Annotated in this window: 47 protein-coding genes and 1 pseudogene (1 of these 48 cut by a window edge); 28 read left to right on the top strand and 20 right to left on the bottom strand. The window is 60.2% G+C overall.

Annotation, left to right across the window (positions count from 1 at the left end; genetic code table 11):
* Positions 1 to 10: 10 nt before the first annotated feature.
* The 3 genes from choV to BK667_RS29010 all read right to left on the bottom strand — a co-directional run bounded on the left by choV (position 11) and on the right by BK667_RS29010 (position 3,059).
* Positions 11 to 1,189 (bottom strand): choline ABC transporter ATP-binding protein, encoded by a 1,179-nt coding sequence (choV, locus tag BK667_RS29020; protein ID WP_123513220.1) that lies wholly within the window; start codon positions 1,187 to 1,189, stop codon positions 11 to 13.
* The gene (gene choW / locus BK667_RS29015) at positions 1,186 to 2,031 is read right to left on the bottom strand and encodes a choline ABC transporter permease subunit (protein ID WP_123513218.1); all 846 of its coding nucleotides are present in this window, start codon (positions 2,029 to 2,031) and stop codon (positions 1,186 to 1,188) included. Before choW ends, choV begins: the two co-directional genes overlap by 4 nt.
* A 77-nt stretch (positions 2,032 to 2,108) precedes the next feature.
* Complete coding sequence (locus BK667_RS29010) at positions 2,109 to 3,059, bottom strand: choline ABC transporter substrate-binding protein (protein WP_123513216.1); 951 nt, start codon at positions 3,057 to 3,059, stop codon at positions 2,109 to 2,111.
* A gap of 435 nt (positions 3,060 to 3,494) precedes the next feature.
* Here BK667_RS29010 and BK667_RS29005 point away from each other — a divergent pair, with 435 nt between their 5' ends.
* Together BK667_RS29005 and gbdR are read left to right on the top strand one after the other, a co-directional pair.
* Positions 3,495 to 4,871, top strand: a complete 1,377-nt coding sequence (locus BK667_RS29005) for an L-serine ammonia-lyase (protein ID WP_123513214.1) — start codon at positions 3,495 to 3,497, stop codon at positions 4,869 to 4,871.
* A 526-nt stretch (positions 4,872 to 5,397) separates the two neighbouring features.
* The gene (gene gbdR, locus BK667_RS29000; protein ID WP_123513212.1) at positions 5,398 to 6,501 is read left to right on the top strand and encodes a choline metabolism transcriptional regulator GbdR; all 1,104 of its coding nucleotides are present in this window, start codon (positions 5,398 to 5,400) and stop codon (positions 6,499 to 6,501) included.
* A gap of 124 nt (positions 6,502 to 6,625) precedes the next feature.
* Here the strand turns inward: gbdR and BK667_RS28995 are convergent, their stop codons facing one another.
* From BK667_RS28995 to choX, 6 genes are all read right to left on the bottom strand, one after another.
* Positions 6,626 to 6,883: a hypothetical protein gene (locus BK667_RS28995; protein ID WP_123513210.1), complete on the bottom strand. Its 258-nt coding sequence runs from the start codon at positions 6,881 to 6,883 to the stop codon at positions 6,626 to 6,628.
* Between the two features lie 395 nt (positions 6,884 to 7,278).
* Positions 7,279 to 8,442 carry a gamma-butyrobetaine dioxygenase gene (locus tag BK667_RS28990; RefSeq protein WP_123599624.1) on the bottom strand — a complete coding sequence of 388 codons (1,164 nt, stop codon included), beginning with the start codon at positions 8,440 to 8,442 and terminating at the stop codon, positions 7,279 to 7,281.
* Between the two features lie 13 nt (positions 8,443 to 8,455).
* Positions 8,456 to 8,932 (bottom strand): thioesterase family protein, encoded by a 477-nt coding sequence (locus tag BK667_RS28985; protein WP_123599623.1) that lies wholly within the window; start codon positions 8,930 to 8,932, stop codon positions 8,456 to 8,458.
* A 223-nt stretch (positions 8,933 to 9,155) separates the two neighbouring features.
* A complete protein-coding gene (locus BK667_RS28980) occupies positions 9,156 to 10,121 on the bottom strand; it encodes an L-carnitine dehydrogenase (RefSeq protein ID WP_123599622.1) in 966 nt (321 codons plus the stop codon).
* A 142-nt stretch (positions 10,122 to 10,263) separates the two neighbouring features.
* On the bottom strand, positions 10,264 to 11,151 hold the full coding sequence (gene cdhC / locus BK667_RS28975; RefSeq protein ID WP_123599621.1) for a 3-dehydrocarnitine:acetyl-CoA trimethylamine transferase CdhC: 888 nt from the start codon (positions 11,149 to 11,151) through the stop codon (positions 10,264 to 10,266).
* A gap of 97 nt (positions 11,152 to 11,248) precedes the next feature.
* Positions 11,249 to 12,193, bottom strand: a complete 945-nt coding sequence (choX, locus tag BK667_RS28970) for a choline ABC transporter substrate-binding protein (RefSeq protein WP_123513200.1) — start codon at positions 12,191 to 12,193, stop codon at positions 11,249 to 11,251.
* A gap of 210 nt (positions 12,194 to 12,403) precedes the next feature.
* Between choX and BK667_RS28965 the strand changes: the two genes are divergently transcribed.
* Positions 12,404 to 13,348, top strand: a complete 945-nt coding sequence (locus tag BK667_RS28965) for a GlxA family transcriptional regulator (RefSeq protein ID WP_123599620.1) — start codon at positions 12,404 to 12,406, stop codon at positions 13,346 to 13,348.
* Positions 13,349 to 13,469: 121 nt separating this feature from the next.
* Here BK667_RS28965 and BK667_RS28960 read toward each other — a convergent pair whose 3' ends face one another.
* From BK667_RS28960 to BK667_RS28950, 3 genes and pseudogenes are all read right to left on the bottom strand, one after another.
* Entirely contained in the window at positions 13,470 to 13,886 is a 417-nt protein-coding gene (locus BK667_RS28960; protein WP_123599619.1) for a DUF3010 family protein, read from the bottom strand.
* Positions 13,887 to 13,919: 33 nt separating this feature from the next.
* Positions 13,920 to 14,150: pseudogene (locus tag BK667_RS28955) on the bottom strand (helix-turn-helix domain-containing protein); the annotation flags it as partial.
* Between the two features lie 7 nt (positions 14,151 to 14,157).
* Entirely contained in the window at positions 14,158 to 14,559 is a 402-nt protein-coding gene (locus tag BK667_RS28950; RefSeq protein WP_123599618.1) for a lysozyme inhibitor LprI family protein, read from the bottom strand.
* 221 nt (positions 14,560 to 14,780) lie between these two features.
* Between BK667_RS28950 and BK667_RS28940 the strand changes: the two genes are divergently transcribed.
* The 11 genes from BK667_RS28940 (at position 14,781) to BK667_RS28890 (ending at position 32,964) form a co-directional block, all read left to right on the top strand.
* The gene (locus BK667_RS28940) at positions 14,781 to 15,758 is read left to right on the top strand and encodes a dipeptidase (RefSeq protein WP_008033250.1); all 978 of its coding nucleotides are present in this window, start codon (positions 14,781 to 14,783) and stop codon (positions 15,756 to 15,758) included.
* Positions 15,759 to 15,836: 78 nt separating this feature from the next.
* Positions 15,837 to 16,367 (top strand): DUF5943 domain-containing protein, encoded by a 531-nt coding sequence (locus BK667_RS28935; protein WP_008083165.1) that lies wholly within the window; start codon positions 15,837 to 15,839, stop codon positions 16,365 to 16,367.
* A 15-nt stretch (positions 16,368 to 16,382) separates the two neighbouring features.
* Positions 16,383 to 18,443 (top strand): dimethylglycine demethylation protein DgcA, encoded by a 2,061-nt coding sequence (gene dgcA, locus BK667_RS28930; protein WP_123513190.1) that lies wholly within the window; start codon positions 16,383 to 16,385, stop codon positions 18,441 to 18,443.
* A 145-nt stretch (positions 18,444 to 18,588) separates the two neighbouring features.
* Complete coding sequence (gene dgcB / locus BK667_RS28925; RefSeq protein ID WP_123599616.1) at positions 18,589 to 20,538, top strand: dimethylglycine demethylation protein DgcB; 1,950 nt, start codon at positions 18,589 to 18,591, stop codon at positions 20,536 to 20,538.
* Positions 20,538 to 21,758 carry an electron transfer flavoprotein subunit alpha gene (etfA, locus tag BK667_RS28920; protein ID WP_123599615.1) on the top strand — a complete coding sequence of 407 codons (1,221 nt, stop codon included), beginning with the start codon at positions 20,538 to 20,540 and terminating at the stop codon, positions 21,756 to 21,758. Before dgcB ends, etfA begins: the two co-directional genes overlap by 1 nt.
* Positions 21,759 to 21,773: 15 nt before the next feature.
* Positions 21,774 to 22,544, top strand: coding sequence for an electron transfer flavoprotein subunit beta (gene etfB, locus BK667_RS28915; RefSeq protein WP_123599614.1), 771 nt, complete (start codon positions 21,774 to 21,776; stop codon positions 22,542 to 22,544).
* 117 nt (positions 22,545 to 22,661) lie between these two features.
* Positions 22,662 to 23,228, top strand: coding sequence for a GNAT family N-acetyltransferase (locus tag BK667_RS28910; RefSeq protein WP_123599613.1), 567 nt, complete (start codon positions 22,662 to 22,664; stop codon positions 23,226 to 23,228).
* A 1,199-nt stretch (positions 23,229 to 24,427) separates the two neighbouring features.
* Complete coding sequence (locus BK667_RS28905; protein ID WP_123599612.1) at positions 24,428 to 27,883, top strand: alpha/beta fold hydrolase; 3,456 nt, start codon at positions 24,428 to 24,430, stop codon at positions 27,881 to 27,883.
* Positions 27,884 to 28,003: 120 nt separating this feature from the next.
* Positions 28,004 to 29,872 (top strand): c-type cytochrome, encoded by a 1,869-nt coding sequence (locus tag BK667_RS28900; protein ID WP_123599611.1) that lies wholly within the window; start codon positions 28,004 to 28,006, stop codon positions 29,870 to 29,872.
* A gap of 27 nt (positions 29,873 to 29,899) precedes the next feature.
* Positions 29,900 to 31,144: a metallophosphoesterase family protein gene (locus BK667_RS28895; protein ID WP_123599610.1), complete on the top strand. Its 1,245-nt coding sequence runs from the start codon at positions 29,900 to 29,902 to the stop codon at positions 31,142 to 31,144.
* A gap of 191 nt (positions 31,145 to 31,335) precedes the next feature.
* The gene (locus tag BK667_RS28890; protein ID WP_148060169.1) at positions 31,336 to 32,964 is read left to right on the top strand and encodes a phosphoinositide-specific phospholipase C-related protein; all 1,629 of its coding nucleotides are present in this window, start codon (positions 31,336 to 31,338) and stop codon (positions 32,962 to 32,964) included.
* 60 nt (positions 32,965 to 33,024) lie between these two features.
* Here the strand turns inward: BK667_RS28890 and gbca are convergent, their stop codons facing one another.
* Entirely contained in the window at positions 33,025 to 34,320 is a 1,296-nt protein-coding gene (gbca, locus tag BK667_RS28885; RefSeq protein ID WP_123599608.1) for a glycine betaine monooxygenase oxygenase subunit, read from the bottom strand.
* Positions 34,321 to 34,605: 285 nt separating this feature from the next.
* On the opposite strand from gbca, the gene gbcB reads away from it, so the two are divergent.
* Positions 34,606 to 35,706: a glycine betaine monooxygenase reductase subunit gene (gene gbcB, locus BK667_RS28875; protein ID WP_123513170.1), complete on the top strand. Its 1,101-nt coding sequence runs from the start codon at positions 34,606 to 34,608 to the stop codon at positions 35,704 to 35,706.
* A gap of 255 nt (positions 35,707 to 35,961) precedes the next feature.
* Here gbcB and BK667_RS28870 read toward each other — a convergent pair whose 3' ends face one another.
* The 3 genes from BK667_RS28870 to BK667_RS28860 all read right to left on the bottom strand — a co-directional run bounded on the left by BK667_RS28870 (position 35,962) and on the right by BK667_RS28860 (position 38,811).
* A complete protein-coding gene (locus BK667_RS28870; RefSeq protein WP_123599607.1) occupies positions 35,962 to 36,786 on the bottom strand; it encodes an SDR family oxidoreductase in 825 nt (274 codons plus the stop codon).
* Between the two features lie 200 nt (positions 36,787 to 36,986).
* On the bottom strand, positions 36,987 to 37,520 hold the full coding sequence (locus tag BK667_RS28865) for an REP-associated tyrosine transposase (protein WP_123599606.1): 534 nt from the start codon (positions 37,518 to 37,520) through the stop codon (positions 36,987 to 36,989).
* 250 nt (positions 37,521 to 37,770) lie between these two features.
* Complete coding sequence (locus BK667_RS28860) at positions 37,771 to 38,811, bottom strand: threonine aldolase family protein (RefSeq protein WP_123513166.1); 1,041 nt, start codon at positions 38,809 to 38,811, stop codon at positions 37,771 to 37,773.
* A 131-nt stretch (positions 38,812 to 38,942) separates the two neighbouring features.
* On the opposite strand from BK667_RS28860, the gene BK667_RS28855 reads away from it, so the two are divergent.
* From BK667_RS28855 to fdhA, 8 genes are all read left to right on the top strand, one after another.
* The gene (locus tag BK667_RS28855) at positions 38,943 to 39,659 is read left to right on the top strand and encodes a TraX family protein (protein WP_123599605.1); all 717 of its coding nucleotides are present in this window, start codon (positions 38,943 to 38,945) and stop codon (positions 39,657 to 39,659) included.
* Positions 39,660 to 39,943: 284 nt separating this feature from the next.
* Positions 39,944 to 41,197 carry a serine hydroxymethyltransferase gene (gene glyA, locus BK667_RS28850; protein WP_123513162.1) on the top strand — a complete coding sequence of 418 codons (1,254 nt, stop codon included), beginning with the start codon at positions 39,944 to 39,946 and terminating at the stop codon, positions 41,195 to 41,197.
* Positions 41,198 to 41,220: 23 nt separating this feature from the next.
* A complete protein-coding gene (locus BK667_RS28845) occupies positions 41,221 to 42,471 on the top strand; it encodes a sarcosine oxidase subunit beta (RefSeq protein WP_123410388.1) in 1,251 nt (416 codons plus the stop codon).
* A 14-nt stretch (positions 42,472 to 42,485) separates the two neighbouring features.
* Positions 42,486 to 42,815, top strand: coding sequence for a sarcosine oxidase subunit delta (locus BK667_RS28840; RefSeq protein ID WP_123513161.1), 330 nt, complete (start codon positions 42,486 to 42,488; stop codon positions 42,813 to 42,815).
* The gene (locus BK667_RS28835; protein ID WP_123513159.1) at positions 42,812 to 45,829 is read left to right on the top strand and encodes a sarcosine oxidase subunit alpha; all 3,018 of its coding nucleotides are present in this window, start codon (positions 42,812 to 42,814) and stop codon (positions 45,827 to 45,829) included. The genes BK667_RS28840 and BK667_RS28835 overlap by 4 nt, the downstream gene beginning before the upstream one ends.
* 145 nt (positions 45,830 to 45,974) lie before the next feature.
* On the top strand, positions 45,975 to 46,607 hold the full coding sequence (locus BK667_RS28830; RefSeq protein WP_123513157.1) for a sarcosine oxidase subunit gamma: 633 nt from the start codon (positions 45,975 to 45,977) through the stop codon (positions 46,605 to 46,607).
* 244 nt (positions 46,608 to 46,851) lie between these two features.
* Positions 46,852 to 47,709 (top strand): formyltetrahydrofolate deformylase, encoded by an 858-nt coding sequence (gene purU / locus BK667_RS28825; protein WP_123513155.1) that lies wholly within the window; start codon positions 46,852 to 46,854, stop codon positions 47,707 to 47,709.
* 207 nt (positions 47,710 to 47,916) lie between these two features.
* Positions 47,917 to 49,116, top strand: coding sequence for a formaldehyde dehydrogenase, glutathione-independent (gene fdhA, locus BK667_RS28820; protein WP_007947729.1), 1,200 nt, complete (start codon positions 47,917 to 47,919; stop codon positions 49,114 to 49,116).
* 162 nt (positions 49,117 to 49,278) lie between these two features.
* Here fdhA and BK667_RS28815 read toward each other — a convergent pair whose 3' ends face one another.
* Complete coding sequence (locus tag BK667_RS28815; protein ID WP_123599604.1) at positions 49,279 to 49,953, bottom strand: anti-sigma factor; 675 nt, start codon at positions 49,951 to 49,953, stop codon at positions 49,279 to 49,281.
* Positions 49,950 to 50,576, bottom strand: coding sequence for a sigma-70 family RNA polymerase sigma factor (locus tag BK667_RS28810; protein ID WP_123599603.1), 627 nt, complete (start codon positions 50,574 to 50,576; stop codon positions 49,950 to 49,952). Before BK667_RS28810 ends, BK667_RS28815 begins: the two co-directional genes overlap by 4 nt.
* A 372-nt stretch (positions 50,577 to 50,948) precedes the next feature.
* Here BK667_RS28810 and BK667_RS28805 point away from each other — a divergent pair, with 372 nt between their 5' ends.
* Positions 50,949 to 51,509, top strand: coding sequence for a DUF2780 domain-containing protein (locus BK667_RS28805; protein ID WP_123599602.1), 561 nt, complete (start codon positions 50,949 to 50,951; stop codon positions 51,507 to 51,509).
* 1 nt (position 51,510) lies between these two features.
* On the opposite strand, the gene yihG is transcribed toward BK667_RS28805, so the two are convergent.
* The gene (yihG, locus tag BK667_RS28800) at positions 51,511 to 52,398 is read right to left on the bottom strand and encodes a 1-acylglycerol-3-phosphate O-acyltransferase, YihG family (RefSeq protein ID WP_123599601.1); all 888 of its coding nucleotides are present in this window, start codon (positions 52,396 to 52,398) and stop codon (positions 51,511 to 51,513) included.
* Between the two features lie 286 nt (positions 52,399 to 52,684).
* On the opposite strand from yihG, the gene rloA2 reads away from it, so the two are divergent.
* The 4 genes from rloA2 (at position 52,685) to creD (ending at position 56,994) form a co-directional block, all read left to right on the top strand.
* Entirely contained in the window at positions 52,685 to 53,191 is a 507-nt protein-coding gene (gene rloA2, locus BK667_RS28795; protein WP_185058290.1) for a retropepsin-like aspartic peptidase RloA2, read from the top strand.
* A 59-nt stretch (positions 53,192 to 53,250) separates the two neighbouring features.
* Complete coding sequence (gene creB, locus BK667_RS28790; RefSeq protein ID WP_123599599.1) at positions 53,251 to 53,931, top strand: two-component system response regulator CreB; 681 nt, start codon at positions 53,251 to 53,253, stop codon at positions 53,929 to 53,931.
* Positions 53,931 to 55,352: a two-component system sensor histidine kinase CreC gene (gene creC / locus BK667_RS28785; protein WP_123599598.1), complete on the top strand. Its 1,422-nt coding sequence runs from the start codon at positions 53,931 to 53,933 to the stop codon at positions 55,350 to 55,352. The genes creB and creC overlap by 1 nt, the downstream gene beginning before the upstream one ends.
* Positions 55,353 to 55,623: 271 nt before the next feature.
* Positions 55,624 to 56,994 (top strand): cell envelope integrity protein CreD, encoded by a 1,371-nt coding sequence (gene creD / locus BK667_RS28780; protein ID WP_123599597.1) that lies wholly within the window; start codon positions 55,624 to 55,626, stop codon positions 56,992 to 56,994.
* A gap of 181 nt (positions 56,995 to 57,175) precedes the next feature.
* Here creD and BK667_RS28770 read toward each other — a convergent pair whose 3' ends face one another.
* On the bottom strand, positions 57,176 to 57,671 hold the 3' portion of the coding sequence (locus BK667_RS28770) for a glutathione S-transferase (protein ID WP_123599652.1). It continues 134 nt past the right edge of the window; the window shows 496 of its 630 coding nt (coding positions 135-630); its start codon lies off the right edge, out of view; it ends in the stop codon at positions 57,176 to 57,178.

Below are 57,671 nucleotides of genomic sequence, written 5' to 3'. Positions count from 1 at the left end.
GTCTGTGGCCTTACCCCAGGTTTTTGCCGAGCAGCGCGTGGTACAGCTCGCTGTCGCCCAGAATCCCGACCACCTTGTTGTTGTCGTGCAGCACCAGTTTGTTGCCGGTCTGGTAGCGAATCTGCAGCGCTTCGCGCATGCCGATGTTGGAGTCCACCAGCGTTGGCCGACGACCCAACCCTTCAACCGATTGCCCCGGCACCCAGTTTTGCAGGTCCAGGCTTTCGCCGTTCTGGCGGGCGCCCTTGATGGTGTTGCCTTCGGCCAGGTCCAGCCACGAATCGCCGCCCGGGTCCAGGCACACCGAACCGTTGATGCGTTTGCAGTTGTCCAGCGTGCGCATCAGGCTGCGACCGCACAGCACGTTCAGCGGGTTGGTGTGGGCCACGAAGGTCCGCACGTAATCGTCCGCCGGGTTCAACACGATTTCTTCCGGCACGCTGTACTGCACGATGCGCCCGTCTTTCATGATCGCGATACGGCTGCCAAGTTTCAGCGCCTCATCAAGGTCATGGCTCACGAACACGATGGTCTTGTTGAGCTTGCTTTGCAGTTCCAGCAGTTCGTCTTGCAGGCCTTGGCGGATCAACGGGTCGAGGGCCGAGAACGGTTCGTCCATCAGCAGGATGTCGGCGTCCATCGCCAGCGCGCGGGCCAGGCCCACACGTTGCTGCATACCGCCGGAGAGCTCATCCGGTTTCTTGTTGCGCCACTGGGTCAGGCCCACCAGCTCAAGCTTGTCGTCCACCAGTTTGCGTCGTTCTTTCTCGGGGCGACCCTGCATTTCCAGACCGAAGCTGATGTTCTCGCGAACGGTCAGCCAAGGCATCAGGGCGAACTTCTGGAACACCATGGCGATGCGCTTGGTGCGCATCATTTTCAGTTCTGCCGGGGTACACGACGCGATGTCGATCTGTCGGCCTTCGTGCTCGACGAACAACTTGCCACGGCTGACGGTGTTGAGGCCGTTGATGCAGCGCAGCAGGCTGGACTTGCCGGAACCGGACAGGCCCATCAGCACGCAGATTTCACCTTTTTCGACGTCCAGGCTGGCTTTTTCAACGCCGACGATCTGCCCGGTTTTCTTCAGGATCTGGTCGCGGGACATGCCTTGGTCAAGGAGTTTGAGCGCCTCACGCGGGTCTTTGGAGAAGATTACGTCGACGTCTTCGAAGCGAATAATGCTCATGCGTCACCCCCTACTTTAGCGTCGGGTTGTTTGCAGATACGGTCGAGCATGATCGCCAGCAGTACGATTGCCAACCCGGCTTCGAAGCCCAGGGCGATATCGGCGGTGTTCAGTGCGTTGACCACGGGTTTGCCCAGGCCATCGGCGCCCACCAGTGCCGCGATCACCACCATCGACAGCGACAGCATGATGCACTGGGTGATGCCGGCCGCAATGCTTGGCATCGCGTGGGGCAGTTCGATACGAGAGAGCAGTTGGCGGCGCGAGCAGCCGAAGGCTTTGCCGGCGTCCATCAATTCTGCGGGAACATCACGGATCCCCAGGTAAGTCAGGCGGATCGGCGCGGCAATCGCGAACACCACCGTCGAGATCAGACCCGGGACCACACCCAGCCCGAAGAGGGTCAGGGTAGGAATGAGGTACACGAAGGTCGGCACGGTCTGCATCAGATCGAGCACCGGACGCATCAATGTGTAGAACATCGGTTTGTGCGCGGCGACGATGCCCAACGGCACGCCGATGATCACGCAGACGAAGGTGGCAAACAGCACCTGGGCAAGGGTTTCCATGGTTTCCTGCCAGTACCCCAGATTGAGGATCAGCAGGAAGGAGGCGATGACGAAAACGGTCAGCCCCCACTTTCGTTGAATGAAGTGTGCCAGTAGCGCGATGAGGCCGATCAATGCCAGCGGGTTGAACCAGGTCAGCGCGAACGTCACGCCGTGGATCATCGTTTCCAGTGTCACGGCGATTGCGTCGAAGGTGCTGGCGCCGTGTTGCGTCAACCATTCAACGAAGCTCGCGATGTACTGGCCTAGGGGGATTTTCTGATCAATCAGCATGGTAGTGAACGTCCGCATGCAAGGAAATAAACAGCCCGGGCGAGCGAACTCGCCCGGCGTAAGCGATGCTCCTTAATTTAAGGCTGCGCGAGCTTGGCTTTCACGGCCTCCAGGCCTGGTTTACCGTCAATGGTGGTCACGCCAGCGAGCCAGGTATCGAGCACCTGTGGATTCTTTTTCAGCCAGGCCTTGGCCGCGGCGTCAGGCTTCATCTTGTCGTCCAGGATGTTGCCCATCAGCGAGCTTTCCATGTCCACGGTGAATTCCAGGTTTTTCAGCAGAGTCCCGACGTTGCTGCATTCCTGGACGTAGCCCTTGCGGGTGTTGGTGGCGACCGTGGCCGCACCGAAGTCCGGGCCAAAGAAGTCATCGCCACCGGTCAGGTATTGAATCTTGAAGCGTTTGTTCATCGGGTGCGGTGCCCAACCGAGGAAGACCACGGCGGTATCGCGTTTCTGGGCGCGGTCGACCTGGGACAGCATCCCCGCTTCGCTGGACTCGACGACTTTGAAGCCGGCGGTTTTGAGACCGAAGGCATCCTTGTCGATCATGGTCTGGATCAGGCGGTTGCCGTCGTTGCCCGGCTCGATGCCGTAGATCTTGCCGTCGAGTTCTTTCTTGAATTTGGCGATGTCGGCGAAGTCATGCAGCCCTTTGTCGTACAGCGCTTGCGGTACGGCGAGGGTGTACTTGGCGCCGGTGAGGTTGGTGCGCACGACATCCACGGTGCCCGCATCGCGGTAGGCCTTGATGTCGTTTTCCATGGTCGGCATCCAGTTACCGAGGAACACGTCCATGTTCTTGCCATCGGCCAGGGACTTGTAGGTCACAGGCACGGAAATCATGGTGGTCTTGGTTTTGTAGCCCAGGGCGTCGAGGACAACGCTGGTGGTCGCGGTAGTCGCGGTGATGTCGGTCCAGCCGACATCAGAGAAATTTACGGTGCTGCACTGAGCGGGTTCTGCGGCTTGAGCCAGTAACGGCAGACTCAGCATGGCGGCCAACAACAACGACGGGGAACCTTTCATGGGTGGACTCCTTGGTGTTTTTTTTGGCAGTGTTCCGACTGGACCACCGCACTTATAGGTTGCGGTTGGATGGCGTTTTGGAGACAGCTCTACCACGGCGCCTTGCAATCGAGTCGATACGATCATGTACCAGTGAAAATCTGACGCCTACAGGGTGCGTCGTAACCAGTACAGGGATGGTCGCATCCAGTGTCGGTGACGTCGTTTACAGATTTTTTCGGCTCCTTTTGGCCCTCTGATCCGCTAAAAAACGGCGAAAACGCAGCGTCAAAGACCCGCGGCGTTGTTGGACATGAGTGCGTCGGTGTGAGACGTCGAACGACACCACAAAAGCCTGATGATGCAGCCAATCTGGCGGATTGCAGCTTGAGCGTAGCAGCTCCGTCACTGGGCGCTTTTGCGTCTGGAGTTGGCACATCCAGGAGTTCGGCAGTAATGGCTATCAGCGTTTTCGACCTGTTCAAAATCGGCATTGGCCCTTCCAGTTCGCACACGGTCGGCCCTATGCGGGCCGCGGCGCTGTTCGTGCAAGGTTTGCGTGAGCAGGGTCTTTTGGAACAAGTAAGACGGGTCGAAGTTCAGCTTTTCGGTTCGTTATCGGCCACCGGCATCGGTCACGGCAGCGATAACGCCGTGATCATGGGGCTGATGGGCGAGTGGCCGGACGCGATTGATCCGTCGAAAATCGGCCTGCATATCGAAACCCTGCGTGAAACCCACACCTTGTTGCTCGACGGTCGTTTGTCGGTGCCGTTCATCTGGGCTCGCGACATGCGCCTGATCGACGAGAACCTGCCATTTCACCCGAATGCCATGACATTAATTGTAGAAGGCGATCACGGTGAGCTGCACCGCGACACCTACTATTCGATTGGCGGCGGTTTTGTGGTCGATGAGGCGCAAGCGTCCAGCGGCGTGGTGGATCTGGATCGCACCGTGTTGCCGTACGACTTCTCCAGTGCCGTGGAACTGCTGGAGCTGTGCCAGAAGCACAATCTGCGGGTGGCCGAGCTGATGCTGGCCAACGAAAAAGTCTGGCGCAGCGAGGATGAAATCCGTTCCGGCCTGATGAAACTCTGGCGCGCCATGCAGGATTGCGTCGACCAGGGCCTCAAGCACGAAGGCATCTTGCCCGGCGGCCTGAACGTGCGCCGGCGTGCGGCCAAGTTGCACCGCAGCCTGCAAGAGCTGGGCAAACCCAACGTGATCGGCTCGACCCTGAGTGCGATGGAATGGGTCAACCTGTTCGCCCTGGCGGTCAACGAAGAAAACGCGGCCGGCGGGCGCATGGTCACGGCGCCGACCAACGGCGCGGCGGGGATCATCCCGGCGGTGTTGCACTACTTTATGAAGTTCAGCGAGGTGGTGACCGAGGCTAACGTGGTCGACTATTTCCTCAGCGCCGCCGCGGTGGGGATTCTGTGCAAGAAGAACGCGTCGATCTCCGGTGCTGAAGTCGGGTGCCAGGGTGAAGTCGGCTCGGCCTGTGCGATGGCGGCGGCCGGGTTGGCGGAGATTCTCGGCGCGACGCCGGAGCAGTTGTGCAACGCCGCGGAGATTGGCCTGGAACACAACCTCGGCCTGACCTGCGACCCGGTGGGCGGCCTGGTGCAGGTGCCGTGCATCGAGCGCAATGCGATTGCCGCGGTGAAAGCGATCAACGCAGCGCAGATGGCGTTGCGTGGCGACGGTCAGCACTTTATCTCGCTGGATCGGGTGATCCGCACCATGCGTGATACCGGCGCCGATATGCATGACAAATACAAAGAAACATCGCGGGGTGGGTTGGCGGTGAGTGCGGTGGAGTGTTGAGACCGCGTCGTCTGCATCGCGAGCAAGCTTTGCTCCTACGGCTCCTACGGATTGTCGGCGATCCTCTGTAGGAGCAAAGCTTGCTCGCGATAGCGCCAGACCAGTCAAAACTGCGCGCTAAGTGAACACCGCACCAAAAACGCGCCACCTTTTAGCGCGTCGCTTACAGACAAGCGCACTTCCCGAGATCCGGGATCCAGGTTGGCCATTACCGCCTGTCGCCTGTGCTTGTGGTGACACTCTTCTCCAGCACCTCGCAGCCCCCGTTCCCACAAGTGCTACCGATTTGCTCACACCTTGCAACACAGAGCATTTGCCTGTCTTGATGGCACTTATAACCCCCATTCTGCGCACGGCTTATATAGACACGCCGCGACGTCGTTTTCAGGAGTTATTGAATGACCATTCAACTTTAGGCATGGCAATTGCTCTGTCATTACAAAGCCCGTCTCCCACGCGAGAACGATGGCAATAACAAGAGCCTCCGCCTGAGGCCATCACCCGCTTTGTGTGAGGAGATACCGCGATGACGACGTTCAACTCCGGGGCTCAACCCCAGAACCGTGCGCCTCAATCCATCGGCTTTCTGCTGCTGGACAATTTCACGCTTATTTCTCTGGCCTCCGCAGTAGAACCCCTGCGCATGGCCAACCAATTGTCCGGCCGCGAGCTGTATCGCTGGACCACCCTCACCGTTGACGGCGGCCAGGTCTGGGCCAGTGACGGTCTGCAGATCACCCCCGATTGCTCCATGCACAAAGCGCCGTCCATGGACACCATCATTGTCTGCGGCGGTATCGGCATCCAGCGCACTGTGACCCGCGAACACGTGTCGTGGCTGCAAAGCCAGGCGCGTCAGTCCAAGCGTCTGGGCGCGGTGTGCACCGGCAGCTGGGCCCTGGCCTGCGCCGGCCTGCTGGATGGTTTCGATTGCAGCGTGCACTGGGAGTGCCTGGCCGCCATGCAGGAAGCGTTTCCGCGTGTGGCCATGAGCACCCGGTTGTTCACCCTCGACCGTAACCGTTTCACCAGCTCCGGCGGCACCGCGCCGCTGGACATGATGCTGCACCTGATCAGTCGCGATCACGGCCGTGAACTGTCGGCGGCGATTTCGGAGATGTTCGTCTACGAGCGCATCCGCAACGAACAGGACCACCAGCGCGTGCCGCTCAAGCACATGCTTGGCACCAACCAGCCGAAGTTGCAGGAAATCGTCGCGCTGATGGAGGCCAACCTGGAAGAGCCGATCGACCTCGACGAACTGGCGGTGTACGTCGCCGTGTCGCGCCGTCAGCTCGAGCGCCTGTTCCAGAAATACTTGCACTGCTCGCCGTCACGCTACTACCTGAAGCTGCGCCTGATCCGCGCCCGGCAGTTGCTCAAGCAAACGCCGATGTCGATCATCGAAGTGGCGTCGGTCTGCGGGTTTGTGTCCACGCCGCACTTCTCCAAGTGCTACCGCGAATACTTCGGCATTCCGCCGCGTGACGAGCGCGTAGGGTCGAACACCACGCAACAGGTGGCGATGATGCCGTTGCCGCAAGCGTTGGTGCTGTCGCCGTTGTCCGGGCCGTTGTCGGCGTTGAGCCAGGCGCGCAATGAGTCGACGTTTGCGAGCGTAAGGCTCTGACACAGATCGTTCCCACGCTCTGCGTGGGAATGCCTCAACGGACGCTCCGCGTTCGGCCTTTGGGGACGCGGAGCGTCCCTGGCTGCATTCCCACGCAGAGCGTGGGAACGATCACTGGTGGGCTCTACGCCTTCTGCTGATACTCCGCCAATGCAGGCAACAATTGCTTGTCGATCGCCTGGCGCACGGCCGGCAGGATGGTCGCGCTGCTGGTGTACATCTGCTTGACCATGGTTCGCAGGATCATCGCCCGCTCATTGTTCAAACCTCGCACAGCGCACTCGCAAGCCTGCTCGGCTGTGGAGCCGTTCGGCACTTGGAAACCCAGCGACAGCAGCAGGCCCAACAGGTCTTCCTGGTCAATCAAATCGGCGTGCATCATGACGCAATCCTTCTTCAGGGAACGGTGTCGTGGCTCGATTCTGGTAGGGGCCGGGAGTGGCGGCAAGGACGATTTGTCGCAATGGCCGCGATACCTATGAACAGGTCGTTTTCGGCTAACTTGCCGCGAAGGGGAGTAGGCACACTGGATTCAGCTGGCTCACGAAGGTTTGGTCACCCTCGCGCAACGGCTCCTCAACAGTACCTTGTGCCCCGATCCTGTCACGGCTTGATCGGGGCTTTTTTTTGCCTGGGAATCAGGAGGAGATGTGTCGTCTGGGATGGCGCCTTCGCGGGCAAGCCTCGCTCCTACAGGGATAGCGTCGTATCGAAAAATCGCGACCGACATCAATCCTGTAGGAGCGAGGCTTGCCCGCGAATGAACGATAACGCGGTCTACCGTTGCAACACCAAAATCCGCGACAACAGCTCATCCCGATCCACATAACACCCCTGGAAATGCCGGGCGCCAGTAGCAGGATCGAACGCATTGCGCGCATGCAGGGTGCGGCGGTTGTCGAAGCACCACATTTCACCCGGTTTGAGCCGAGTCATCACCCGAAACCGTGCCTCGCGGGTCATGGCAATAAACCGCCGATACGCCCGATAGAGCGTGGGCATGTCGTCGATCGAAGCATCAAACGGCCCGCGCAGAAAGTTCGCCATGCGAATTTCCGACACTTGCCCCAACGCATCCAGCGCGATGATCGGCGCCAGGCAGCGATAGTCGCTGTGGCGGTCTTTGTTGCGGAATTCCACAGGGATTTCGCACAAAGCCCGGAACGACTCCGGACTTTCCAGCCGCAGCGCCTCGGCGATGGCAAAACCGTCAACGAAAATACTCTCGCCACCCTCGGCGTCGTTGACCAGACAATGCAGAAATTGCAGCCCCGGTTGCAGCTCTCGGGTCGGCAGGTCGCTGTGCAGCGGCAGGTTGAATGCGGTGTAGGCGTTGCTGTCGGCATCGGCCTTGGATTGCACGTTGAACAGCACGCCGAAATTGCTCTCGCGGATAAACGAAATCCGCTGGGCGATCAGCTTCAACGAACCGGGCTCGGTGGGCACGCCGCGAACCTGGGTCAGGCCGATATCCCGCACTGCCAGCAGCCATTGCAGCAACGCGTTGTTGTCGTTCATCAGGGCTTGATAGTCGAAAACCGGCAACTGCAAATCGCTGTGCCACAGTCTGGATTTGGGTTTGCCGGCCCGTCGTTCGGCACGGGATTCGTCGTCGTAGGCATGGGCGCGCAACCAGCCCGGGTCGAAGCGGCTGAGGTGGCCGTCTTGCCAATCGACATGGAGGCAACCCTCCGTATCGATTTGGGCCGCATTGGGTGTCAGATCTTCCGCGACATCGACAATTTCCAGCACTTGTTCGCGGGTCACGCTGTAGACACACAGCGGGCACGGGCAGTTGTCCCGCAGCCATTGGTGATGAAAGGGGCTGACGCGGCCATCGGCCCAGGTCACCTGGACTCGGTCCGCCAGGGTTTGCACGGCGGTTAACGCGCTGATCAACGGATAGGTGCGGAAGTCGGCAAAAGCGGCGGCGGTGTTCATGGCGATCTCCTTGTTATTTTTTTGGGGGCAGTGCGATCACTCGGCCAATGTAATCAGGGGTAGGCAGGTCGGTTTGCTCGGCGACGATGGCTTGCAGCTTGCTCAAGGTGTCTTCGCTGAACGGCGCGGAGCGCGGGCCGGCGAGGTCGACGTGCAGCAGCATTTGCTCGTTGCCGGCCAGCGCCTTGTCACCGCCGACCAGATGCAGGCTGTGGTAGAGGTGCAGGCGCTTGCTGTCGTGGGCGATGATTTGGGTGTGCACTTCAACGTCGGCGTCGAGCTTCACTTCGTGCAGGTAGTTGAGGTGCAGTTCGAGGGTGAACAACGAGTTGCCGCTGGCTTCGCGGTTGTTGCTGTCCATGCCCAGACGATCCATTAGCGCGTCGGTGGCGTAGCTGAAAATCAGCAGGTAGAAGGCATCGCGCAAGTGGCCGTTGTAATCGACCCAGTCAGGGATGATTTTGGTTTGGTAGGTGGTGAGGGTGGGCATGGTGTGAGGTCCGGTTGCTGGTGGTAGTTTCAGAATCCACCCCTCACCCCAGCCCTCTCCCAAGAGGGGAGAGGGGGAAAGGGAGCAGATCTCCATGCTTTTCAAAGCCTGAGTTCGACTCGAGTTATCAGGTCGCAGTATTTCGAATAAACACCTCGGTCAGTCCCCTCGCCCATTTGGGGAGAGGGTTAGGGTGAGGGGGTGGATCTCAAGCCGATCACTATCAGTCGGCAAACGCCATCCCATGCTTCTCTTTGGTGGTCTTCACCGCCTCCAGCACCGCCAGCAGGCAATCATCACGATAGCGCTCCAGCGCCGAGATGCTGTGGGTGCCCAACTGCTCTGCGGTGCCATCCACCACATCATCAATCAATTTGTCGGTCAGCTCCGGTGCCGGTAGATACGTCCAAGGCAACTGCAACGCCGGGCCGAATTGCGCCATAAAGTGCCGCATACCCGCATCGCCGCCCGCCAGGGTGTAGGTCAGGAACGTGCCCATGAACGACCAGCGCAGGCCCGCGCCGAAGCGAATCGCGTCATCGATTTCGCCGGTGGTCGCCACGCCGTCGTTGACCAGGTGCAGCGCCTCACGCCACAACGCTTCGAGCAAACGGTCGGCGATAAACCCCGGCACTTCCTTGCGCACATGCAACGGGCGCATGCCCAAGGATTCGTAGACTTTGATCGCCGCTTGAATCGCCTCTGGCGCGGTATTCTTGCCGCCGACCACTTCTACCAATGGCAACAGATAAACCGGGTTGAACGGATGCCCGACCACGCAGCGTTCCGGGTGGGTCGAGCCTTCATAGAATTCGCTTGGCAACAGCCCCGAGGTGCTGGAACCGATCAGTGCATTGGGCTTGGCCGCCGCGCTGATTTTGCCGTGCAATTCCAGTTTCAGCTCCAGACGTTCCGGGGCACTTTCCTGGATGAAATCCGCATCGCGCACGCATTCTTCAATGGTCGCGACAAAGCGCAGGCGATCTTGCGAGGCACCGGGCGCCAGGCCTTGTTTCTCCAGCGCGCCCCAGGCATTCGCGACACGCTTGCGCAGGGCTGCTTCGGCACCGGGCGCCGGGTCCCAGGCCACCACGTCCAAGCCATGGGCGAGGGCGCGGGAGACCCAGCCGCTGCCGATGACACCGCTGCCCAGCGCGGCGAAGGTTTTGATTTCGGTGATAAAGCTCATGGCGACTTCCTAAGAATTTTGGTGATCCCTGTAAGAGCGAGGCTTGCCCGCGAAGAGGCCGGTACATCCGACGGATCTCTTCCGGCAGGAATGCCGCCTTCGCGGGCAAGCCTCGCTCCTACAGGTTATGTGTTTGAGGGGTTTAGCCGCGCTTGGTCAGGCCCATTTTTGCCCGGCCTTCGGCTGGGGTCAGGACGCGGGCGCCGAGGCGGCTGAGGATTTCGCTGGCGCGTTCGACCAGTTGGCCGTTGGTCGCCAGTACGCCTTTGTCCAGCCACAGGTTGTCTTCCAGCCCGACCCGCACGTTGCCGCCCAGCAGCACCGCTTGTGCGGCCATGGGCATTTGCATGCGACCAATGCCGAACCCGGCCCAGACCGCATCGGCCGGCAGGTTGTCGACCATGGCTTTCATGGTGGTGGTATCGGCCGGCGCGCCCCACGGGATACCCAGGCACAGTTGGAACAGCGGGTTGTCGAGCAAGCCTTCCTTGATCATCTGCTTGGCGAACCACAGGTGACCGGTGTCGAAGATTTCCAGCTCGGCCTTCACGCCCAGCTCTTGAATGCGTTTGGCGCCAGCCCGCAGCTGCGCCGGAGTCGACACGTAAATCGTGTCGCCGTCGCCGAAGTTCAGGGTGCCGCAATCCAGGGTGCAGATTTCCGGCAGCAGGGCTTCAACGTGGGCCAGGCGGGTCAGCGGGCCGACCAGATCGGTGTTCGGGCCGAACTCCATCGGGTTCTCGCCGCCGCCGATTTCCAGGTCGCCGCCCATGCCGGCGGTGAGGTTGACGATGATGTCCACGTCCGCCTCGCGGATACGCTCCATCACTTCGCGGTACAGCGCCACGTCACGGCTGAACTTGCCGGTTTCGGGATCGCGAACGTGGCAATGGACCACCGTGGCGCCGGCCTTGGCGGCTTCCACGGCGGCGGCCGCGATTTGTTTCGGGGTGACCGGCACATGTGGGCTTCTGGCGGTCGTGTCGCCAGCACCGGTGAGTGCGCAGGTGATGATGACGTCGTGGTTCATTAGGCGGGTTCCTTACAGGCGAGAATTTAGGTGTGGCTCAGGCGTGATGATTCCGTTCGCAGCCCGTGTGGGCTGCGATTCGGTGGTTCAATCGGGTTTATTTACTGGTCAATGACAGGTTTTCAGCCGCTGGTTTGCCATCGAAAGTCGTCACACCTTCGAGCCAGCGTTGCTTGTCTTGCGGGTGATCTTTCAGCCATTGCTTGGCCGATTCGAAAGCGTCCTTGTGATCCAGCAACGGCTGCATCATCCGGCTCTCGTCTTCGGCGGTATAAGTCAGGTTGCTCAGCAAACGGCTGACGTTCGGGCATTGCTGGGCGTAGTTCGGTGCGGTGACGGTCCAGACTGTAGCCATGCCTTCATTCGGGCCCAGGGCGTCTTCGCTGCCGGTGAGGTAAGTCATCTTCACGTTGACGTTCATCGGGTGCGGCGCCCAGCCGAAGAACACGATGGCTTCGTTGCGCTTGGTGGCGCGGGTTACCGCCGAGAGCATCCCGGCTTCACTGGACTCGACCAACTGGAACTTGCCGAGGCCAAACTGGTTCTTGGCGATCATTTCCTTGATCTGGGTGTTGGCGCCCGAGCCAGGCTCGATGCCGTAGATCTTGCCGCCCAGTTCTTTTTCGAACTTGGCGATATCGGCGAAGGTTTTCAGGCCCTTGTCGGCGAGGTAAGTCGGGACGGCGAGGGTGGCACGGGCGTCTTTCAGGCTCGGTGCTTCAAGCACTTTGACTTGTTTGCCATCGACGAACGGGGTGATGGTCTGGGTCATCAGCGGGTTCCAGTAGCCCAGGAACATGTCCAGGCGCTGGTCGCGGATCCCGGCGAAGATGATTTGCTGGGAGGCGCTGGTTTGTTTGGTGTTGTAGCCGAGGCCATCGAGCAATACCTGAGTCATGGCGCTGGTGGCGATCACATCGGTCCAGTTCACTACACCCATGCGCACGTTCTGGCACGCGGCGGGGTCGGCGGCCATGGCACTGGCGCTCAATAAAGCGGTACCGCTGAGTGCAAGAACACAGCTGCTGATCAGTCGTTTCATGGTGGGTTCCTCGGCAGGTCGTTATTGTGGGTCCCGGCATCTTCGTGCGCCGGTGATGACCAAGTTACGCAGCAATGCCCCCGTGAAAGCGCACTGCGGCGACCAGCTCTTGCACTGCAGCGACCTGACCTCTTGAATGCCATCGACAAGTGGCGTATCAACGTCCACACGCTACCCGCCCTCACGTTACCCGCCTATCGAGTGCGCTCCATGTCCCAGGATTTCTACTTCATGTTGATGCCGGGTTTCTCGGCCATCGGGTTTATCTCGGCCATCGAGCCGCTGCGGGTCGCCAATCGCTTTCGCGGCGAGCTGTATCGCTGGCATGTATTAAGTGCTGACGGCGGCGCGGTATTGGCCAGCAACGGCATGTCGGTCAACGCCGACGCGGCGCTGGAACCGCTGAAGAAAGGCGCGACGCTGCTGGTAGTCGCCGGTTTCGAGCCGCTGAAATTCGCCACCCCGGCCCTGGAACACTGGCTGCGCCGACTGGACAACGAAGGCGTGACCCTCGGCGCCATCGACACCGGCAGCTTCGTCCTCGCCGAAGCCGGCCTGCTCGACGGCCATCGCCTGACCCTGCACTGGGAAGCCATCGACGCGTTCAAGGAGTCCTATCCACAGCTCAGCGTTACCCAAGAACTGTTCGAGATCGACCGTCGGCGCATCACCTCCGCCGGCGGCACCGCGTCCATCGACCTGATGCTCGACCTCATCGGCCAGGCCCACGGCCCGGAACTGGCGATCCAGGTCAGCGAACAATTCGTACTCGGCCGCATCCGCCCGCGCAAAGACCACCAACGCATGGAAGTCGCCACGCGCTATGGCATCAGCAACAAGAAGCTGGTGCATGTGATCGGCGAGATGGAACAACACAGCGAACCGCCGCTGAGCACGTTGGCCTTGGCGGAATCGATCAAAGTGACCCGGCGGCAACTGGAGCGGTTGTTTCGCCTGCACCTGAACGATACGCCGAGCAATTTTTATCTACGGCTACGGCTGGAGAAGGCGCGGCAATTGCTGCGTCAGACGGATATGAGCGTGCTGGAAGTGAGCATTGCCTGCGGGTTTGAATCGCCGTCGTATTTCACCCGCAGCTATCGGGCGAAGTTTGAGCGGTGTCCGCGGGAAGACCGGCGTACTGCCAAGGCATGATCGTTCCCACGCTCTGCGTGGGAATGCTGCCAGGGACGCTCCGCGTTCCGCTTCGGGATGTGACGCAGAGCGTCACGGGATGCATTCCCACGCAGAGCGTGGGAACGATCAGTGGAGGGCTTTACTTCTTCATCAACGCCGAACACGCCGCTTTATAAGCCTCATGCTGATACTTGTTCAGCGTCCCCGGCAGTTCAAAATTGTGCTTTTTGGCCTGGGCATTGATCGTCTGCGGCGACAACAGCGTCACCTCGCAATTCTCCAGCAGCTGAAAAATCCCCTCGATCTTGAATGTGGTCGGCCCACCAGCGAATTCACCCTTCTTGCTGCGTTTCTTGATCGCAATCCGGTCAATGGAATTCTCACGTACAAAAGACGCCACCTGAGCGGCGAAGACTTTCACGTTCGCGGCTTCGTCGTCATCGTCCAGAGCGATTTTCTTGGTGGCCAGGGCGACGTGGCTCAGTGCCTGACCGTCGAGCGAGGCCACGGCGATGATCGCTTCGCTGCCTTTGATTTCGATGCCGCAGATGTTCATTGGGTATTCCTTAAGGAGCTGATGGCGGACAGCTTACAACTCAAGCTGATCGGCGTTGATGCCAAATGCGGCGGCGATTTTTTCGCGGGTGGCCTTGCGAGGCTTCGAAACGCTTTCCAGCTCGGCAAACGTCGATTGGGAAACACCCATGCGTTCGGCAACTTCTTGCTGAGTAAGGTTCAGGTGTTGGCGCCAGGCCTGAACGGGAAGGGCGCCATCGACGATACGGCTGACGACTTCGTGGGGGATCATATTGTTTTCCATTACCGCCTCACTCCTGCGAAATCGACTCCAAAAACTCCGACCGCTCGTCACTCATCCGCGCCACGCAATCATTCTGCGCAATGGTGAACGCCTTGCTACCACTCGTCGCCGGAAAGGCTTCGACTACGCAATCCGCATCCCGGGTTTTCAGCCATTGCTGTTGAGCGACTTTGAGCTTTTCGGAGATGTCAGCCAATTGCGCCTTGTTCTTGCCGTAGACCGACTGCAAGCGTTCGTTCAGCCCCTGATAGTTTTCTTTGAGCAGTTGTTCGGCGGTGGTTCTGCTGTAGGCCGAGCATTCCAGGGTCTGGACGTCGTTTTCGACGGCATCGCAGGGGTTGTTGTCGGATTCTTCCGCCGCCTGTACGCCGGTCGCTATCAGTGCCAAAGCCAGGAACATCGTTTTCATTGCATAGCCCCACATTCCAGTAATGCCGCGAATTCTGGCCCATGCGCAGGCCCTTGAACAGGTGGCCCGCAACGTTCAACGACGACCCTTTGTCGCAGATTGACGCTTTCGGCAAACCCTCTGTCGTTTTTGCACCCGGCTGCCCCGGTCCTCAGGCATATGCTGGCCCCAAAGCGCCGGCACACGATTCGGCGCACGAATCGCTAATAGGGGACAGCCTGATGAGCCCAGCCGAATTGCACGCCGACAGCATCGTTATCGACGGGCTGATTATCGCCAAGTGGAACCGCGAGCTGTTTGAAGACATGCGCAAGGGCGGTCTGACCGCGGCCAACTGCACCGTGTCGGTGTGGGAGGGCTTCCAGGCCACCGTCAACAACATCGCCGCCAGCCAGAAGCTGATCCGCGAGAACAGCGACCTGGTGATTCCAGTGCGCACCACCGCCGATATCCGCAAGGCCAAGGAGCAGGGCAAGACCGGCATCCTCTTCGGTTTCCAGAATGCCCACGCCTTTGAAGACCAGATCGGCTATGTCGAGGTGTTCAAGCAGCTCGGCGTCGGTATCGTGCAGATGTGCTACAACACCCAGAACCTGGTCGGCACCGGTTGCTACGAGCGCGATGGCGGCCTGTCGGGCTTCGGTCGTGAAATCGTCGCCGAGATGAACCGCGTTGGCGTCATGTGCGACTTGTCCCACGTCGGCTCCAAGACCTCCGAAGAAGTCATCCTCGAATCCAAGAAGCCGGTCTGCTACTCCCACTGCTTGCCGTCGGGTCTGAAAATCCACCCGCGCAACAAATCCGATGAAGAACTGAAGTTCATCGCCGACCACGGCGGTTTCGTCGGTGTGACCATGTTCGCGCCGTTCCTGGCCAAGGGCATCGATTCGACCATCGACGACTACGCCGAAGCCATCGAATACACCATGAACATCGTCGGCGAAGACGCCATCGGCATCGGCACCGACTTCACCCAGGGCCATGGCCAGGACTTCTTCGAATACCTGACCCACGACAAGGGCTACGCCCGCCGCCTGACCAGTTTCGGCAAGATCATCAATCCGCTGGGCATCCGCACCGTCGGCGAGTTCCCGAACCTGACCGAAACCCTGCTCAAGCGCGGCCACTCCGAGCGCGTGGTCCGCAAGATCATGGGCGAGAACTGGGTCAACGTCTTGAAAGACGTCTGGGGCGAATAAGCCACCGCATTTCTGAATCCTTTCCCCCGGCCGTCCGCGCCGGGGGCAACACCCCAATTTTTCTGGAGTTAAGTTTCCATGGCCAAGATCGCCCCGCAATTGCCAATCGAAGTCGACAGCGAAACCGGTGTCTGGACCTCCGACGCCCTGCCGATGCTGTACGTACCGCGTCACTTCTTCGTCAATAACCACATGGGCATCGAAGAGGTTTTGGGCGCTGAAGCCTACGCCGAAATCCTCTACAAGGCTGGCTACAAATCCGCCTGGCACTGGTGTGAAAAAGAAGCTGAATGCCACGGCCTGGAAGGCGTCGCGGTGTTCGAGCACTACATGAAGCGCCTGTCGCAACGGGGCTGGGGCCTGTTCAAGATCCAGGACATCGACCTCGACAAAGGCACCGCCAGCGTCAAGCTCGAACACTCGGCATTCGTCTACGTGTACGGCAAGGTCGGGCGCAAGGTCGACTACATGTTCACCGGCTGGTTTGCCGGGGCCATGGACCAGATTCTTGAGGCTCGCGGCAGCAAGATTCGCACGGTTGCCGAGCAAGTCTACGGTGGCTCCGAAGAAGGCCACGACGACGGTTTGTTCACCGTCAAGCCGTTGTAAGTCGAGGAACCCGCCATGGCTTTCGAAGCAATGTTCCAGCCGATCCAGATCGGCAAACTGACCATCCGCAACCGCGTGCTCAGCACCGCGCACGCCGAGGTCTACGCGACCGACGGCGGCATGACCACCGACCGGTACGTCAAGTATTACGAAGAGAAAGCCAAGGGCGGGATCGGCCTGGCGATTTGCGGCGGTTCCTCCAGCGTGGCCATCGACAGCCCGCAAGGCTGGTGGAAATCGGTCAACCTGGCCGACGACCGGATCATTCCGCACTTCCAGAACCTGGCCGATGCCATGCACAAGCATGGCGCCAAGATCATGATTCAGATTACCCACATGGGCCGTCGCTCCCGTTGGGACGGCGAGCATTGGCCAACCCTGCTGTCGCCGTCGGGCATCCGTGAGCCGGTGCACCGCGCGACCTGCAAAACCATCGAACCGGAAGAAATCTGGCGGGTGATCGGCAACTACGCCACGGCGGCTGGCCGCGCCAAGGCTGGTGGCCTGGACGGCGTTGAACTGTCGGCGGTGCACCAGCACATGATCGACCAGTTCTGGAGTCCGCGAGTCAACAAGCGTACCGACGAATGGGGCGGCAGCTTCGAAAACCGCATGCGTTTCGGCCTCGAAGTGCTGAAAGCTGTGCGCGCTGAAGTCGGCCCGGATTTCTGCGTCGGCATCCGTCTGTGCGGTGATGAATTCCACCCGGACGGCTTGTCCCACGAAGACATGAAGCAGATCGCCAAGTACTACGACGACACCGGCATGATCGACTTCATCGGCGTGGTCGGTTCGGGCTGCGACACCCACAACACCCTGGCCAACGTTATCCCGAACATGAGTTATCCACCGGAGCCATTCCTGCACTTGGCGGCCGGTATCAAGGAAGTGGTCAAGGCCCCGGTGCTGCACGCGCAGAACATCAAGGACCCGAACCAGGCCACGCGGATTCTGGAAGGTGGCTACGTGGACATGGTCGGTATGACCCGCGCCCACATCGCCGACCCGCACCTGATCGCCAAGATCAAGATGGGCCAGATCGACCAGATCAAACAATGCGTCGGCGCCAACTACTGCATCGACCGTCAATACCAAGGCCTGGACGTGCTGTGCATCCAGAACGCCGCGACTTCCCGTGAATACATGGGCGTGCCGCACATCATCGAGAAATCCACCGGTGTGAAACGCAAAGTCGTGGTGGTCGGTGCCGGTCCTGCCGGCATGGAAGCGGCTCGCGTTTCCGCCGAGCGGGGCCACGACGTGACCCTGTTCGAGAAGAAAGAATTTATCGGCGGGCAAATCACCACCGCATCGAAAGCCCCGCAACGGGACCAGATTGCCGGTATCACCCGCTGGTTCCAACTCGAGCTGGCGCGTCTGAAAGTTGACCTGCGCCTGGGCGTGGCGGCGGATGCGGCGACCATTCTCGACCTGCGTCCAGATGTCGTGGTGCTCGCCGTCGGCGGTCATCCATTCCTGGAGCAGAACGAACATTGGGGCGCGGCTGAAGGGCTGGTGGTCAGCAGCTGGGACATCCTTGACGGCAAAGTTGCGCCGGGCAAGAACGTGCTGGTCTACGACACCATTTGCGAATTCACCGGGATGTCCACCGCGGACTTCCTCGCCGACAAGGGCAGCCAGGTCGAGATCGTTACCGACGACATCAAACCGGGCGTGGCCATCGGCGGCACATCGTTCCCGACCTACTACCGCAGCATGTACCCGAAAGAAGTGATCATGACCGGCGACATGATGCTGGAGAAGGTCTACCGCGAAGGCGACAAGTTGGTGGCGGTGCTGGAAAACGAATACACCGGCGCCAAAGAGGAGCGGGTGGTGGACCAGGTCGTCGTCGAAAACGGTGTGCGTCCGGACGAAGAAATCTATTACGCGCTGAAGGAAGCATCGCGCAACAAAGGCCAGATGGACATCGAAGCCTTGTTCGCGATCAAGCCGCAGCCATCGCTGAGCCAGGCGGGAGACGGCTACTTGCTGTTCCGCATCGGCGACTGCGTGGCCCAGCGCAATACACACGCCGCGATCTACGACGCGTTGCGGTTGTGCAAGGATTTCTAAGCCACGAACGATCGTTCCCACGCTCCGCGTGGGAATGCCTCAATGGACGCTCCGCGTCCGCTCTTGGGACGCGGAGCGTCCCGGGCTGCATTCCCACGCAGAGCGTGGGAACGATCATTGACCCTGCGGTCTTTGGGAGCTCCACATGTTGAACACCCTTCTTCCAATCCTGTTGTTCGCAGCCCTGGGCCTTGCCGTCCTCGGCGCGTTGCGGCGGGTGAATATGTGGCGCCGGGGCCGGGCCTCGAAGGTCGACCTGATCGGCGGCCTGCTCGCCATGCCCAAGCGCTACATGGTCGATTTGCACCACGTCGTCGCGCGGGACAAATACATCGCCAACACCCACGTGGCCACGGCCGGTGGGGCGGTGGCGTCGATTGTGCTGGCGATCCTGGTTCACGGTTTTGGCCTGCACAGCCGCATTCTTGGTTTCGCACTGTTGATTGCTTCGGCGGTGATGTTCGTCGGGGCGATTTTCATGTTCCTGCGTCGTCGCAACCCACCGGCCCGCCTGTCCAAAGGGCCGTGGATGCGTTTGCCGAAAAGCCTGTTGGCGTTCTCGGCAAGTTTCTTCCTGTTGACCCTGCCGGTGGCCGGCATCCTCCCGGAAAACTTCGGTGGTTGGGTGGTGGCGGCGATCCTCGGCGTCGGTGTGCTGTGGGGCGTAAGCGAGTTGTTCTTCGGCATGACCTGGGGCGGGCCGATGAAGCACGCCTTTGCCGGTGCCCTGCACCTGGCTTGGCACCGTCGCGCCGAACGCTTCGGCGGCGGTCGTTCCACCGGTTTGAAACCCCTGGATCTCAACGACCCGACCGCGCCGCTGGGCGTGGAAAAACCCAAGGATTTTACCTGGAACCAATTGCTCGGCTTCGACGCCTGCGTGCAGTGCGGTAAGTGCGAAGCGGCATGCCCAGCCTTCGCCGCCGGCCAGCCGCTGAACCCGAAAAAACTGATTCAAGACATGGTGGTCGGCCTGGCCGGCGGCACCGATGCCAAGTTCGCCGGCAGTCCCTATCCGGGCAAAGCCATCGGTGAACACGCCGGTAATCCACATCAACCGATCGTCAACGGCCTGGTGGACGCTGAAACCTTGTGGTCCTGCACCACTTGCCGCGCCTGCGTCGAGGAGTGCCCGATGATGATTGAGCACGTCGATGCCATCGTCGACATGCGCCGTCACCTGACGCTGGAACTTGGTGCCACGCCAAACAAGGGCGCCGAAGTCCTGGAAAACCTGATCGCCACCGACAACCCGGGCGGCTTCGCGCCGGGCGGGCGGATGAACTGGGCGGCGGATTTGAACCTGAATCTGATGAGCGAGAAGAAGTCGGTCGACGTGCTGTTCTGGGTCGGCGACGGTGCGTTCGACATGCGCAACCAGCGCACCTTGCGCGCCTTCGTCAAAGTGCTGAAAGCGGCCAAGGTCGACTTCGCGGTGCTCGGTCTCGAAGAACGCGACAGCGGTGACGTGGCCCGACGTCTGGGTGACGAAGCGACGTTCCAGCTGTTGGCCAAACGCAACATCCAGACCCTGGCCAAGTACAGCTTCAACCGCATCGTCACCTGCGACCCGCACAGTTTCCATGTGTTGAAAAACGAATACGGCGCCTTCGACGGCAACTATCTGGTGCAGCACCACAGCACCTACATGGCCGAGATCATCGGCGCTGGCGCCCTCAACCTCGGCCAGCACAAAGGCAGCAGCGTGACCTATCACGATCCGTGCTACCTCGGGCGCTACAACGGTGAGTACGAGGCGCCGCGTGAAGTGCTGCGCGCCCTCGGGATCGAAGTGAAGGAAATGCAACGTTCCGGTTTCCGCTCGCGCTGCTGCGGCGGCGGTGGCGGGGCGCCGATTACCGACATTCCGGGCAAGCAACGGATCCCCGACATGCGCATGGACGACATCCGCGAAACCGGCGCCGAACTGGTGGCCGTGGGCTGCCCGCAGTGTACCGCGATGCTCGAAGGCGTGGTCGAACCGCGTCCGCTGATCAAGGACATCGCCGAACTGGTGGCCGACGCCTTGCTCGAAGACGCCGCGCCGAGCAAGCCGACCACTCCGGCCAAACGTGAACCTGCGGAGGCCCACTGATGAGCGACATAATCCGCCGCGACCCCCGCGCCGAATGGATTGCCCGTAACCGCTTGCACCCGCTGCACGCGGCGATGCAACCGGCGCAACACAGCTGGATGGGGCCCAACGGCGTCATTCGCAAGAATCTGCATGGCATCGGTTTTATCGGGCCTAACGGCATCAAACGCATCGACCGCAGTGGCGCGCAGCAGGGCGGGGCGACCAAACGTTCGGCTGCCGTTGAAGTGCAATTGCCGCTGCATCAAGTGCCGACACCGGCGTTCTACATCAGCGTGGTGCCGGACATGGTCGGCGGCCGCCTGAGCAGCCACGACCGCGACTTGCTCGGCCTCGCGCATCAATTGGCCGGCAAGGATGGCGCGGTACTGGCCGTGGTTTTCGGCGAACACAAGGAAAGCGCTTTCGCCACCGCAGGCGTCGATCGCTTGCTGGTGCTTGAGGGTGATCAATTCAGCGGTTATGCACCGGAACAGCGAGTCCAGGGCCTGCGGGCTGTGGATAACCAGTTCAGCCCGCGTCACTGGTTGCTGCCGGACAGTCGCAGTGGCGGTGGCGAACTCGGTCGACGCTTTGCCGCCGCCCTGGGCGAACGCCCGGCCACACGGGTCTGGCAGGTCAAGGATCAGGAGTGTATCGGCCGCGCCGGTGCTGGCCTGCAAGACCTTGCGCGTCCGGTTGCCCGGCTGATTCTGGCCGCCGTCGAGTGCGCCGAGCCGGTCAGTGAAACCCGTCACGAAGCCTTGCCGGTGGAGTTATCCACAGCCGTGGTTCGCAGCCTGTCGCGCATCGAAGATTTGGGCGCGGTGGCGGTGGATCCGGCGGCGATTCCAATGGCCGAAGCCGAGTTCATCTTCTCCGGCGGCAACGGTGTCAAGGACTGGGGACTTTTCCACAGGACCGCTGAAGACTTGGGCGCCACCGAAGGTGCATCGCGGGTGGCGGTGGACGATGGCTTCATGGCTCGCGACCGTCAGGTCGGTGCGTCCGGCACTTGGGTCACTGCACGGGTTTACGTGGCCGTGGGGATTTCCGGGGCGATCCAGCACCTGCAAGGCATCGGTGCCTGCGACAAGGTGGTGGCGATCAACCTCGACCCTGGCTGCGACATGATCAAACGGGCCGACCTGTCGGTGATCGGCGAGAGCGCCGAGATTCTTCAAGCCTTGATCGATGCGATAGCGGTTTATCGCAACGACGCCAAGCGCGATGCGGCTTAAGGGAAGGAAAGGGTCATGAGTACAAAAGTCATCAGCCTGGTGTCCATCGGCGCCCACCCGACCTCCGGCCGGCCGCGCCGCGCCGAGCAGGACGCACGCGCCGTTGAACTGGGTCTGCAACTGGCTGGGGATAACCTGCAAGTGCTGCATGCCGGCGATGTCGCCGAACCGGCGCTGCGTGCCTATCTGGGCATGGGCCTGGAACAACTGCATGTGCTGGAACAACCGGAAGGCGCCGATGCGCTGCCGGCGTTGACGGCTTATTTGCGTGATGCCGGGGCGCAAGTCGTGCTGACCGGCAGCCAGGCGGAAACCGGTGAAGGCTCGGGCATGTTGCCGTTCCTGTTGGCGGAAAGCCTCGGCTGGCCGCTGGTGGTGGGGCTGGCGCAGGTGGAATCCATCGACGGCAATTCGGCCCTGGTGCTGCAAGCCTTGCCCCGTGGCCAGCGTCGTCGCTTGAAAGTGCGGCTGCCGTTTTTGGCGACTGTGGATAACGCTGCGCCGAAGCCTCGGCAAAGCGCCTACGGCCCGGCTCGGCGGGGGGTGTTGCAGGCCGATGAAGTCGAAGTCATCGATGATGAATTGCTGGCGGTCGCCACCCTGCAACCGGCCAAGCCACGGCCCAAGCGCTTGAAAGTGATCAAGGCCAAGAGCGGCGCCGACCGCATGAAAGCCGCGACGGCCAAGGCCAGTGGGGGCGGCGGGCAAGTGCTTAAAGGCGTGACCGCGCAAGCGGGGGCCGAGGCGATTCTCAAGTTGCTGATCGAAGAAGGCGTCGTCCGTTGATCCGCTGATCGTTCCCACGCTCTGCGTGGGAATGCCGCCCAGGACGCTCCGCGTCCCTCTTTGTCTGCATGAAACACAGAGCGTAAGCACGCTCGCCATCATCTGTCGGGGAACGTAATGCCCGTTGAATTTCGTTCGGCCCTGCGCGCGGATGCGCGGGAGATTGCGCGTTTGTTTCAGATTTCATCGGAGGGCGCGGCGGATTACATCTGGAGCCAACTGGCCCGGCCCGGTCAGGATCTGCTGGATGTCGGGGCCAGTCGCTACGCTCGTGACAACGTGGATTTCTCTTACCAGAACTGCCTGATCGCCGAGGCCGGGGGCGAGGTTGTCGGCATGCTGCACAGCTACGTGATGCGTCACGACCCGCTGGCCGCGCCGGTCACCGATCCCGTCCTGGCGCCGTACGCCACGATGGAAATCCCTGACACCCTCTACATTTCAAGCCTGGCGCTGCATGAAGGCTGGCGCAATCAGGGCTTGGGCCGACAATTCCTTGCCTATGCCTACGACCGTGCCAATCAGCTGGGGCTCAACGGCTTGAGCTTGATCGATTACGCGGTGAACACCGGTGCCCGGCGGTTTTATGAGCGGCATGGGTTTCGGATTGTTGATACCTGTCAGATCACGCCGCATCCGATGATTCGGGTATCCGGTGAGGCCTATTTGATGTACCGCCCGTGAGGTGTGATCTGCTGGATTTGGGTTGGCTTGAGATCCACCCCTCACCCCAGCCCTCTCCCCATAGGGGAGAGGGGAAAGGGAGCCGATCGGGGGCTTTTCAAACCCCGAGTTCAACTCAGGACTTTCAGGTCGATGTATCTCTAAGAACAAATCGGTCAGTCCCCTCTACCCTCTGGGGAGAGGGTTAGGGTGAGGGGTCGATCCCAAGCCATGCACAATCCCTGAGGTTACCCACAATCCCTGTTATCACTTCTGTGGATAACATGTTCACCCCTCGCTACACCCCATACAAACCGGGCCCTGTAACCCTCCGTACAAAAAACAACCAGCCTAACTCACGGTTTTTTCGGGCTTTTTCCCGAGGATAACTTTGCACCAGAGCCAATACTTGCCCCCAATCTCTGTTGGCGCTTCTGTGGATAAGATGTTCGCTGTCCGCTACAGACCTTATAAACCGGGCCTGTCAGGCATCTGATCAAATAACAGCCAAAGCACCGTTTTAAGACAACAAACCTCCCGTAAACCCCGATTTATCAAGCTTTGAGCAGGTTTTCCACAGATCCGCCAAAGTTGCCCCCAAAGTCTGTTGGTGCTTCTGTGGATAAGGTGTTCGCCATCCTCTGCAAGTCATGTAAACCGTGCGCTGTAAGCTTTCGATCAAAAAACAACCAATTGCCGTTCAGAACCGTGCTTCTGGATAAGTCACGGTTTTTCTTCGTTATTTATCAAGAGAATTCCGGACAAACCCAGAGTTGTCCCCATTAGCTGTGGGCGAAGGTGTGGATAACTTGTTCGCTAAACCCTGCAAGCCACGCCGCGCATAGTCCAGAACGCAATAGATCAGATTTCGTACAGTTCTAAGGCACTTCCTTGACTTCAATCTGTCGCCTGTCTTCACTAACCAGTTACAAAAGGACAACCGCCACTTATCCACATCTGGTTCAGGGAGAACGCGTGATGGATAGCCAGCCACACCGCTCGCACCCCATTCCCTGCACGACCTGCGTCCCGGCCGCCGCGACTTCGCTGCGCAAGCGAATCCATCGCCGGGCCGCCAATCAGCGTGCGCGTCTATAGCGCCAGACCTTTGCACTGACACAGCTTGTTGCCGCCGGGTTCGCTCGATGGCCAGGTGTTCGTTCGCCCATTGATTGCAGGCAACCGCAGAGTTGCCCCTTCAGCCTGAGAGGAAAAGAACCATGACCCGGATCGCTACGCCCATCAGCGACATCAAGGAACACTACGACGTGATCGTCATTGGCTCCGGCTATGGCGGCGGGATTGCGGCTTCGCGCTTGTCCCGGGCCGGCAAGCGGGTGTGCCTGCTGGAGCGCGGCCGGGAGATGCAACCCGGTGAATACCCGAACACCATGATCGCGGCCACCGAGGAATTGCAGGTGCACGACCCGGACGGGCATATCGGCTCGCGCACCGGGTTGTTCGATTTGCACGTCAACGCCCAGCAGAACGTGGTGGTCGGTTGCGGTTTGGGCGGTACGTCGCTGATCAACGCCAACGTCGCCCTGGAACCGGAGCCCGGCGTGTTCGACGATCCGCGCTGGCCTCTTGCAGTGCGTGAACATCGCGACACCTTGCTCAAGGACGGTTATGCCCGGGCCCGGGAAATGCTCAAACCGATGCCGTACCCCAGCACTTCGCCAGTGCTGCCGAAACTCGAAGCCAACAAGAAGTCAGCGGATTACCTCAAGCAAGGCGCGCACTTCTACCGGCCGCCGATCAACGTGACCTTCGACAAACTGCCGAACAACCTCAACCACGTTGGCGTCGAGCAACTGCCCTGCAACAACTGTGGCGACTGCGTCTCGGGCTGTAACAACAAGGCCAAGAACACCACGCTGATGAATTACCTGCCGGACGCCTGGAACCACGGTGCGGAGATTTTCTGCCAGGCCGAGGTGCGGCATCTGGAGCGCGACGGCGATGGCTGGATCGTGCACTTCCAATATCTCGATAGCGGCCGCGAGAAGTTCTCCGCGCCGACGCTGTTCGTCAAAGCCGACATCGTGGTTGTCTCCGCCGGCACGTTGGGCTCCACCGAAATCCTCCTGCGCTCCCGGGATAAAGGCCTGTCGACCTCCAACCAGCTCGGCGAAAACATGAGCGGCAACGGCGACATCCTCGGCTTCGGCCATAACTGCGAACAGCCGATCAACGGCATCGGTTTCGGCGCGCACCCGGCCAAGGAACTCAGCCCGGTGGGCCCTTGCATCACTTCAATCATCGACATGCGCACCGAAGGCGACTGGCGCAGCCGCATGGTCATCGAAGAAGGCTCGATCCCCGGCGCCCTCGGCCGGCCGATGGTGCCGAGCATGGCCGGATTCGCCGAGCTGATCGGCGTGGCGACTGACGACAGCTTCACCGGCAAGCTGAAATACAAGGAGCGCGAAGCGGAAAGTTTCCTGCGTGGCCCGTATTACGGCGCGCTGCACAACATGCAGACCTACCTGATCATGAGTCACGACGACGGCAAGGGCCGGATGGTGCTCGACAGCAAGGATCAACTGCGCATCGATTGGCCAGGCGTGGGCGAGCAGGAAAACGTCAAACTCGGCAACGAACGCCTGCACCTGAGCACCAAGGCGCTGGGCGGGGTCTGGGTCGAAAATCCGATCTGGACCAAGCTGCTCAAGCACAGCATCGTTTCGGTCCACCCGTTGGGCGGTTGCGTGATGGGTGAGGACGCGGGGCAGGGCGTGGTCAATCACAAAGGGCAGGTGTTCAGCGGTGCCAGTGGTACTGACGTGTACGCCGGTTTGTACGTGACCGACGGCGCGGTGATCCCGACGTCCCTGGCGGTCAATCCGCTGCTGACCATCTCGGCGGTGAGCGAGCGCAACATGGGTTTGCTGGCGGCGGATCGCGGTTGGAAGATCGACTACACACTGCCGTCGGCGCCGCGCAAACAAGTGGCGCCGCCGACCCTCGGCGTGCAGTTCACCGAAACCATGAAGGGCTACTTTTCCAAGGACTTCACCCAAGCCCAAGGCACCGACCTCACGTTGTACGAAGCAGCGGCCACGCGCGGCGAATCGGAAAACTCGCCCATCGAGTTCACCCTGACCATCACCGCCAACGACCTCAACCGCATGATCAAGGAACCGGCACACGCCGCCACCCTGGTCGGCACCCTGAATGCGCCGGGCCTGTCGCCGCAGCCACTGACTGCCAGCAACGGCGTGTTCAACCTGTTCGAACAGTTCGAGGAACAGGTCGGCGTGCGCCACATGAAATACGACATGAAACTGACCGCCGAGGACGGTCACGACTATTTCTTCAGCGCCTTCAAAACCGTGCCCGAAGACAATGGCGTGCTGAATATCTGGCACGACACCAGCACCCTCTACGTCACGCTGTATAACGGGCCGGACAAGACTGGCGCGGTGCTCGGCTCAGGCGTCATGCACATCCACCCGACCGACTTCGCCAAGCAAATGACCACCATGAAAGTGCTCAATGCGCGCAACGAACGCGAGCGCATCGAAGGCCTGGCGCGGTTCGGCAAGTTCTTCGCCGGGATTCTCTGGGAGAGCTACGGCGGGGTGTTCGCTGGCGACATTTACTTCAACCCGGACGCGCCGCCGCGGCTGAAACGGCCGCTGGATGCGCCAACGCCGAGCGTGCATTTCTTCCAAACCGAGGACAACGTCGAACTGCGCCTGACCCGTTATCAGGGCGGCACGAAAGGCCCGGTGATGCTGGTGCATGGCTTGGGCGTGGGCTCGAATATTTTCTCCACCGACACCATCCAGACCAACCTGCTGGAGTACCTGTGCAAGCACGAGTACGACGTGTGGCTGCTGGATTTGCGGGTGAGCATCCTGCTGCCGGCGAGCAAGAAGGAATGGAACGGCGACCAGATTGCCCAGTACGACTTCAAGGCGGCCATCGCGCAAATCCAGCAAGCGACAAAGGCTGCCGATGTGCAATGCGTGGTGCATTGCTACGGCGCGACGACGTTTTTCATGTCGCTGCTGGCCGGGTTGCAAGGCGTGCGGTCGGTGGTCTGCTCGCAGATTGCGGCGGATACCGTGGTGGCCACGGCCACCGGGCTCAAGGCTGGTTTGCACTTGCCGGGAATGCTCGATGTCCTTGGGGTCAAATCCCTGACTGCTTATGCCGACAACAAGGAGAACTGGTTCAACAAACTCTACGACAAAGCCCTCAACGGCTATGCCCGGATCGAGGCCCAGGGCTACTGCACCAACCCGGTGTGTCATCGCATCACCTTCATGTATGCATCGCTGTACCGCCACGACACCCTCAACGAAACCCTGCACGACAACCTGCACGAACTGTTCGGCGAGTCGAACATGCAAACCTTCGAACACCTGGCGTTGATCGTGCGCAAAGGCCATCTGGTGAACTTCAAGGGTGAGGACGTGTACATGTCGCACTTCGATCGGCTGAGCATGCCGATCTGTTTCATCAGCGGCGCGGACAACCAGTGCTACCTGCCGGAAAGCACGCTCAAGACCTACGAGCGGGTGTGCAAGGTCCATGGGCCGGAAAACTACAGCCGGCAAGTGGTGCCGGGCTACGGCCACATCGACTGCATGTTCGGCAAGGACGCGGTGGTCGATGTGTACCCGATCATCCTGCAACACCTGGAGAAAACCGCTATCGGCCAGTAATGATCGTTCCCACGCTCCGCGTGGGAATGCATCCCGTGACGCTCTGCGTCACAAGAGCGGACTCGGAGCGTCCATGGCGGCATTCCCACGCAGAGCGTGGGAACGATCTGGGGATAAAAAATGGACAGTTACATCCGCTGGTTTCAACGCTTCATCTGGCTAGGCATCGTGATGAATATGTTCTTCGCGCTGCCGGCCCTGTTTGCCCCGGCGCTGCTGACGTCGATGCTCGGCCTGCCGCCGCAACTCTCCGATCCATGGCTGGAAAACGCCGGCATGTTGCTGGTCGGCATCAGCGTGTTCTACATGCCATCGGGCTTCAACGCGCCACGGTTTGTAGTGCATTCGTGGTTGTGCGTGCTGTCGCGGCTGATCGCTGTGGCGTTCTGGATCTACCTGATCAACACCAGTAACCAGGCCACGGTGTTTGTGCCGATGTTCCTCGGCGACCTGAGCATGTTCCTGATCCTCGGGATCTTGCTGTACCTCGGCACCACGCCGGCCACTCGACCCTTGGCGCTGCTGTGCGACGGCTGGCGGGAATGGCGCGCGGGTTGGGCGCTGCGCTGGCAAAGCCACGGCTTCAAGGTCGGGACACTGATCGTGGTGCTGCTGCTCGGGTTTATCGGTTACGAAACCTGGTACCAGATGCTGCGGGTGGTGCCGGCGGAGAAATACGCCTCCGACGAAGACCACTACAAATACGCCGCCATTGGCCTGGGCATCGAAGCGCGGATTCCGTATTACCTGTTCGCCGTGTTGCCGCAGATGTGCCCGGAGAAACTGCCGAAACCCGGCGGCTACGAAGTCTTCGGCTTCCTCTACGAAAACGGCAAGGACCTGCCCGTCGGCATGGCCAAGCGGCAGATCGGCTACCCGACCGTCGAACCGAACTGCGCCCTGTGCCACACCGGTTCCTATCGCGCGAATGCCAGCGACGTCGCCAAAACGGTGGCTACCGCGCCCGCCAATACGTTGCAACTGCAAGCGTTCCAGTGGTTCGCCTACGATTGCGCCAGCGACCCGAAATTCACCACCGATGCGGTGATGACCGCGATCAACGGCAAATTCCAGCTCGGCTTTTTCGAGCGGCTGTACAACCGCTACCTGATCATCCCCATGGCCAAGAGCGCGCTGCTCGCGCAGAAACAGGCCTACGCCTGGCAGAAGCTGCGCCCGCCACAAGGACCGGGGCGTACCGACACGTTCAACCCGACGAAAATGGTGGTGTTCGGCTTCCCGGATGACTCGACCATCGGCACCGTCGACCTGCCGCAAGTCTGGAACCAGAAACCCCGGGAGTCGCTGTACCTGCACTGGGACGGCAACAACAACGACATCCACGAGCGCAACTACGCAGCGGCGATGGCCGTGGGCGCGACGCCGGAATCGGTGCTGCCGGAAAGCTTCAATCGCGTGACCAACTGGCTGCTCGGCACCAAGCCGCCCGCCTGGCCATGGGCGCTGGATCAGGCCAAGGTCGCCCAGGGCAAACCGGTGTGGGACAAGAACTGCGCCGGTTGCCATGAGTTCGGCCGCACCGACACCGGGCAAGTCACCACCAACATCGAAGAACTGGGCACCGATCCCCATCGGCTGGACTCGTTCACCACTGGTCTGGTGACGGCGTTCCACGGCTTCAAGAAACCGCCGTTCGACTTCAACGCCTATCGCAAGACCCAGAGCTACAGCAACACCCCCACCGACGGCATCTGGATGCGCGCGCCGTACCTGCACAACGGTTCGGTGCCGACTCTGTGGGATTTGCTGCAACCACCGGAACAGCGGCCGCAGGTGTTCTTCACCGGTTCCGACGTCTACGACCAGCAGAAGGTCGGCTTCGTCACCAGCGCGGCACCGGGCAATGCTTCGGTCGGTTTCAAGTACGACACTCGACTGGAGGGCAACCACAACAGTGGCCACCTGTATGGCACGCAGCTGTCGGACATCGATAAACGGGCGCTCATCGAATTCATGAAAACCCTGTGATCCCACTACGGATGGAGGAATACCAACATGTCATTAGTCAGTCATTGGGAACATGAGTACGACAAGGTCAAGCTGCGCCTGCACGGGCTGTTCACGCGGCTGGAAATGTCGTGGAAGAAACTCGTCAGCGAGCTTGAGCCGGAGGAATTCGAGGCCATCGTCGCGCTGCTGCAGCGCGGTCACGATCAGGCGCAATACGTGCTCAAACACGGCGACCTGCCGGACGACGAACCGAGCGTGCCGTGGGAGTTGTCCCACGGCTTGTCGATCCTGCACATCGGTAACGCCACACCCTTGCCGCAATCCAGCGACGAGTTGCAGACCCGGGTGCTCAAGGACGGCAGTCTGCTTGGCTGTCGCAAATGGGAGCTGCTGGATTTGCTGTGGAGCGAGGCGTTGCTGAAGTGGATTGAAAACCTGCGTCATCACGCACCGTTCGCCACCACCCCGGCGCTGATGAAGATGGACAGCGACGTGACCCTGGCCATCGCCGGCGACTGGGGCACCGGGCCGTTCGACAGCCATGCCCCGGCGGTGGCGGTGGCCAATCAGATGCAACTGGCCCAGGCCGATTTCACCATTCACCTGGGGGATGTGTATTACGCCGGCACTCACTCCCAGGAAGATGTCGACATGGTCGGGTGGCCGATGGGCAAGCACGGCTCGTTCACCCTCAATTCCAACCACGAGATGTACAGCGGCGCCCATGGTTACTACAAGGAACTGGCCAAACGCTTCCCGACGCAGCAGGGCACCAGTTATTTCGCGTTGTACAACGATGATTGGGTGGTGATCGGGCTCGACAGCGCGTACGCCTCGGATGCAATCAACCTGTACATGGACGGTACGCTCAACAAAGAACAGATCGCCTGGATGAAAGACCTGCCTCAGCGCAAGAAAATCATGGTGCTCAGCCACCATCAGGGTTTCGACATATCCGGGCACAACACCACGGCGCTGTTTAAAACGGTATGTGATGCCTTGGGCCGTGAGCCGGATTATTGGTACTGGGGGCATTTGCACAACGGCATCTGCTACGCCGCTCAGGGTGGGCTACATGCGCGTTGCGCCGGGCATGGGGCGATTCCATATGGCAATGCCAGCGAACTGAACGGGCATTCGCGGGTGTTGTGGTCGGAAACCGAGAATGCCGGGGATGAGGCGTATCCGGATCGGGTGTTGAATGGTTATGTGAAAGTGCAGCTTGTCGGCGAAAACATTATTGAAACATTTATCGGGGAGAACGGAAAAGTTCGATGGAGTTCGAACTGATCCAGTAGTTGGCTTGAATAAAAATGCGCTCTTTTTGAGCGCATTTTTTATGGGTGATATATTTGGACAATCATTAATGGTTTTCTAACAAGTTAATTTTTCAGTTAATGGCGTCCCGGTCTTTGATTCAATATTAGTTGCCGGGCTCATTATCATGGAAGATTAATAATGCTTAACTTTAAAAACTGGCGTTGCTGTCCGCCATTCTCGCTGCGCCTGTGCTCGCTTCGCATTCAGCGTCGGCGGCAGAAACAGCGCCGGGTATTACGGACCTTACCAAACCCTTTAACGAATACACTTGGGTGATGGCGCATAACGGTTTTCTGGATGAAATGCGTGAACAACTTAATCGAGGTGTTCGGGGTTTTATGCTGGACTTGCATCTGGGCAATTTGGGTAACACCCCAACCGCCTATTTGTGCCATACCTTGGACACCTGGAAGTGCTCTACGAGAACGGACATGAAGTTCTCCGATGCATTGAACACGGTATTCCTGCCGTTCTTGCGCAGTAATCCCAATGCCGTGGTCACCGTGACGCTCGAAAACTATGTCGACAGGGATGTCCTCAACAGGGCATTCGATGCCGTGCCGGGCCTGGCGGACATGATGTTTGACCCACGGGCCTATTCCGGTTCGCGTTCCTGGCCAACCCTTCAGCAGATCATCGGCAGCGGCAAACGCCTGATCATGCTGACCGATGGCAATCCTGGCGAGTACGTCAGCAATGGCAAAACACTCAATCTGCTGAAGGACAGTCACTGGGAGAACCAGAATTACTGGGACCTGGGTGCAACCACCCTCAAGCATGATTGGAGTTGTCCGTCGCGCTGGAACTCTTACACCCCGACGGTAGGGGTGAACGGCTTCACCCAGTGGCCGCGGTTGTTCGTCATGAATCAGTTTCATAGCTTCGAAAAAAACGCGGCACACGCTGGCGATGTGGATAACAACCTGACTTACCTCGAACGTCGCGTAGACAGCCATTGTGCCAGCGTGTGGGGCAAACGCACGGCGCCGAACTACCTTGCCGTCGATTACAACCATCGTGGCGACACATTTCCCTATGCGGCCGCGCTGACCCAGGGGGGTTACTACTTTTACGAACAAAATCGGGCCAACGCGGCCGGTGATACGACCTGCGTTATTCCGGCGGGCAAGGACTATAACTTCAGCCTGCCAGCACACGGCTGTGAAAATGATGAAGCCAGGTCCTTGAAGTTGCGAGGGGTGGCCAAGGGGACGCGAATTGCCGTTTATGATTCGTCCAATGGTGATCCGAAAGATGACCATGCCTTTATCGACGTTAAACGTGATATCGGTTTGAACGAGTCGGTGGTGGTAGGAACGTTTGAAACTCAATACGAGGACGCTGATTTCAAACTGACCTATGTCCGCAATAACGGTCTGGATGGCAAAGTGTCGCGGATTTCGGTGGGCAAGACACCGGCCGATTTTTCCGATGCCAGTGTCGTGTTGTATGAAGGCAACGGCGCCGGTCAGAACATTGTCTGCACGGTAAGCCTGGCTCACAGCGCCAACTTCAACTTCAAATCGGGCAATGCCTGCAAAAATGACGAAGCCAAGTCCGCCAGAATTCTGCGGGCCAAGGCGGGCACCAGTTTCAGTGTCTACGGCAACTGGGACCAGAACCAAAACCAGGGGTATGCGCGAGTGGATGTCCTGCGTGACATTACTCAGCCCGTGGTGGTGGGAAGTTTCGATCGCAACTATGACGGTGGCTCGTGGCGGATTACCCGCGGCGGCTCTTCCAGTCAACTGGACGGCAAGGTATCGAGCATGAGAGTGCAACAGCCTTAAACCAACGCAAAAAACAAACCCCCGCAGATCGTGATGATCGACGGGGGTTTGTCAGACGACTCAGCCCTGAACCGGCACGCCCTTGAGGTAAGCCGCCGGCTCTGCCCCCAGGTTGTTCAGCAACCGCTCGCTGTACCAATCCACAAAATTCACCACGCCAAACTCATAGGTCTTGGAGTAAGGCCCTGGCTGGTACGCCGTGGAGTTGATCCCGCGCTGGTTTTCTTCGGCCAGACGACGGTCCTGGTCGTTGGTCGCATCCCAGACCTGGCGCATGCGGTCCACGTCATAGTCCACGCCTTCAACCGCGTCCTTGTGCACGATCCACTTGGTGGTGACCATGGTTTCCTGAGCACTGATCGGCCACACCGTGAACACGATGATGTGGTCGCCCATGCAGTGGTTCCACGAGTGCGGCAGGTGCAGGATGCGCATCGAGCCGAGGTCCGGGTTTTTGATCCGGCCCATGAGTTTGGCGCAGCCTTGTTTGCCATCGAGGGTCATCGACACGGTGCCTTTGAGCAGCGGCATGCGCACGATGCGGTTACGCAGGCCGAAACTGGCGTGAGCGTAAGGAATCTTCTCGGCTTCCCAGGCCGCGGCGGACGCGGCGACGTGGTCCTTGAACGCCTGGTCGGCCCGTGGGTCGGTCACGTCATCCCATTCCAGCAGGGTTTTCAGCAGTTCCGGGTGCGACGCGTTGCAGTGATAGCACTCGCGGTTGTTTTCCAGCACCAGTTTCCAGTTGGCCTTTTCAAACAAGGTAGTCTGGATCGCCACCTTGGTGTTCTCCATGTCGTACGGTTCCATGTAATGGTTCAGCGTCGACAGGAAGTCATCAATCGCCGGCGGATTTTCCGACAGGCTGATGAAGATGTAACCGCCAGCGGTCTTCACGTTCACAGGCTTGAGGCCGTACTGCTTCATGTCGAAGTCAGCGCCCATTTCGGTGCCGGCGAACAGCAGGCGACCGTCCAGCTCGTAGGTCCACTGGTGGTAATGACACACCAGTTTGGCGACCTTGCCTTTGTCGCTGGTGCACAAGCGCGAGCCACGGTGGCGGCAAACGTTGTGGAACGCATGCACCACGCCTTCGGCGCCGCGAATCACGATGATCGGGTTCTTGCCGACTTGCAGGGTCAAGTAGTTGCCCTTGGTCGGGATTTCGCAGGTCATGCCAGCGATCAACCACTCTTTCTGGAAGATCTCCTGCATATCGATATCAAACAGCCGCTCGTCAGAGTAAAACGGCTGCGGCAGCGAGTAAGTACGCTCGCGTTCTTGCAGCATCTGCGCGGTGGCCTTGCGTGCGGGTTCCAGCGGATCGCCCAGGCTGATTTTTGCGGTGACGTCCATCGATTTGATCCTCAAGGCCCTTTCTGTGAGGCCGGCGAAAAGTGGCTAATCAGGTTTGCTACGCAAGGTGTAAAGAATGTGTCTTGGTATGGAGCGAGTGTGGGGCCGGCGCATACCAGAACCTTATCCATGGGCGACATGGCCCAATCTGTTCCCGACGCGCAACCCCCGGTAGTTGGGGGCTGGTCGCGATAAGTATGTGAATGTCGCAGATAGGTAAATGGGTGGCTCGCGCTATACGCAGAATCGCCAACATAAGGCCGAGCATCGGCGGTGGAGAACAGCATGTCCAACAGCTTCCTGAATCCGGTAACTACCCAGACCTGGGCCAATGGTCGACACACCGTCCGTTGCGTCAAAGTCATCCAGGAAACCTGGGACGTGCGCACCTTCTGTTTTATGGCCGATCAGCCGATCCTGTTCTTCTTCAAGCCCGGGCAGTTCGTGACCCTGGAGCTGGAAATCGACGGCGTGCCGATCATGCGCTCCTACACCATTTCCAGCTCGCCGTCGGTGCCGTACAGCTTTTCGGTGACCATCAAGCGCGTGCCGGGGGGCAAAGTCTCCAACTGGTTGCACGACACCCTGCATGAAGGCCAGGAGCTGGCGGTGCACGGGCCGGTCGGGCTGTTCAACGCCATGGACTTCACCGCGCCGAAGGTTTTGTACCTCAGCGGCGGCGTCGGCATCACGCCGGTCATGTCCATGGCGCGCTGGTTTTACGACACCAACGGCAACGTCGACATGGTGTTTATCCACAGCGCCCGCTCGCCGAAAGACATCATCTATCACCGCGAGCTGGAACACATGGCGTCGCGGATCGATAACTTCAGCCTGCACCTGATCTGCGAGAAGCATGGCCTGGGCGAACCATGGGCCGGTTATCGCGGTTACCTGAACCACAAGATGCTCGAACTGATGGCCCCGGACTTCATGGAGCGCGAGGTGTTCTGCTGCGGGCCGACGCCGTACATGAACGCGGTCAAACGCATGCTCGAGGCGGCCGGTTTCGACATGAGCCGTTATCACGAGGAATCCTTCGGCGCCACGCCAGCGGAAGCCCGTGCCGATGCGGTGGAACAAGCCGAAATCGCTGCCGATGCGCCGGAAGTCGACTTGGCGGATCTGCACCAGGTCGAATTTATCTCGTCCGGCAAGAGCATTCGCGTGGCCCCGGGTGAAACCGTGCATGCGGCGGCAGCCAAGCTCGGCCTGTTGATCCCGAAAGCCTGCGGGATGGGGATCTGCGGGACGTGCAAGGTGATGAAACTGGGGGGCGAGGTCGAAATGGACCACAACGGCGGGATTACCGAGGAAGACGAAGCCGAGGGCTACATCCTGTCGTGCTGCAGTGTGCCGAAGGGGGATGTTCGGATCGATTTCTGATGATTCGTTAACTTCAAGAACCACCCCCCTCACCCCAACCCTCTCCCCAGAGGGGAGAGGGGGAAAGGGTGCAGATCTTCGTTGTTTTCAAAGCCTGAGTTCGACTCTGGATTTCAAGTATCGAGGCTATTCAATTCCGGAGTTCGACTCGGTTTTTCAGGTCGACGTAGCTCTAAGAGCACCTCAGTCAGTCCCCTCGCCCCTTTGGGGAGAGGGTTAGGGAGAGGGGTGGGCCCAGCTGACACTACAAACCCCTCAATCGACAAACAGGTCTGGCATCAGTTTGTCGGTGGAGTCCGGTTCAAACCGATACCCCTCGAAATCCGTCACTCCGCTTTCGCGCAAAACCTCCTCATCAATCAGCAACCGTCCGGTAATGCTGCGGCCAGCGCTGTCCAGAATGATGTGCGCAGCATCCGCCATGATCGCTGGCGTTCGTGCATGTTTGAAGGACTCCCGCGAGCCGAGTTGAAACTCGATAGCGGCGGTGGCGATCATGGTTTGCGGCCATAGCGAGTTGACGCTGATGCCGGAGTTCTTGAATTCCTCGCTCATCCCCAACGTGAGCATGCTCATGCCGTATTTGGTCACGGTGTAGGGGCTGTATTGCGCGAACCATTTCGTCGCCAGGTTCAGCGGCGGCGACAGGTTGAGGATGTGGCCCTTGGATTTTTTCAGATAGGGCAGAGCCGCCTGGCTGCACAGCAACACGGCACGGGTGTTGATCTGGTGCATCAAGTCGAAACGCTTGAGCTCGATGTGTTGCACCCCCGTCAATTTGATCGCTCCGGCGTTGTTGATCAGCGCGTCAATCCCGCCGAAATGATCGTTGGCCTGGGCCAATGCCTCACGCACCGCGACTTCATCGCGCACATCAACCTGCAACGCCAACGCCTTGCCGCCCGCCGTTTCAACTTCCTTGGCCACACTGAAAATCGTGCCCGGCAGTTTGGGATGCGGCTCGGCACTTTTGGCCGCAATCACAACATTGGCCCCATCCCGCGCGGCCCGCAGCGCAATCTCGCGCCCGATACCACGGCTGGCGCCAGTGATGAACAGGGTTTTGCCTTGTAGGGACATGCGTGCGCTCCTGATTATTTTTATCTGAGCAGATTAATGTAGACCAAGGCGTGCGCCACAACTGATCGTTCCCACGCTCTGCGTGGGAATGCAGCCCGTGACGCTCTGCGTCACAACGGTGGTCGGCTTTAAATCGGCGGTGAAGCTGGAACGCGGAGCGTCCCTGGATGCATTCCCACGCGGAGCGTGGGAACGATCTGTCAGTACCACCGCTGAATCTGAATGAGTCCTTCCTGGCCGGCGTAATCTCGGGCGCTTGAGTACCTCCACTGTTCCGGTAAGTCCACATACCCACGCTTCACCGGGTTGTAATGGATGTAGTCCAGCTTTTGGCGCATCACTGTTTCGCTGTACACCATCTCTGCGTGTGAGCCTTCCTGCCAAAGTTGATAAACACGATCCTTTTTGTGCGCTCGTTTACTGAAACGCAGGCGCTGCAATGCGCGCTCGGCACCCTTGCTTTGCAAGTCATTGATGATTTGTCGAGCGGTGAAGGATTTGAACTGGCTTAGGCATTTACTCAGGTCTGGAGCTTGCGCGACGAAGTGCAGATGGTTTTCGAGAATCACATAGCCGTATAGCCGCAGCTCCTGATGAGTTTGTTGATAGCGCCAGCAGTTGAGCAGGTGATCGACGATATAAGGCCGGATGAACAGCGGGAGCCATTCCAGGAGGGTGCAGGTGAGGAAGTGGGGTTTGTCGGGTTCGGTGATGGCGTAACGGCTTCGGCCCATGGGTGCATTCCTTTGCGAGGGAATGATTAGGGTGAGCTGTGTGTTGACGTCAGGCTAGAGGATGGCGCTGCGGAGTGAGTGGGAAATTGCGACGCGCCCGTAGTGATCGTTCCCACGCTCCGCGTGGGAATGCCTCCAGGGACGCTCCGCGTTCCAGCTTCACCGCCGATGTTGAGTCGAGCACTGTTGTGACGCAGAGCGTCACGGGCTGCATTCCCACGCGGAGCGTGGGAACGATCAGGGGGAGGGTTTAGCGGGACATGACTTCGCGGATGTCTGCCGCCAATTCACGCACGCGTTCTTCTTCGGTGTCCCACGAGCACATGAAGCGGGCGCCGCCGTTGCCGATGAAGGTGTAGAAGCGCCAGCCCTTGGCGGTCAGGGCTGCGATGGCCGGTTCCGAGAGTTGCAGGAACACGCCGTTGGCCTGTACCGGGAACATCAGTTCCACGCCTTGGATATCGCTGACCAGTTCCGCCAGCAGTTGCGCGCAGTGGTTGGCGTGTTTGGCGTATTTGAGCCAGGCGTCGTTTTCCAGGATGCCGACCCACGGGGCCGAGAGAAAGCGCATCTTCGAGGCCAGTTGCCCGGCCTGTTTGCAGCGGTAGTCGAAGTCTTCAGCCAGTTTGTGGTTGAAGAACAGAATCGCCTCGCCCACGGCCATGCCGTTTTTCGTGCCGCCGAAGCACAACACATCGACGCCGGCCTTCCAGGTCAGGTCCGCCGGGGAGCAGCCGAGGAACGCACAGGCGTTGGAGAAGCGCGCGCCGTCCATGTGCAGGTTCAGGCCCAGTTCTTTGCAGGTAACGCTGATGGCGCGGATTTCTTCCGGGGTGTAGACGCTGCCGACTTCGGTCGCCTGGGTCAGGGTCACTACGCGAGGTTTCGGGTAATGGATGTCCTGGCGCTTGAGCGCGACTTCGCGGATCGATTCCGGGGTCAGCTTGCCGTTTTCAGTGCGCGCGACCAGCAGTTTGGAGCCGTTGGAAAAGAATTCTGGTGCGCCGCATTCGTCGGTTTCGACGTGGGCGGTTTCCGAGCAGATCACGCTGTGGTAACTCTGGCACAGCGACGACAGGGCCAGGGAGTTGGCCGCGGTGCCGTTGAACGCGAAGAACACTTCGCAGTCGGTTTCAAACAACTTGCGGAAATCGTCGGACGCCCGTGCGGTCCATTCGTCGTCGCCGTAAGCGCGCTGGTGGCCGTGGTTGGCCTGTTCCATGGCTGCCCAGGCTTCAGGGCAGATACCGGAATAGTTGTCGCTGGCAAATTGTTGGCTCTTATCGGTCATGGCCTGATTCCGTGTTCAAAACCCCTATGGTGAGGAGCTTTGTGGTCAATGATGGTGCGCACTTTACCGAAGATCGTCCGGGGAGCACACGCGATGATGCTGTCAGAAAATTGCACAGTTGACGGGCAATTATGCACATGACGCCAAGGGACGGCGCGCTGGATCTGCTCAAGTGGCTGGCGCTGTTGAGCATGGTGCTCGATCACCTGCGATATGTCGGTTACTCCGTCGATTTTCTATATGTGCCGGGGCGGTTGGCGTTTCCATGGTTCTGTCTGGCGATGGCGGCGAATCTTTCTCGGACGCGTACAGCCGTAACGAGTGCTCAGTGGCGTTATCTGGGTTGGTTGATGGTGTTTAGCGCCATCAGCGAAATCCCCTACCGGCTGTTCATTCCTGATCCCGACACGTTAAACGTGATGCCTACATTGGTGCTGGGCCTGCTGGTGGCGCGCGGTTGGCAGCAACCGACGCTGCAATCACGCGTGCTGGCGGTGGGGGCCGTGTTGCTCGCGGTGCTGTTCCCGGAGCGACTGATGTTCGGATTCTTCGGTGTGCTGTTGCCGCTGGCGATGCTGCTGGTGATCCGCCGGCCCTGGTATTTCAGCCTGTTGCCGGGGCTGGTGTGTCTGGCGGCGAATCAGTGGAGTGTGTTGTATGCCGCTGCGCGGATGGGCAATGGCGCGGCGGTTTTCGGGCTTGCCGCTTGTCTGATTGCGCCATTGCTCGGGCTGTTGCTGTTGCGACACGCCGGACGCCTCAAGCCACCGCCGATGCGTCGCTGGGCGTATGCGCTCTATCCTGCACATTTCCTACTGCTGCTCGCAGTACGTCAGATCATCGCCTAACCCCCTGTGGGAGCGAGCCTGCTCGCGAAGAGGGAGTGTCAGGCAACATCCCCGTTACTGATGCACCGCCTTCGCGAGCAGGCTCGCTCCCACAGGGATCTTCAGTGGATCCAGTAGCTGTTCAGCCAGCCATTTGGGCCCATGTCGTAAACGCACCTTTGCGTGGCGTCCATAGGCATTTGACCTGTCTGCGCCGGTCATACCATCGCATCCAAAGGGCACTGCCGAAAGGTACGTGCCTCACCGAGACGAAAGGCGCACAAGCCGCCGCTGGGAGAGACGCGATGTTCAGCAAGCAAGACCAGATCAAGGGCTACGACGATGCACTGCTGGCGGCGATGAATGCCGAGGAGCAACGCCAGGAAGATCACATCGAGCTGATCGCGTCGGAGAACTACACCAGCAAACGCGTCATGGAAGCGCAAGGCAGTGGCCTGACCAACAAATACGCCGAAGGCTATCCGGGCAAGCGCTACTACGGTGGCTGCGAGCACGTGGACAAGGTTGAAGCCCTGGCCATCGAACGCGCCAAGCAACTGTTCGGCGCCGATTACGCCAACGTCCAGCCGCACTCCGGTTCCTCCGCCAACAGCGCCGTTTACCTGGCCCTGATCCAGGCGGGCGACACCATCCTGGGCATGAGTCTGGCCCACGGCGGTCACCTGACCCACGGCGCGAAAGTGTCGTCCTCGGGCAAGCTCTACAACGCCGTGCAGTACGGTATCGACGTCAAGACCGGCCTGATCGATTACGACGAAGTCGAACGTCTGGCCGTCGAATGCAAGCCGAAAATGATCGTCGCCGGCTTCTCGGCTTACTCCAAGACCCTCGACTTCCCGCGTTTCCGCCAGATTGCCGATAAGGTCGGTGCGCTGCTGTTCGTCGACATGGCCCACGTGGCCGGTCTGGTCGCCGCCGGTCTGTACCCGAATCCGCTGCCGTACGCCGACGTGGTCACCACCACCACCCACAAGACCCTGCGCGGTCCGCGTGGCGGCCTGATCCTGTGCAAGGCCAACGAAGAGATCGAGAAAAAGCTCAACTCCGCCGTATTCCCGGGCGCCCAGGGCGGCCCGCTGATGCACGTCATCGCGGGTAAAGCGGTGTGCTTCAAGGAAGCGCTGGAGCCAGGTTTCAAGGCTTACCAACAACAAGTGATCGACAACGCCCAGGCCATGGCCGGCGTATTTATCAAACGCGGCTACGATGTAGTGTCCGGCGGCACTGACAACCACCTGTTCCTGGTCAGCCTGATCCGTCAGGGCCTCACCGGTAAAGATGCGGACGCCGCCCTCGGTCGCGCCCACATCACCGTGAACAAGAACGCTGTGCCGAACGATCCACAGTCGCCGTTCGTGACCTCGGGCCTGCGTATCGGCACCCCGGCGGTGACCACGCGCGGCTTCAAGGTGACCCAGTGTGTGACGCTGGCCGGCTGGATCTGCGACATCCTCGACAACCTTGGCGATGCCGACGTTGAAGCGAATGTGGCGCAGCAAGTGGCAGCCCTGTGCGCGGACTTCCCGGTTTATCGCTGAGCGCGGTTTTGGAGTAAATGACTATGCAACGCTATTCGGGCTTCGGCCTCTTCAAACACTCCCTCAGCCATCACGAAAACTGGCAGAAAATGTGGCGCACGCCGACCCCGAAAAAGGTCTATGACGTGGTCATCGTCGGCGGTGGCGGGCATGGTCTCGCCACGGCTTACTACCTGGCCAAAGAGCACGGCATCACCAACGTGGCCGTGGTCGAGAAAGGCTGGCTGGGCGGCGGTAACACCGCGCGCAACACCACCATCGTTCGCTCCAACTACCTGTGGGACGAGTCGGCGCACCTGTACGAACACGCAATGAAATTGTGGGAAGGCCTGTCCCAGGACCTGAACTACAACGTGATGTTCTCCCAGCGCGGCGTTTACAACCTGTGCCACACCCTGCAAGACATCCGTGATTCCGAGCGTCGGGTCAGCGCCAACCGCCTCAACGGCGTGGACGGCGAACTGCTCGATGCCAAGCAAGTGGCCGACGAGATTCCGTACCTCGACTGCTCGAAGAACACTCGCTACCCGGTGTTGGGCGCGACCGTTCAGCGTCGCGGCGGCGTGGCCCGTCACGATGCCGTGGCGTGGGGCTTTGCCCGTGCCGCTGACGCACTCGGCGTGGACTTGATCCAGCAGACCGAAGTGATCGGTTTCCGCAAGGAAAACGGCGTGTGCATCGGTGTTGAAACCAACAAGGGCTTTATCGGCGCCAAGCGCGTCGGTGTGGTGACTGCCGGTAACTCCGGGCACATGGCCAAACTCGCCGGTTTCCGCCTGCCGATCGAATCCCACCCGCTGCAAGCGCTGGTGTCCGAGCCGATCAAGCCGATTATCGACAGCGTGATCATGTCCAACGCCGTGCACGGTTACATCAGCCAGTCCGACAAGGGCGACCTGGTGATCGGCGCCGGTATCGACGGCTACAACGGCTACGGCCAGCGTGGTTCGTACCCGGTGATCGAACACACCATCCAGGCCATCGTCGAGATGTTCCCGGTGCTGTCCCGCGTGCGCATGAACCGGCAGTGGGGCGGCATCGTCGACACCACCCCGGATGCGTGCCCGATCATCTCGAAAACTCCAGTGCCGAACATGTTCTTCAACTGCGGTTGGGGCACTGGTGGCTTCAAGGCAACACCTGGCTCGGGCAACGTATTTGCCGCGAGTCTGGCCAAGGGTGAAATGCACCCATTGGCCGCACCTTTCTCCATCGACCGTTTCCACAACGGTGCGTTGATCGATGAACACGGCGCTGCTGCGGTTGCCCACTAACAGGAGAAATCCCCATGTTGCATATCTTCTGTCCTCACTGCGGCGAACTGCGCTCCGAAGAGGAATTCCACGCATCCGGCCAGGCGCACATCCCGCGCCCACTCGACCCGACTTCCTGCACTGACGAGGAGTGGGGCGACTACATGTTCTTCCGCGATAACCCGCGCGGTCTGCACCACGAACTGTGGATCCACGCCGCCGGTTGCCGCCAGTACTTCAACGCGACCCGCGACACCGTGACCTACGAGATTCTCGAAACCTACAAGATCGGCACCAAGCCCCAATTCACCGACAAGACCGATAGCCCGAAAGCGGCGAGCACGGCTCTGGGAGAGAAGGTATGAGCCAGACCAATCGCCTGTCCAACGGCGGACGGATCGACCGCAACAAAGTGCTGAGCTTCACCTTCAACGGCCAGGTCTACAAAGGCTTTGAAGGCGATTCCCTGGCCGCAGCCTTGTTGGCCAACGGTGTGGATATCATCGGTCGCAGCTTCAAGTATTCCCGGCCACGCGGCATCTTCGCCGCCGGTGCCGAAGAGCCGAACGCGGTGCTGCAGATCGGCGCCACCGAAGCCACGCAAATCCCCAACGTGCGCGCCACGCAACAAGCGCTGTATCAAGGTTTGGTCGCCACCAGCACCAACGGCTGGCCGAGCGTGAACAACGACATGATGGGAATTCTCGGCAAGGTCGGCGGCAAGCTGATGCCGCCGGGCTTCTACTACAAAACCTTCATGTACCCGCAATCGTTCTGGATGACCTACGAGAAGTACATTCGTAAGGCCGCCGGTCTGGGCCGCTCGCCGACCGAGAACGATCCGGACACCTACGACTACATGAACCAGCACTGCGACGTGCTGATCGTCGGCGCCGGCCCTGCTGGCCTGGCCGCTGCATTGGCCGCTGCGCGCAGCGGTGCTCGCGTGATCCTGGCCGATGAGCAGGAAGAGTTCGGCGGCAGCTTGCTCGATTCCCGGGAAAGCCTCGACGGCAAACCGGCGACCGAGTGGGTTGCCAGCGTGATTGCCGAACTGAAAGACACCCCGGACGTGTTGCTGTTGCCCCGCGCCACGGTCAACGGTTACCACGACCATAACTTCCTGACCATTCACGAGCGCCTGACCGATCACCTCGGCGACCGCGCACCGATTGGCCAAGTGCGTCAGCGCATCCACCGGGTTCGCGCCAAGCGTGTGGTCCTGGCGACCGGCGCTTGCGAGCGTCCGCTGGTCTACGGCAACAACGACGTGCCGGGCAACATGCTCGCCGGCGCTGTCTCGACTTACGTGCGCCGTTATGGCGTGGCACCGGGCAAGAAGCTTGTGCTGGGTGTCAACAACGACCACGCCTACCGCGTTGCTTTGGATTGGCTCGACGCCAGCCTGCAAGTCGTCGCCATCGCCGACGCCCGCAGCAATCCGCGCGGTGCGCTGGTTGAAGAAGCACGCGCCAAAGGCATCCGCATCCTCACCGGCAGCGCCGTGATTGAGGCTCGCGGCACCAAACGTGTGACCGCTGCGCGCATTGCCGCGATTGATGTCAAAGGCCACGCCGTGACCAGTCCTGGTGAATGGCTGGACTGCGACCTCGTTGCGACTTCCGGTGGCTACAGCCCGGTGGTTCACTTGGCTTCGCACTTGGGCGGCAAGCCGACCTGGCGTGAAGACATTCTCGGTTTTGTACCGGGCGAAGCCCCGCAGAAACGCGTGTGCGTCGGTGGCATCAACGGCGTCTACGGCCTCGGCGATTCCTTGGCCGATGGTTTTGAAGGTGGCGCTCGTGCCGCCAGTGAAGCCGGTTTCAGCGTGGTCGAAGGCACCTTGCCGAAAGCCCTGAGCCGTCTCGAAGAGCCGACCCTGGCGCTGTTCCAAGTGCCGCATGAAAAGAACACCGCTCGTGCGCCGAAGCAATTCGTCGACCTGCAAAACGACGTCACCGCTGCCGCCATCGAACTGGCGACCCGCGAAGGTTTCGAGTCGGTCGAGCACGTCAAACGCTACACCGCGCTGGGCTTCGGTACTGACCAAGGCAAGCTCGGCAACGTCAACGGCCTGGCGATCGCCGCCCGTTCGCTGAACGTGACCATCCCGCAGATGGGCACCACCATGTTCCGCCCGAACTACACGCCGGTGACCTTCGGCGCCGTGGCCGGTCGTCACTGTGGGCACATCTTCGAACCGGTGCGTTTCACCGCGCTGCATCACTGGCACGTGAAAAACGGTGCTGAATTCGAAGACGTCGGTCAGTGGAAACGCCCATGGTACTTCCCGAAAAACGGTGAGGACCTGCACACCGCCGTAAAACGCGAATGCAAAGCCGTGCGCGATAGCGTCGGCCTGCTGGACGCTTCGACCCTGGGCAAGATCGACATCCAGGGCCCGGATGCCCGTGAGTTCCTGAACCGCATCTACACCAACGCCTGGACCAAGCTCGATGTGGGCAAGGCCCGCTACGGTCTGATGTGCAAAGAAGACGGCATGGTCTTCGACGACGGCGTAACCGCTTGCCTGGCCGACAACCATTTCGTGATGACCACCACCACCGGCGGCGCTGCACGCGTGCTGCAATGGCTGGAAATCTACCAACAGACCGAATGGCCAGACCTGAAGGTGTACTTCACCTCCGTGACCGATCACTGGGCAACCATGACCCTGTCCGGGCCGAACAGCCGCAAGCTGCTCAGCGAAGTCACCGACATTGATCTGACCAACGAAGCCTTCCCGTTCATGACCTGGAAAGAAGGCCTGGTCGGCGGTGTGCCGGCGCGGGTGTTCCGGATTTCGTTTACCGGTGAGCTGTCGTACGAAGTCAACGTGCAAGCCGACTACGCCATGGGCGTGCTCGAAAAAATCGTCGCGGCGGGCAAGCAGTACAACCTGACCCCGTACGGCACCGAAACCATGCACGTACTGCGGGCCGAGAAGGGCTTCATCATCGTCGGCCAAGACACCGACGGCTCGATGACCCCCGATGACTTGAACATGGGCTGGTGTGTCGGTCGCACCAAACCGTTCTCGTGGATCGGCCAACGTGGCATGAACCGTGAAGACTGCGTGCGTGATCAACGCAAGCAACTGGTGGGCCTGAAGCCGATCGATCCGACCAAATGGCTGCCGGAAGGCGCGCAACTGGTGTTCAACACCAAGCAAACCATCCCGATGACTATGGTTGGTCACGTGACTTCCAGCTACGCGCACAACTCCCTGGGCTATTCGTTTGCCATGGGCGTGGTGAAGGGCGGCTTGAAACGCCTGGGTGAGCGAGTGTTCGCACCGCTGGCCGATGGCAGCGTGATCGAGGCGGAGATTGTTTCTTCGGTGTTCTTCGATCCGAAGGGTGATCGCCAGAACATCTGACACTGATCGTTCCCACGTCGAGGCGTCGAACCGTCCGCGTGGGAATGCATCCCGGGACGCTCCGCGTCCCAAGAGCGGACGCAGAGCGTCCATGGCGGCATTCCCACGCAGAGCGTGGGAACGATCAACAAAAGAAAGGTGCTTTATGACCGCAGCCAATGTGTACCAACAACGCCCAACCACCGGGGCCAAGGCCGAGTCGTCGCTGCATCACGCCGACCTCGCCAGCCTGGTGGGCAAGGGCCGTAAAAACGCCGGCGTGATCGTGCGTGAGAAAAAACTCCTCGGTCACCTGACCATCCGTGGCGATGGCCACGATGCCGCATTCAGCGCTGGCGTACACAAGGCCCTGGGCATCGAACTGCCGGGCGCATTGAGCGTCATCGTCAAAGGCGAAACCAGCCTGCAATGGATGGGCCCGGATGAATGGCTGCTGATCGTGCCGACCGGCGAAGAATTCGCCGCCGAGCAAAAGCTGCGTGAAGCGCTGGGCGATTTGCATATCCAGATCGTCAACGTCAGCGGCGGCCAGCAGATCCTCGAACTGAGCGGCCCGAACGTGCGCCAGGTGTTGATGAAATCCACCAGCTACGACGTGCACCCCAACAGTTTTCCGGTGGGCAAGGCAGTCGGCACGGTATTCGCCAAGTCGCAATTGGTGATTCGCCACACCGCCGAAGACACCTGGGAACTGCTGATTCGTCGCAGCTTCTCGGATTACTGGTGGTTGTGGTTGCAGGATGCGGCGGCTGAGTACGGGCTTAGCGTCCAGGCTTAAAAGCCACCCCTCACCCCACCCCTCTCCCCTGAGGGGAGAGGGGGAAAGGGGGCCGATCTCCAGTGTTTTTAGTTTTTGTGTCTGGCTTTAAATCGCTTTTGAAGAGCCTGAGTTCAACTCGGTATTACAGGTCGATGTAGCTCCAAGAACAACTCGGTCAGTCCCCTCGCCCCTTTGGGGAGAGGGTTAGGGTGAGGGGTGGATTTCCCTGACACCCAGCACAATGAACAGGAGTCACCGCACTATGAGCCGCGCCCCAGACACATGGATTCTGACCGCCGACTGCCCAAGCGTCCTCGGCACCGTGGATGCGGTGACCCGCTTTCTGTTCGAGCAGGGCTGCTACGTCACCGAGCACCACTCTTTCGATGACCGGCTCTCGGGTCGTTTCTTCATTCGCGTGGAATTTCGCCAGCCTGACGGCTTCGACGAACAAGCCTTCCGCGCCGGCCTCGAAGAACGTGGCCAAGCCTTCGGCATGATCTTCGAACTGACCCCACCGAACTACCGGCCAAAAGTGGTGATCATGGTCTCCAAGGCCGATCACTGCCTCAACGACTTGCTCTACCGCCAGCGCATCGGCCAGTTGTCGATGGACGTCGCCGCCGTGGTTTCCAATCACCCGGACCTCAAGCCGTTGGCGGACTGGCACCAGATTCCGTACTACCACTTCCCCCTCGACCCGAACGACAAACCGTCGCAAGAGCGCCAGGTGTTGCAGGTGATCGAAGAGTCCGGCGCCGAACTGGTGATCCTTGCCCGTTACATGCAAGTTCTGTCGCCGGAGCTGTGCCGCAAACTCGACGGCAAGGCGATCAACATTCACCACTCCCTGCTGCCGGGTTTTAAGGGCGCCAAGCCGTATCACCAGGCCTACAACAAAGGCGTGAAACTGGTCGGCGCCACGGCGCACTACATCAACAACGATCTGGACGAAGGCCCGATCATCGCCCAGGGCGTGGAGGTCGTGGACCACAGTCATTACCCGGAAGATTTGATCGCCAAGGGGCGGGATATTGAAGGGCTGACGTTGGCGCGGGCCGTGGGGTATCACATTGAGAGACGAGTGTTTTTGAACGCCAATCGCACCGTCGTTCTTTAGATCGCTATCGCGAGCAAGCTCGCTCCCACAGGGTTTTGTGTGGTTCGAAGACGTTGTGTACACCCCCGATCCACTGTGGGAGCGAGCTTGCTCGCGATGGCGGCGTAACAAACAACACAAAAGACACAGGCAATAACCCGAGCAATCAACGCGCCGCCGCTCCATGGCGACGCGACCGCTACATAAAAACAACAGCGAGGTGAAAGCATGTCTGGTAATCGTGGTGTCGTGTATCTCGGCAACGGCAAGGTCGAAATACAGAAAATCGACTATCCCAAAATGCAGGACCCGCGCGGCAGGAAGATTAATCACGCTGTGATCCTGCGCGTAGTGTCCACCAACATCTGTGGTTCTGATCAGCACATGGTGCGCGGTCGTACCACTGCTCAAACCGGCCTGGTCCTGGGTCACGAAATCACCGGTGAAGTGATCGAGAAGGGCAGCGACGTCGAGAATCTGCAAATCGGCGACCTGGTGTCCGTCCCGTTCAACGTCGCTTGCGGGCGCTGCCGTTCCTGCAAAGAGATGCACACCGGTGTCTGCCTGAGCGTTAACCCGGCCCGTCCCGGCGGAGCTTACGGTTATGTCGACATGGGTGACTGGACCGGCGGCCAGGCGGAATACGCGATGGTGCCGTACGCCGACTTCAACCTGCTGAAACTGCCGGACCGCGATCGCGCGATGGAAAAAATCCGCGACCTGACCTGCCTCTCCGACATCCTGCCGACCGGTTACCACGGCGCAGTGACTGCCGGCGTTGGCCCGGGCAGCACCGTGTACATCGCGGGCGCCGGCCCTGTCGGTCTGGCCGCTGCCGCTTCCGCTCGCCTGCTGGGCGCGGCGGTGGTGATCATCGGTGACGTCAACACCGTGCGCCTGGCCCACGCCAAGGCCCAGGGTTTCGAAATCGCCGACCTGTCCCTCGACACCCCGCTGCACGAACAAATCGCCGCGCTACTGGGCGAGCCTGAAGTGGATTGTGCCGTCGACGCCGTGGGCTTCGAAGCGCGCGGTCACGGTCATGACGGTGTGAAACACGAAGCACCGGCCACCGTGCTCAACTCGCTGATGGGCGTGGTACGGGTTGCCGGCAAAATCGGTATTCCGGGCCTGTACGTGACTGAAGATCCGGGTGCTGTGGATGCTGCCGCGAAAATGGGCAGCCTGAGCATTCGCTTCGGTCTGGGCTGGGCCAAATCCCACAGCTTCCACACTGGCCAGACGCCCGTGATGAAGTACAACCGTCAGTTGATGCAGGCGATCATGTGGGACCGCATTCACATTGCCGACATCGTCGGCGTGGAAGTCATCAGCCTTGATGACGCGCCACGTGGCTACGGCGAGTTCGATGCCGGCGTACCGAAGAAGTTTGTGATCGATCCGCACAAGTTGTTCAGCGCGGCGTAAGGCTTCACACCATGCAAAACGGCGACCTCAGGGTCGCCGATCGTTCCCACGCTCTGCGTGGGAATGCAGCCCGGGACGCTCCGCGTCCCAAAGCGTAACGCGGAGCGTCACTGGAAGCATTCCCACGCGGAGCGTGGGAACGATCATCATCTTGCTGTTTGCTCACAACGCCGCCAGCGCCCCTTGATACAACACCGGCCCCGTCGGTTGCCCGGTCGGCGAGCCACCCTTGGGCTCCAGGCTCACCGCCAACGCAATCGGTTTGCCGATCAACGCTTTCTGCGCATCACTGAGTTCAACCTTGCCTTTGCCGCCCGCCGGAATCACGCCGAGGGAAATCGGTTTGCCGTCCGCCGGTATCGCCCACAACTCCAGGCTGCGTCCCGGATCAACCGCAGCCAAGGTCAGCGGCTCGACGTTCAGGAAATTCGCGTGGGCTTCAACTTTCAATGCAGGTTGTGCGTCGGCGCTGAGCAGGGTGGCGCTGTAGCGGGCATCGTCGCGGTTGTAGAGCATGCTCAGGAACACGACCACCACCAGCGAGCCTATCGCCGCCGTCACCCGCATCCAGTTCCAGAATGAACGCTTCTCGGGCACGTGCAGCCGCTGCGGTTCGATCCGCGCGGTGATCCCCTGCCACACATGCTCTGGCACCGGTTGTTCAGGCAGGGATTCGGTCAAACTGGCCAGGCTTTCCTGCCAGTGCGCCAGTTCTGCGCGCAATGCCGCATCCTCCAGCAGCAATTGTTCAAAACGTCGGCGCGCCGCAGCAGGCATCAAGCCGATGGCGTAATCGGCGGCGAGGGCGCGGCGCAGGGGCGGGGTTTGGTAGTTCATGATTCAAGGCACCTGCGCAGGCGCTCCATACCGCGGCGAATCCAGGATTTGACCGAACCCAGCGGTGCGGCCAAATGCTCGGCCAGTTCAGAGCAGGACAGCCCTTGAAAGTACGCGACAGTGATCGATTGACGCTGCATGCCTTCGAGGCTTTCCAGGCAGCGGTTCAGGGCCTTGGCTTCGCGACGGCTATTGAGTAATTCGTGGGCCGACGGACTTTCATCCACCAGTGCCAGTTCTTCCAGATCGGTCAACGGCCGGTCGCGGTGCTTGCGCAACTGATCGATGGCCTGGTTGCGGGTGATGTTGATCATCCAGGTCAGCGGCGCCGACAGGTGTGATTCATAGCGCGAGGCGTTATTCCAGATCCGCACGAAGCTTTCCTGCAACACTTCTTCGGCCAGGTCATGGCGGCCCATGAAGCGCAGGGCAACACCATACAAACGCGGGCCGACGCTGCGGTAGAGCGTCTCGAACGCGCGGCGGTCCCCCAGTGAACACTGGGCCAGAAGCTGCCGGAGCTGATCGGTGTCGGCGATGGCAATAACGGTTCTCCAGGCAATCGAAGGAGCGATGGTGGGCTGCGAAGAGGTTAGTCCACGGCGCGCGGTTGTTCCATTCACGGGGGTGACCCTTCTGGGAGAGCATCGGCCAGAAGTGTCTGTCCGTGCTAGATATACGCGGCGGGGTCTAGACTGGATGCAGCACGAAGAAACTCTTTGTGACTGAGGCTTATGTGGCGAGGGGGCTTGTCGGAATGCCGCACCACCCCGTTCGGCTGCGAAGCAGTCGTCAGTCCGTTGAATGCGGTCTGCCTGGAAAATGCAGGGGCCGCTTCGCGACCCAACGGGGTGGTGCGGCATTCCGACAAGCCCCCTCGCCACAAAAGCCCGCTCCCACAGGGTAGGGTGGGAACAATCCTCGGGGATGTCAGTCGAACGCACAGTTTTTCGCCGCCCATGGGTGGGCGGTTTATGCCTAAAGAGGTTGTCTCGATGAAGATTTCACGCGGTTTTGCACTGGCTTCGCTTATGACCCTGGCGGCCAGCCCGGTCTTCGCCGGGTTCAGCCTGGACGATGTGACCAAAGCGGCTTCGAGCATGCAGGGCGGTAACGTCGCCACTGCCGCCGCCCCGACGCAGGAAACCGCTGGACTGCTCGGCGCGCTGACTTCGCAGTTGAATGTAAAGCCCGAGCAAGCCGTCGGTGGCACCGCGGCGATGCTGGGATTGGCGAAGAATCAACTGAGCAACACCGATTATTCGCAACTGGCCAAAAGCGTGCCGGGGCTGGACAAGCTGTCGGGTGGTGGCGGTCAATTGGGCGCCCTGAGTGGGTTGCTCGGTTCGTCCGGTAAATCGGCCGGCCTGGAAAATGCCTTGGGCAATGTGAAGAACACCAATGACCTGAACAGTGCATTCGGTGCGCTGGGCATGGACAGCGGGATGGTCGGCCAGTTTGCCCCGGTGATCCTCCAGTACCTTGGCGGCCAGGGCGTTGGCGGTCCATTGCTGGAAAGCCTGGGCGGGATTTGGGGCGCCGGTTCCGGTAGCTGATTCAGCAACGCTCGACGCGCAACGCGTCGATGCGCCGGTCCTTCTCGATCCAGAGCTGGTTGACCCAGTTCTGGATGGTTTCGCGAAACTGCGGATCGTTTTCGTAATCCCCCTGCCACAACGCCGGGTCCAGTTCGCGGGTCTGGATGTCGATGATGACCTTCGGCACGTTGCCGCTGATCAAATCCCAGAACCCCGGAATCTTCTGCTGCGGATACACCACCGTCACATCGAGGATGGCGTCCAGCTGTTCGCCCATGGCCGCCAGCACAAACGCCACGCCGCCAGCCTTGGGCTTGAGCAAGTGGGTGAACGGTGATTGCTGCTGAGCGCGTTTGACCGCGGTAAAACGCGTGCCTTCCAGGTAATTCACCACCGTCACCGGCTGACGCTTGTACAGCTCGCACGCCGCTTTGGTGATCTCCAGATCATGCCCGGCCAATTCAGGATTCTTCGCCAGAAACGCCTTGGTGTAGCGCTTCATGAACGGGTAATCCAGCGCCCACCAGGCCAGGCCGAGGAACGGCACCCAGATCAGTTCTTTCTTGAGGAAGAATTTGAAGAACGGCGTGCGCCGGTTCAGGGTCTGGATCAGCGCCGGAATATCGACCCAGGACTGGTGGTTGCTGATCACCAGATACGAGGTGTCGCCGCGCAGGTCATCGCCGCCGCGAATGTCCCATTGGGTGGGGATGCACAGCCGGAAGATCAGCTTGTCGATTTCGGCCCAGGTCTCGGCGATCCACATCACCGACCACGAGGCATAGTCGCGAAAACGCCCGGGCAGGACCAGTTTGAGCAAGGCAAACACCATCAGCGGGCCGAACAGGACCAGGGTGTTGAGCAACAGCAGGAGGGTAACGAAACAGCCGGTGAGCAGGCGGCGCATAAGTAACTCTTGGAAGCTTTTGGGCGCGCCATGATAAGCAGCTTCGGGCGGCAGGCCAAATCGGCGGTGACGAATGTTTCACCTCTGAACGGTTAACCTCTTTCCACCGATCGTTCCCCACGCGGCTGATCGTTCCCACGCTCTGCGTGGGAATGCATCCCGGGACGCTCCGCGTCCCAAAGCGGACGCAGAGCGTCCATGGCGGCATTCCCACGCAGAGCGTGGGAACGATCTAACCGATAAAGGTCTAAAATCCCGCTGCCCACTCCTTATGGATGCCCAATACGTGAAATCCCTCCTTGCACTGCTGACCCTCGTGGCCCTGCCGGTCATGGCCGCCGAGCCGACCCTCTACGGGCGCTACGAATACATCGCGCTGCCGGAAATCGGCGGTGAAGTTCTCAAGGCCAAAATGGACACCGGTGCCCTGACCGCGTCGCTGTCGGCCAAGGACATCGAAATGTTCACCCGTGACGGCGACGAGTGGGTGCGGTTCCGCCTCGGCACCAAGGACGCCAGCAACAAGGTCTACGAGCACAAGATCGCGCGGATCAGCAAGATCAAGACCCGCTCCGAAGAAGACGAAGACGAGAAGGACGAAGCCGCCCCCACCAAGCGTCCTGTCGTCGATCTGGAACTGTGCCTGGGCAACGTCAAGCGCACGGTCGAGGTCAACCTCACCGACCGCAGCAGCTTCAATTACCCACTACTGATCGGCGCCAAGGCCCTGCGTGAATTCGGCGCTGCGGTGAACCCGGCGCGACGCTTTACCGCGGATAAACCCGACTGCTGATTGACGAGATGTGAGGCTTGGGCCACCGTTGCGCAACTTAACTGCCGTGCTCGGACGCCATGCCTCATATCCTGATTGTCGAAGACGAAGCGGCCATTGCCGACACGTTGATTTTTGCGTTGCAGGGCGAAGGCTTCACCACCACGTGGGTGAGCCTCGGCGCGGCGGCGCTTGAGCATCAGCGCCAGACCCCGGCCGACCTGATCATTCTCGACATCGGACTGCCGGACATCAGCGGCTTCGAAACCTGCAAGCAATTGCGTCGATTCAGCGACGTGCCGGTGATTTTTCTCAGCGCTCGCGATGCCGAGATCGACCGCGTCGTGGGCCTGGAAATCGGCGCCGACGATTATGTGGTCAAGCCGTTCAGCCCCCGGGAAGTGGCGGCGCGGGTCCGGGCGATCCTGAAGCGCATGGCCCCACGTGCTTCAGCCGAAGGGGCCTCGACGCTGTTCTGCATCGACAGCGAACGGGTACAGATCAGCTATCGCGGCCAGCCCCTGAGCCTGACCCGCCACGAATTCCGCCTGCTGCAATGCCTGCTCGAACAGCCCGAACGCGTCTTCAGCCGCGAACAGTTACTTGATGCCCTGGGCGTGGCCGCCGACGCCGGTTACGAACGCAGCATCGACAGCCACATCAAAAGCGTGCGCGCCAAGCTGCGCCGGGTACGGGCCGACGCCGAACCGATCCAGACCCATCGCGGCCTCGGCTACAGCTACAGCCCGGGGCACAGCTGATGTCGTTGGGGATCCGGATTTTCCTGGTCTACGTGCTGTTTATCGGTTTGACCGGTTATTTCGTGCTCAACACCGTCATGGAAGAAATCCGCCCCGGCGTGCGGCAGTCCACCGAAGAAACTCTGGTGGACACCGCCAACCTGATGGCCGAAATCCTGCGTGACGACTTCAAGGCTGGGACGCTCAACCAGAATCACTGGCCGCAACTGCTCAAGGCCTACGGCGAGCGACAGCCAAAAGCGAGCATCTGGGGCCTGCCGAAAAACCAGGTCAACCACCGCATCTACGTCACCGACGCCAAAGGCATCGTGGTGCTGGACTCTAGCGGCGCGGCAGTGGGCCAGGATTACTCGCGCTGGAACGATGTCTACCTGACCCTGCGCGGCGAATACGGAGCGCGCTCGACCCGCAGCGATCCCAACGACGCGACTTCCTCGGTGATGCACGTCGGCGCGCCGATCCGCGACGACGGCCAGATCATCGGCGAGGTCACCGTGGCCAAGCCCAACAGCTCGCTCCAACCCTACGTTGATCGCACCGAGCGGCGACTGCTCGCGTATGGCGCCGGATTGATCGGCCTCGGCTTGTTGTTCGGCGCATTGCTGTCCTGGTGGCTAAGCGTGGCGCTGCGGCGGCTGACGACTTACGCCCAAGCGGTCAGCGAAGGCCGACGGGTCGAGGTGCCGCACTATCGCGGCGGTGAACTGGAACAACTGGCGACAGCGCTCGAGCAGATGCGCACGCAACTGGAAGGCAAGGCCTACGTCGAGCGCTATGTGCACACCCTGACCCATGAATTGAAAAGCCCATTGGCGGCGATTCGCGGCGCGGCGGAACTGTTGCAAGGTGAGATGCCCGTGGCCCAGCAGCAGCGTTTCGTCAGCAACATCGACAGCGAAAGTGCGCGGATGCAGCAGTTGATCGAGCGGTTGCTGAATTTGGCTCAGGTCGAACAGCGGCAAGGCCTGGAAGAGCGAGTCGAAGTGCCATTGGCCGCGTTAGTGGGTGAGCTGCTGGATGCTCAGGCGGCGCGGATCGAGGGTAAACAGTTGCGGGTGGAACAAGTGATCGCTCCGGATCTGGTCGTGATCGGCGAGCCGTTTCTGTTGCGCCAGGCGTTGGGCAATCTGCTGGAAAACGCCCTGGATTTCACCCCGATTCGAGGGCAGTTGCGCTTCAGTGCCGAGCGGGTGGGTGAGCAGGTTGAGTTCAGGCTGTTCAACCAGGCGGAGGCGATTCCCGAGTATGCGTTGCCGCGGTTGAGTGAGCGGTTCTACTCATTGCCAAGGCCGGACAGTGGCAGGAAAAGCACTGGGTTGGGGCTTAATTTCGTCGAAGAAGTGGTTAAGTTGCATGGTGGTGAGATGAGCATTGGTAATGTCGAGGGCGGGGTTGAAGTGATACTTATGCTGCCAATATAGATCCACCCCTCACCCCAGCCCTCTCCCCAGAGGGGAGAGGGGGAAAGGGAGCCGATCTCCATCGCTCTTAAGACCCGAGTTCGACTCGGTATTTCAGGTCGATGTAGCTCCGAGAACACCTCGGTCAGTCCCCTCTACCCCTTGGGGAGAGGGTTAGGGTGAGGGGTGGATTTTCCTGCCGGAACACTTTCCACACACTCTCCACATTCCCCCCACAAAACCCCCACACACAACTCCCAAACTCTCCCTCATTCGAACAGGGAGAGACCCAATGAACCGCAACCTGACCATCAAACTCGGGGCGATTGCCCTTCTGATTCTGTTATTGCTGATCCCGCTGCTGATGATCAACGGCGTGATCCAGGACCGTCAGCAACTGCGCGACGGTGTGCTCGAAGACATCGCCCGCAGTTCCAGCTACAGCCAACAACTGAGCGGGCCGCTGATGGTGGTGCCGTATCGAAAAGTGGTGCGCACCTGGAAGCTCAACGAAAAAACCAACGAGCGTTACCAGGAAGTCGGCGAAGAGCGGGGTCGTATGTACTTCTTGCCGGAACGCTTTGAACTGGATGGCAACGTTCAGACCGAACTGCGTTCTCGGGGCATTTATGAAGCGCGGTTGTTTCACGCCGATAACCGCATCAGCGGCCACTTCTCGATCCCTGAACAATTGGGCATCAAGGAAGACTTCGCCGATTATCAGTTCGACCGACCGTTTCTGGCCGTCGGCATCAGCGACATTCGCGGCATCGAAAACGCGCTGAAACTGGAACTCGATGGTCAACGCCTGGACTTCGTTCCTGGCAGCCAGGTGGGGTTTTTGGGGGAGGGCGTGCACGTCATGCTGCCGATGCTGGATGCGAAGAAAACCACGGAATTGGCCTTCGGTTTTGACCTGCGTTTGCAGGGCACCGGTCAGTTGCAAGTGCTGCCAGTGGGCAAGACCAGCAAAGTATCGTTGGCCGCCAACTGGCCGCATCCGAGCTTCATCGGCAACTACCTGCCGGCTCAACGCGAAGTCACCGATCAGGGCTTCACCGCCAATTGGCAAACCTCGTTCTTCTCCACCAACCTGCAAGAAGCGTTGAGCAGTTGTGTGTCCGGCGCTGGCTGTGAAGCGTTCAACGGTCGCAGCTTCGGCGTGAGCTTCATCGACCCGGTGGACCAGTACCTGAAAAGCGATCGGGCGATCAAATATGCATTGCTGTTTATCGTGCTGACGTTTGCCGGTTTCTTCCTCTTCGAAGTGCTGAAAAGCCTCGCAGTGCACCCGGTGCAATACGCGCTGGTCGGCGTGGCCCTAGCGTTCTTCTACCTGTTGCTACTGTCGCTGTCCGAGCACATCGGTTTTGCTTTGGCGTATCTGGTGTCGGCGAGCGGATGCGTGTTGCTGATTGGCTTTTATGTTTGCCACGTGCTGCGCAGCGTGCGCCACGGCTTGAGTTTTTCGGCTGGGTTGGCGGGGTTGTACGGTTTGCTCTACGGCTTGTTGAGTGCCGAGGATTACGCGCTGTTGATGGGCTCGCTGCTGCTGTTCGGGTTGCTGGGTGTGTTCATGGTGCTGACCCGCAAACTGGACTGGTACGGGATCGGGGCGAAGACAGCCAAGCCGCTGGAGTTTGATATGGGAGCGGTGGAATGAGCCGGTCGTTGGGGTTGCGGGAGGATCAGCGGGAAGGGGAGGTGTTGGCGACGCTGATTATCGGGTTGTTTCCTTTAGATTCGGTGTGGTGCCTTCGCGAGCAGGCTCGCTCCCACAGGGGGACGCATTCCAATGTGGGAGCGAGCCTGCTCGCGAAGAGGCCCGAACAGTCAGCGAAGATCTAAACCTTAGGCATAGTGGCCAACATCGATGCCCGCTGACTCACCTCAAAAAACCACTCGGCCAGCTTAGGATTCGCCGCGCGCCATTCCAGGTCCGGATGGCGCAGGTCGAGGTAACCCAAGGCACACGCCACGCTGATCGCCGCCACATCGAAATGGCTGGTCAGTTCGGCAATCGCGTCCGTTTCCAGCAACACCAAGGCGCGGCGGATCTTCTCGCGTTGGCCGTCGAGCCACTGGTCCCAGTGTTTTTCCGGGGCGCGCAGGGCTTGTTCGTAGCGAATCATCACTGCGGCGTCCATGATCCCGTCGGCCAGGGAGGCCAGGGTCAGGCGCCGCCAGCGGGCCGGGCCGTCACGCGGGATCAGCGGATTACCGACGTGCTGGTGATCGAGGTAGTCGAGGATCACTCGGCTGTCATGGATCACGTTGCCATCGGCCAGGCGCAGGGCCGGGATCTTGCCCAGCGGGTTGTCTTCGCACAGCGCCAGGTCC

The sequence above is a fragment of the Pseudomonas frederiksbergensis genome, from assembly GCF_003732705.1.
Lineage (GTDB): Bacteria > Pseudomonadota > Gammaproteobacteria > Pseudomonadales > Pseudomonadaceae > Aquipseudomonas > Aquipseudomonas frederiksbergensis_F.
Note: the sequence above shows the minus strand (reverse complement) of the source record. Positions and strands in the feature narration are given on the sequence as shown.

What these genes read in the sequence shown, in the direction of transcription:
- choV (WP_123513220.1), bottom strand. Translation starts at nt 1,189, where the DNA reads ATGAGCATTATTCGCTTCGAAGACGTCGACGTAATCTTCTCCAAAGAC.
- choW (WP_123513218.1), bottom strand. Translation starts at nt 2,031, where the DNA reads ATGCTGATTGATCAGAAAATCCCCCTAGGCCAGTACATCGCGAGCTTC.
- BK667_RS29010 (WP_123513216.1), bottom strand. Translation starts at nt 3,059, where the DNA reads ATGAAAGGTTCCCCGTCGTTGTTGTTGGCCGCCATGCTGAGTCTGCCG.
- BK667_RS29005 (WP_123513214.1), top strand. Translation starts at nt 3,495, where the DNA reads ATGGCTATCAGCGTTTTCGACCTGTTCAAAATCGGCATTGGCCCTTCC.
- gbdR (WP_123513212.1), top strand. Translation starts at nt 5,398, where the DNA reads ATGACGACGTTCAACTCCGGGGCTCAACCCCAGAACCGTGCGCCTCAA.
- BK667_RS28995 (WP_123513210.1), bottom strand. Translation starts at nt 6,883, where the DNA reads ATGATGCACGCCGATTTGATTGACCAGGAAGACCTGTTGGGCCTGCTG.
- BK667_RS28990 (WP_123599624.1), bottom strand. Translation starts at nt 8,442, where the DNA reads ATGAACACCGCCGCCGCTTTTGCCGACTTCCGCACCTATCCGTTGATC.
- BK667_RS28985 (WP_123599623.1), bottom strand. Translation starts at nt 8,932, where the DNA reads ATGCCCACCCTCACCACCTACCAAACCAAAATCATCCCTGACTGGGTC.
- BK667_RS28980 (WP_123599622.1), bottom strand. Translation starts at nt 10,121, where the DNA reads ATGAGCTTTATCACCGAAATCAAAACCTTCGCCGCGCTGGGCAGCGGT.
- cdhC (WP_123599621.1), bottom strand. Translation starts at nt 11,151, where the DNA reads ATGAACCACGACGTCATCATCACCTGCGCACTCACCGGTGCTGGCGAC.
- choX (WP_123513200.1), bottom strand. Translation starts at nt 12,193, where the DNA reads ATGAAACGACTGATCAGCAGCTGTGTTCTTGCACTCAGCGGTACCGCT.
- BK667_RS28965 (WP_123599620.1), top strand. Translation starts at nt 12,404, where the DNA reads ATGTCCCAGGATTTCTACTTCATGTTGATGCCGGGTTTCTCGGCCATC.
- BK667_RS28960 (WP_123599619.1), bottom strand. Translation starts at nt 13,886, where the DNA reads ATGAACATCTGCGGCATCGAAATCAAAGGCAGCGAAGCGATCATCGCC.
- BK667_RS28950 (WP_123599618.1), bottom strand. Translation starts at nt 14,559, where the DNA reads ATGAAAACGATGTTCCTGGCTTTGGCACTGATAGCGACCGGCGTACAG.
- BK667_RS28940 (WP_008033250.1), top strand. Translation starts at nt 14,781, where the DNA reads ATGAGCCCAGCCGAATTGCACGCCGACAGCATCGTTATCGACGGGCTG.
- BK667_RS28935 (WP_008083165.1), top strand. Translation starts at nt 15,837, where the DNA reads ATGGCCAAGATCGCCCCGCAATTGCCAATCGAAGTCGACAGCGAAACC.
- dgcA (WP_123513190.1), top strand. Translation starts at nt 16,383, where the DNA reads ATGGCTTTCGAAGCAATGTTCCAGCCGATCCAGATCGGCAAACTGACC.
- dgcB (WP_123599616.1), top strand. Translation starts at nt 18,589, where the DNA reads ATGTTGAACACCCTTCTTCCAATCCTGTTGTTCGCAGCCCTGGGCCTT.
- etfA (WP_123599615.1), top strand. Translation starts at nt 20,538, where the DNA reads ATGAGCGACATAATCCGCCGCGACCCCCGCGCCGAATGGATTGCCCGT.
- etfB (WP_123599614.1), top strand. Translation starts at nt 21,774, where the DNA reads ATGAGTACAAAAGTCATCAGCCTGGTGTCCATCGGCGCCCACCCGACC.
- BK667_RS28910 (WP_123599613.1), top strand. Translation starts at nt 22,662, where the DNA reads ATGCCCGTTGAATTTCGTTCGGCCCTGCGCGCGGATGCGCGGGAGATT.
- BK667_RS28905 (WP_123599612.1), top strand. Translation starts at nt 24,428, where the DNA reads ATGACCCGGATCGCTACGCCCATCAGCGACATCAAGGAACACTACGAC.
- BK667_RS28900 (WP_123599611.1), top strand. Translation starts at nt 28,004, where the DNA reads ATGGACAGTTACATCCGCTGGTTTCAACGCTTCATCTGGCTAGGCATC.
- BK667_RS28895 (WP_123599610.1), top strand. Translation starts at nt 29,900, where the DNA reads ATGTCATTAGTCAGTCATTGGGAACATGAGTACGACAAGGTCAAGCTG.
- gbca (WP_123599608.1), bottom strand. Translation starts at nt 34,320, where the DNA reads ATGGACGTCACCGCAAAAATCAGCCTGGGCGATCCGCTGGAACCCGCA.
- gbcB (WP_123513170.1), top strand. Translation starts at nt 34,606, where the DNA reads ATGTCCAACAGCTTCCTGAATCCGGTAACTACCCAGACCTGGGCCAAT.
- BK667_RS28870 (WP_123599607.1), bottom strand. Translation starts at nt 36,786, where the DNA reads ATGTCCCTACAAGGCAAAACCCTGTTCATCACTGGCGCCAGCCGTGGT.
- BK667_RS28865 (WP_123599606.1), bottom strand. Translation starts at nt 37,520, where the DNA reads ATGGGCCGAAGCCGTTACGCCATCACCGAACCCGACAAACCCCACTTC.
- BK667_RS28860 (WP_123513166.1), bottom strand. Translation starts at nt 38,811, where the DNA reads ATGACCGATAAGAGCCAACAATTTGCCAGCGACAACTATTCCGGTATC.
- BK667_RS28855 (WP_123599605.1), top strand. Translation starts at nt 38,943, where the DNA reads ATGCACATGACGCCAAGGGACGGCGCGCTGGATCTGCTCAAGTGGCTG.
- glyA (WP_123513162.1), top strand. Translation starts at nt 39,944, where the DNA reads ATGTTCAGCAAGCAAGACCAGATCAAGGGCTACGACGATGCACTGCTG.
- BK667_RS28845 (WP_123410388.1), top strand. Translation starts at nt 41,221, where the DNA reads ATGCAACGCTATTCGGGCTTCGGCCTCTTCAAACACTCCCTCAGCCAT.
- BK667_RS28840 (WP_123513161.1), top strand. Translation starts at nt 42,486, where the DNA reads ATGTTGCATATCTTCTGTCCTCACTGCGGCGAACTGCGCTCCGAAGAG.
- BK667_RS28835 (WP_123513159.1), top strand. Translation starts at nt 42,812, where the DNA reads ATGAGCCAGACCAATCGCCTGTCCAACGGCGGACGGATCGACCGCAAC.
- BK667_RS28830 (WP_123513157.1), top strand. Translation starts at nt 45,975, where the DNA reads ATGACCGCAGCCAATGTGTACCAACAACGCCCAACCACCGGGGCCAAG.
- purU (WP_123513155.1), top strand. Translation starts at nt 46,852, where the DNA reads ATGAGCCGCGCCCCAGACACATGGATTCTGACCGCCGACTGCCCAAGC.
- fdhA (WP_007947729.1), top strand. Translation starts at nt 47,917, where the DNA reads ATGTCTGGTAATCGTGGTGTCGTGTATCTCGGCAACGGCAAGGTCGAA.
- BK667_RS28815 (WP_123599604.1), bottom strand. Translation starts at nt 49,953, where the DNA reads ATGAACTACCAAACCCCGCCCCTGCGCCGCGCCCTCGCCGCCGATTAC.
- BK667_RS28805 (WP_123599602.1), top strand. Translation starts at nt 50,949, where the DNA reads ATGAAGATTTCACGCGGTTTTGCACTGGCTTCGCTTATGACCCTGGCG.
- yihG (WP_123599601.1), bottom strand. Translation starts at nt 52,398, where the DNA reads ATGCGCCGCCTGCTCACCGGCTGTTTCGTTACCCTCCTGCTGTTGCTC.
- creB (WP_123599599.1), top strand. Translation starts at nt 53,251, where the DNA reads ATGCCTCATATCCTGATTGTCGAAGACGAAGCGGCCATTGCCGACACG.
- creC (WP_123599598.1), top strand. Translation starts at nt 53,931, where the DNA reads ATGTCGTTGGGGATCCGGATTTTCCTGGTCTACGTGCTGTTTATCGGT.
- creD (WP_123599597.1), top strand. Translation starts at nt 55,624, where the DNA reads ATGAACCGCAACCTGACCATCAAACTCGGGGCGATTGCCCTTCTGATT.